Here is a 57,671-nt window from a genome sequence, read left to right on the forward strand (position 1 = left end):
TGCCATAGCTTCTGGAACGACAAGACCCTGAGTTTCCATATGTGAAGGAAAAACACAAACTGAAGCCTCAGAATATGCTAAAGGTATATGTGTATAAGAAATACTTCCATGAAAGTGAACATCTGTGGCTATTTTTTCAATTTTAGATAATTCTTTTTCTTTAAGCATTTGAATATAAGAGCTGCCATCAGGATAAAACCAGTCTCGTCCGTAAATTTCTAGTGTTGCATTTGGGAATTCTTTTTTTACCAGTGGAAAAGCTTGTATTAACTGTCTTATTCCTTTTTTTTCACAGACAGTCCCCGCAAATACAATTTTATTTTCAGATTCTTTTCCTATTATTGGGGTAAATAAATTAGTATCAATTGGGTTACTAATATAAGCTAAGGGTTTATTTTGGTAACTTAAATATTTTTCGGTATGATTTTTAACATACTGAGAAACAGCAATGAATGCATCTGCTTTTCTAAAAGATCTTTTTTCCTGAAATCCTTTCCATTCATTAATGTTTCTGTTTTCACTTTCTGCAAAAAAATGGTGCCCTCCATGTAACCGTACAATGTATTTTATATCTTTTAGTTTATTGATAAAAGCTAATCCAAGTTCAGAAGTTTCGACAATATGTACCGGATCTTTTTGATGAATTTCCTTAATTTTATTGTTTATCTTTTTGGAATTTAAATACCATGCAAGTCCCTTTATTGTACTTTTTTTTAATCTATAAATTTTTATGTTACCTAGAATTTCTGTTTCATCTTTTGCAATATAATTAATACCCACAACAGATACTTTCAGTTCATTTTTTACCAATGCAGTTGCCACATTTTTCACAAAACTGCCTATTCCTCCATGTGGGAATCCTTCTTTAGGAAATTCGTTTGTTAAGAAGCAGATGTGCATTTATAAATGTTTTTGAATAAAGTTTTCGATTGGTAAATAGAAATCATCAATATTTAGCTTAATCTTTTCTTCTGGCCAGTCCCACCAGCTAATTTTATTTAATGCATCAATAATTTGCTGATTGTGTTTAAATTTAATTATCTCTGCTGGTACACCTCCTATCACTCCATAATCTGGAACATCATTTGAAACAACAGCACCTGCTAAGATAGTTACTCCGTTTCCAATTTTAACTCCAGGTAAAATTGTCACATTCATTCCAATCCAAACATCATTGCCTACTATTATATTTGCCTTTTGAGATTTTAGCTTTTCATTTATCTCACTGACTTTATAAGATACATCGTGAATTGTAACCTCATCGTTTTTCTTTAGGACTTGATGAAATAACGGAAAGGAAGTAATTTCGCTTTGTGTATGAAACCCAGGATCACAAATAAAATTTACATCATTTGCAATAGAACAATATTTCCCTATTACTAAACTAGAATTATTAAACCATTTCCATACAAAAGCACCATTATCATATGTTTTATTCCCGACATTTGCCCACTTTGCATCTTTTAAATATGTCTTGTTTATCCCTTTTAAATAATTATAATAATTAATTCCAAGGATGTTCCAAAACATTTTTCTAACATATTGAATCATATGATATTTTCATTGAGTTATAAAAGATTGCGCTGAAAATTTTGAAAAACAACTATTATACTAGATTAGATATTGTCTTGGCTAAATTTTCACTGCAATCTTGTAATGGATATTTAACAATTTTTTTCATCCAGACTTTTTTATCTTTTCCTACTTGATTTGGATTTTCAATCACTTGTTTTATTTTTTCAATTATTTCATTTTTGTGATTAATCCAGCCAACAGCATCTAATTCATCTAAACTTTTGAAGTGCTGAAATTTGTAAACATCCTCAACTTTATAAACAGAATTATTAATTGGATCATAATTTAAATATAAACATGGTTTTTGAAATACTGCAAAATCATGAGCCATTGTACTGCCAAAATTTATTACTGCATCACAATGCCTTATAGTATTAACCAATAATTGCAGATCATTATATGACGGATAAGTTATGCTGAAAGAATTACTATGATTGCTTCCAAGTCTCCAATCAGGATCTATTGGGAATATAAATGATTTATACTTTTTTAAAACCTCATCAAATCTATCGCTTTTATCAACCGGACATCTTCTAAACAATACTTGAGGCCTTATATCTCCATCAATTTTACTCAATTCACTTCCTAAATCTTCTAAATAATTTTGTTCATAAGGTGACGAACTATCGTTAGCCGAAAAACATATTGTTTTTTTATTTGGATTTAAACCATATTCTTTAAAAAAATCTTCTTTAGCCCTAAATAGTTTATCTTGAAAATAAAACTCAAATTGCGGCGTACCAACAACCTCAACATTATCATTCTTAATTTCGGGATATAATAGACATAATTCTGATTTCATTAGCTCTGACCAAACGAAATATCTATCATAGCGGGAAATCAATCTCGCTTTAGGCACATTGTCCCACGAAAAAATCACTGTTGCTGTTTTAATTTTTCGCTTTTTTGCAACAACTATAACCGGCGCACTAATTGGTGCTCTTTGATGTAAATTTAAAACAAAATCAGGATTAAAAACATCAAAATCTTTTTCTATTTTACTAATGATTTTACTTCTGGCTATTTCTTTTTCATGGAGTTTATCAAATTTCAATATAGCTTTATATGAGCTTGAAATTGCAGATCCTAATATTTCTGAGATTTCCAGAAGTACTCGTTTTTTCCATCCTTTTACTTTATTGTTCCAAAAAGCCATTATGGTATTGTTTGAAAGGATTTTTTTATTTCTCAATAACCTTGCATAAACATTACTTTCTCTCCACAATCTAGCTTTTGGCGATTCGATAAAAGCTGGAATTTGTTTAATAAGTACGATATTTGGCTGGACTAACTTTACTTCTTCAATTGCCTTTTCAGATATTTGATGATAAAGCATCACTTTGCTCCCTTGTTTTTCTAATTCAGCAATAAAACTGGAATACAAATAATTTCGAACTGCTACACCATCTGGTACTATTAATAGAACTCTCATATTAAGTAATTATAAACTTCCAATTCGACCATGATCAGAAAAGGATCTATGAACAATAAACTCTTTATCCAATGGCTCTTCTGAAAGAAATGTAATATCACAAAAATAATTTTGCTCAACAGGATTTAATCTCCATGGAATAACACTTTTATAATCTAAAACCCAATCATTTTTTTCTAGATCTTTTGTTTTAAGATCATTCCACGAAGTAATATAATCTATCCAAAGGTATCCTAACTTCCAGGCTTCTTCTTCTAGTAAATAAAGATTCTCAATATCAACTATCCTTAAACCTCCTGTATTTTCCTGACTGACAGCGCGTGAACCATCTTTCAGTTTAATTCCCTTAATTGATGGCTGTTGAAAATAATGAGTATCTTTTATAATTAAATCATCTATTGACACTTCAATTTTTTTACACAAGAATTCAAAATTTTCATATTTAAAATCAGGATTAATTTTCACATATCTAACTAAATCATAATAACGAATCCATCTCATATTTTTGTATAAGCCGAGACCTGCCTCATTTGCTGCCGTGGCTGCTAAAGGATAATACTTTCTTGCTAACTTATAAAGTTTTCCCAAAACTCCTTTTCCTCTACATTCTTCATCGAGATAAACATTGATTATCCATGCAATACCACCTTGAAAATTTCCTCCAACATGACCAACAATCTTTCCACTATCATTTAAACAGATAAAAGATTGTCCATAGTTAGGATCTCCATATTGCCATTCCCAAAACTTTTTATTTTGCAATGGATGATTCTCTCTGTAAATTCTAGTAAAAAATTCTTGCAGTTTATCCCAATCATTTATTGTTGCTTCTCTTGTTATCATATATCTTAGCTGTTTTTTCCTCCTGGTAAATCGTTACAATCAAATCTATTTAATAAAAGATGATTTTCATTTCCAATATTACTACCTCTTTTTGTGGTAAATCCTAAATCGTAACCTGTATTTTGTGCAATTATAGATACCTCGTCTGTACAGACTTCGTCTGTGCCGTATGGATACGAAACCATCTTTATCTTTGAATCCGTAAGTTTTTCTAAATATTTCTTACTATGTTCTAATTCAAATCTAATTGTTTCCGAATCTGTTAATCCTAGAGGATAGTGGCTATGTGTATGACTTCCAAGATATTTTTTTTGTCCCAAAACTTGTAAATTTTGATCGCTCATATACAAATCTTGTAAAACCTGTGTTTCATCAAAATAATTATCAAACATTTTATTAACAATCAATTCTTGCTGTTTAAAAGAAAGCTTGAAATTTAAAATATACTTTAATTCAGCATTCAAATTAGTATCGTAACGATATATAACATGCGATTTATTTTTATCCACATCTGAAAAATCAATTTTAACATTCTCATTAATTTTTACTAGAAATAATTCAGGATCAATTATGGATCTCAATAAATGTATTTTATGAACTATACTAACTTTTTTATTTTCAAAATTTAAAGTATTTACGAAAAATACTGCCGGTATTTCTAGTTCATCTAATATAGGCAGACTCAAGTCAAACTGCTCCTTTAAGCCATCATCAAAGGTGACAAAAAAGTAATTGTTTTTCGATGGCAGAACTTTATCAATATTATTGACTAAATCAGGTGGATTTATAAACTCTCCTTTATTAGTTAATAATAATAATTGTTTTTTAAATTCATAAGGAGTCACTCCAAAAATACTGGGGTATTTTGAATTAAAATTCTCTCTGACATAATGATAGTTAATAACTGTAAGCATAAAATATTATTTTAAAAAAAATCATTTAATATTTTAGCCGTAAAAATTCTAGCTCCAGCATCATTCATGTGTCCGCATGAAGAAAAATATTTATCTTCTATAACTACATTTTCATAATTATGAATTTCCGGATAGACTTTTTTTACTTTTTCAAAATAATTCATTCCTTTAGTATTTTCACATATTGGAGTCATTACTGCAATAAAATTGATATTATTGGCTTTGCAAATACTTTTAATTTCTTCGTAATACTTATTATGAATCAGAGGATTTAAATTGACAATATTATTTTTCATATTTGCATTTTCATGTTTAACCAAAGGATAATAGCCTAGATTATCTAATGTATTTGTCTTTTTTTGAAATGCGGCAAATAGTGTTTCTCGAAAACCAATTTTATTATCGTATTTAATATATCTGTAAAAGGGTAAATAATACAACTCTGCAAAGTCATTTTCTTCTTTAAAATGTTCTTTAATTATTTGGGAATTGTGAATATAAGGAAGAAATAAAGCAGAAATACCTTCTGCCTGATGGTCATTAGATAGATTTAAGTCTGCTTCCAGAATAACATTTTTGATTTCATATTTTCTTTCAATCATTAATTTCAGCATCAAAGATGCTTCAAATAAATGCCCTCCGCTCATTCCGTAATTAAAAGCTTTGAGTCCTTTTTCTTCAAACATTTGTGCAACAAAATGATTATTAGCTCTTGAAGACCCCAAGATGACTACATCATATTTTTGATCTTTTGAATTAAAAACTTTTTCAATTTTTCCTCTATTATTAGAATGCATAAAAATATAAGTATACAATCCATCTAATAAAAATGCTATGAGTATAGTAACTAAAACAATCTTAGTTATATAAATTAAAAATTTCTTCATTAAAACTGAAAATATATAAATTCTTTATAATCTGAAAAAGTTCCAAAGGCCATAATGGCTAAAATTGCCAAAGCTACTTTTAGCATACTCCATTTTCCTGAAAGTGGTTGTATTTTATTTCGATTATTCCATTCGATCAAAACAAATAATCCAATCAAAAGAAGTAATTCATAACTATAACGCTCATTATCTAAATATTGAAAGCTAAAATCTCTATTTACAAGAACTCTTTTTAAGTAAAAAAAAGCATCAGATATTGTTTTTGCCCTAAAAAATACCCAAGCTACACAAGTTATTAGAAAAGTTGACAAAATACTTAAAAGTACTTTTACTGAATCAAAATTTCGTTTCAGCACTATATCCTCAATATTGTTTCTGTTACTTTTTGTTAACAGTAATGGAAGGAAATATACTGCGTTTATAAAACCCCAAGCAATGTATGTCCAATTTGCTCCGTGCCAAAAACCACTAACTACAAAGATTATGAATGTATTTCTAATTTTCATCCATAACCCTCCTTTGCTTCCTCCTAATGGTATATATAAATAATCCCTAAACCATGATGATAGTGAAATATGCCAACGACGCCAAAATTCAGCTATATCTCTTGAAAAATAGGGATAATTAAAATTTCGCAACAAATCTAAACCAAATAATTTTGAAACACCAAGTGCTATATCTGAATATCCTGAAAAATCTCCATAAATCTGAAAAGCAAAATATACAGCTCCCATAATTAATGAAAAAGAGTTCATTGAAGTATAATTATCAAAAATGGCATTAGCATACGGTGCACAAGTATCTGCAATAACTACTTTTTTTACTAATCCCCAAATAATCTGGTAAATTCCTTCTTTTGCCGTCTCAAAATTAAATTCGCGCTTAACTTTTACCTGTGGTAATAAATGTGTAGCCCTTTCTATTGGTCCAGCGACCAAAAGCGGGAAATAACTAACAAATAAGGAATAATCTACAAAATTGTATTCTGCTTTTATTCTTTTAAAATAAATATCGATTACATAGGAAAGTCCGTGAAAGGTGTAGAAGGAAATACCAACCGGAAGAATAACATTTAACAAAATAGGGCTTGCTTTAATTCCTACAGAATTTAATAACTCTGAGAAAGACGATGCAAAAAAATTATAATATTTAAATAGTCCTAAAAAACCAAGATTTACCAGAATACTCAACCAAAACCAAAATTTCCGGCTTTTCTCCGATTTTCCTTTTTCTATTTGAATACCGGTGTAGTAATCTAAGAATGTGGAGAACACTAATAAAAATAGAAATCTCCAATCCCAACAAGAATAAAAGTAATAACTTGCTATAATTAATAAAGCATTTTGCGTGCTTTTGTTTTTATTGAAAACAAACCAATATAGAAAAAAAACGATTGGCAGAAAGATAGCAAATGCTATAGAATTAAAAAACATAGGTAATTAAATGGTATTAGCAAAAAAACAATTATATATCTCTAAATTGTTTTTGATGATTTAGAAGCCAAATATCGCTTTTCTTTAATGATTGCAAAAACAATTTGCTGCTATTTCCTTCACCAAAATCATTTTCAGAAATTTGAACTTTGTGAGAATCGATTTTAGAAAGTGCTTCTTTTATATCTTTTTTTGAATAATTGACATTAATGATATCTGCATGAATTGCTCTGTTTTGCTGACGCGTTCCAATATTTATAATTGGAATTCCATAATAAGGAGCTTCACGAATTCCTGCGCTGCTATTGCCCATTATAAACTGGCTATTTTTTAATAATGTTAAAAAATATTCGAATCGAAGTGACGGAAAAATTCTAAATCTTGTGTTTCCTTCTAATCTTTTAAACTCATCAATTATATACTGACTGCCTAAATCATTGTTAGGAAAAACTACAATGTAATTGTGATTATCTTCGAGTAAAGAATCTACAAAATCAATTGCATATTGTTTCATAGAATGAAACTCTGTAGTAACAGGATGAAACATTACAAGCGCATACTCATCAAACGGAATTACATAATATTTCTTCGCAGTTTCAAGAGATGGCAAATTGCTCGAAAACATAATATCTATATCTGGCGAACCGATAGTAAAAATAGATTCTTTTACTTCTCCCATTTGGAGCAATCTTTTTGCCGCTTGTTTATTAGATACAAAATGTATATGACTTAGTTTACTAACACTATGGCGAATTAATTCATCTACAGTTCCAGAAACTTCACCTCCTTCAATGTGAGCTACTAAAATGTTATTTAAAGATCCTACGATAGCACCCGCAAGAGTTTCTACCCTATCTCCATGAACCACAATCATATCCGGATTTATAGTTTTACAATAATTTGACAACCCTTCAATTGTTTTTGCCAATGTCAAATCCATTGTAGTTTCGTGAGTATGATTTTCGAATGTAAAAACATTTGTAAAATTACAACGTTCAATTTCGATTAATGTATACCCATAAATTTCCTGCAGATGCATACCGGTAACAAAAACGTAAGCTTCGAAATCTTGTTGTTCTTCAAGAGTTTGAATTAATGATTTTATTTTCCCGAAATCTGCACGGGTACCTGTAAGAAATAATATTTTTTTTGAAAAATTACTCAAAATCAGTAAAATCTAATTGTTTATCATTTTCAATATCTCTTGCTGCAGTTTTACCAATTAAATCATTAAAGTGTTCTGCTAAAATTTTACCAGTTCCGGGACGTTTAACCCAAATATTTTCTTTAGATAAAGTCTCCCCTTTTTTAATTGGCTTAATAGCGCAAACGGAAGCAAAAGCGAAATCAATTGTAACTTGTTCTTCAAAAGCCGGTTTTTTTGTTCCACCACGCATTAAAGCTATCTCAGCACTTGAAACGATTAATTCTCTGCTGGTTTTCTCATCCATACTGCAAATAATATCGGGACCTGTTCGCTGCATATGATCTGTAAAATGTCTCTCTAAAACACTTGCTCCCAGAGCAACAGCTCCTAAACAAGCATTATTATTTAAAGTATGATCACTTAGTCCAAATACTTTATTTGGGAAAGCATTATGCAACTCAACCATTGCGCCAAAACGAACTAAGTGAATAGGAGTTGGATATAAATTTGTGGTATGCAATAAAGCTACTGGGATATTATGTTTATCAAAAATAGCAACTGCTTTTTGAACGCTTTCAATTGTATTCATCCCTGTACTTAATATTACAGGCTTACCAAAAGAAGCAATATGTTCTAATAACGGATAATTATTGCATTCTCCTGAACCAATTTTGTAAGCTGGTATGTCAAATTTCTGTAGTCGATTCGCTGCGGCACGAGAGAAAGGCGTTGAAATAAAAATCATGCCTTTACTTTCTACATAATTTTTCAATTCTAGCTCATCTGATTCGTTCAAAGAGCATCGTTCCATAATTTCATAAATAGAAACATCTGCATTTCCTGGAATTACTTTTTTTGCTGCTCCAGACATTTCATCCTCAACAATATGTGTTTGATGTTTTACAACCTCAACTCCTGCTCGATAAGCTGCATCAACCATTTCTTTGGCTGTTTTTAAAGAACCTTCATGATTGATTCCAATTTCGGCAATAACTAATGGTGGAAAATCTGGTCCAATTTTACGTCCTGCAATTTCTATGTATGGATTCATTATGTTTTGATTTTGGATTTATTTTTTTGGTATAAATATCTTGCATACTCTAAATCTTCTTGGCTATCAATATCAACGTGTGCAAAAATATGATTTACTTCAAATGGAAAAGCATTTTCCGAAATAATTATATCTTTTAAAATTAAAGAGGCTTTTGTAATATATAACAGTCCATTTTCAAAATAAAGAGGTTCTAAATCCTGGCTCCTTTGTCCGATAGTATAATTAAACGGAAAAAATTTATTGTTAGTAATTTTCCCAAATTTCTGATAATTTCTAGAAATAGTAAATAAGCTATCCGAATTTTCTTTTTTAAATTTCCCAAAAGCTTCTTTCAGTAAACCTACAGGTCGCAGAGGGTTTGTAGCTTGCAGTAAAACTACATTATCAATCTTCTGATTTAGTGTAACTAAAATATGTTTCAAGGCTGAAACTGTTGGCTCAAAATCACCAGAAATAGATATAGGTCTGTCAATAACTTTTGCACCAAATTGTAATGCAATATTTTTTATTTCTAGATTATCTGTAGATACATAGACTTCATCGATAATTTCACTATTTTCTTTTGCGAATTTAATTGAATGCGCTAATAAAGGTAATTCTCCCAGTAACTGTATATTTTTTTCTGGAATTCTTTTTGAACCTCCTCGGGCTGGAATTATGGCAATGGTTTTCATTTATTTTATCTATTAAGCTGGATTTTCAATAATTAAAGTCCTTTTTCTAGCCCTTATTTTATTTCCAAGTGGTTTCTCAATATAGATATAAGTGAATGAAGATAAAATTATTAAAATAACAAGCCGTAGAAAAAAAACAATTGTTGGATCATTTAAATGTAAATATTTATTGATACTAAAAGCACTTATTAGAGAATAAACAGGAAATTGTAAAATATAAATCCCAAAGCTGATTTCTCCTAAAAAAACAAATGCTTTTTTCTGAAATAATGTTGTTATGAATCCATTGTTTAATGAAATTAAAATTATTAACGGAATAAATAATACCGCTAACAAACCGTTATGAAAATTTAAGTTCAATGGGAGTTTCAAAGCTAAAAAAACCAGTCCTATAATTACTAGAACAGGAAAGTCATAATTACTCCTTTTATCCTGAATTTTTTTTATAAAAAAGTAACCAGCTAAATTTCCAATCAAAAACTCATTGATATGCATTAACGGATTATACATTAACAAATCTCTCATACTACTTGATTCATTTTCTTCGTAGAATGCAAAAAGAGTTTGAAATAAGACTTGGCTTAAAATCCAAAATAAAATTATGACTATAGTGTTTTTTTTAAAATTATCATTTTTAACAAACATATTTAAAACTAGAGGAAAAATTGCATAAAATAAAAACTCAACCGACAGTGACCACCCTGGAGGATTAAACATTAAAGCTTGGCCGGGGATCCAAGTTTGGATCATCAAAACATTTAAAAACAAGCCTAATAGATCTAGATTTTTTGTTCGTATTTGTAAAAAAAGAACTAAAAGTATTGCAAAAAAATATAATGGATAGATTCTTGCAAACCTATTTCTAAAATAATCTTTTACTGAAAAAACTGATTTATTTCCGTAAGCAATCATCATGACAAAACCAGACAAAACAAAAAAATAACTAACACAAACGTTAGCATTAAAGAATATAAAACTGACAATGTTATTGTTAAAAATAAAACTCTTTTTACCGTAATGAAAAATCACAATCGAAATTGCGGCTAAAAATCTGGTAAATGTTAATTGGTTTATTCTCATAATTTGGCTTAATTTTTTACTAGTCTTTGTTTTGCTTGTTCAATAATTTTATTCATTCCTATGTTCCATTTTTCTGAAGAATACAAATTATCAGGCACCTTTGGAATTTCAAATTTTCCTGCTAAAAAATCATTTATTGCCTCTTCCCATTCAGAAGTAAAATGTGGATTTTCAATTAATTTTCCAAGTTTTCCATACTGCAATACTTCTGGAACACCCCCCAAAGCTGAAGCAATGCAGTAGTTTCCACAATGTAGTGCTTCTATAAGACTAAGCCCAAAACCTTCCTTACATAGTGTTGGAAAAAGATAGCAATCTGAAGCTTGATAATATTTTGGAAGTTCATCATTTGGTATTTTACCCAAAAACACTACTCCTTCTGTCTCTTCTCTGACATCACAACCTATAATCAACAATATAATGTCTTTTTGTGATGCATATACTTTTTTCCAAACATCTAAAATTAAATGCAATCCTTTCTTTGGTCTATCTTGCGAACACCAAACGAAGACTTTTTTTGCAGTAATATCTAATTGTTTTTTTATATTGATTTTTTCTAAACTGGAAACCTTAATAAATTTTTTAGTATTGATTCCATTTGCTAAAACTGAAAAATAATTTGGCAGTACATTAATCATTTTTTTATGATCGATATAGCTGTCATTAGTAAGCAGAACGATTTCGTCTACTATCTGGTAGAAATTTTGTATTGAATCTTTATAATTATATGGTGGATAGCCATGATAGAAGAATTGGATATAACATTTTTTGTCAATTCCTTTTGATATAAGGTAGTTTTTAAGAGGTTTTACCATTCCATAATTATCCACAATCTGAATTATATATTTTTCATTGGAAACAATAATTTTATCCAGAGCCTGAAAATATTCGAGTTTTTTTTTCTTAAAAATTTTTCGTCGTATTTTATGCCATATTGTTAAGTTGACAAAGCTATATTTAATGTTATAATATAATTTTTGTGGCTTTGGACAAACGATATAGTCTATTTTGTGGTCGCTTTCTAAATAGCTTTTATAAAGTGTTGTCCAGCTTCCTATCTTTTCATAAGGTAATGGAACTTGTGACAACAGAATTACTTTTGGAAACTTATTCATTTTTTAATGTATTGTAATGCTTCATCTTTAGAAAGCCCTTTTAACTTTAGACAATGATACCATATTTTTTGTCTTGTAAGTATTTTTGAAAACAATTTGTGCTTAAAAATAAATGCTACTTTAGAAAACTTAATTTTATTTAAAATAATTGGTTCACTTGGTAGAAAATAATTTGGCTCTATTTTATGTAACATTTCTTTCATCCATTTTTCTTCAACATTTCCTAAGTGATATGCTAAATTTTCTTCTGTTGAAAGCCGCCACATTCCCTTTTGTATAACTGGAAGGTCTAGTAAATTAGATTCACTGTCTCCACCAAGCATAAAGTCTGAATATTTAATTTTACTGTTTTCAAAAACTTCTTTCCTATAGGTAGCTGCAAAATGACCTGCCCCAACAACTGCCTTAAAATTATCATTTGATACTGTGAGGTATTTTTCAAGATGTATATTATTATACATATTTGAATTTCCTACGCTAATAGCGAATGCTTTTAAACCCAATGGATTTTGAACTTTTGTAAACTGAAGGGATTTTGAAAACAATAAATCAAACCAAATATTAAAAGTGTAATTTTTTAATGATTTTGAAGACGGCGTAGGACATACTACACCAGTTTTTGGAAATTTTTCAAAAACTTTATACGTTTCTTCTTGCCAGTTAGTTAAAAAAAGTACATCTGCATCAGTAATTGTAATAAATGTAAAATTATGTCCAGAAATGCCTTTCACAATTGCATTTAATTTACCAATATTTGTTGTAGTAATAACTTCATGTACCTTACCTTCTTTATGAAGATTGGTTAAATAATCCATTACTTCTAAACAGCTTCCGTTATTAACAACTGTAATATATGTTTTTGAATGAATTGTTTTGAATAAAGATTTCAAGGAATATTCAAAAATTTTGAAACTATCTTTAAAATAACCTTCCTGATTAGGTATATAAACAGGAATAATAACCTGATGAAAAAAAACATTCGTTTTTTGTATCTTATCTTTATTTGGATTATAGCCTACTCGCAATTTATCTTTTTATTAAAATAAAAACAAATAATTTTAAATTTTTCCAATTAAGTAACCAAAAGGGATCTAACTTATTTAAAATGATTAAACTTTTAAAATAATTTAATTTAAACATCTTTATCTGATTGTGCACTAATTTTTGAATATATCGGGGATAATCATCTTTTGAAATTATACCTCTGCTTTTATATTCTTTTATAAATTCTTTATTAAAAATATTCAACTTTAAATATTCTCTTTCATTTATTTTGGAGTTATTAGCAGAATGTATTCTATATCTTGTAAGCGGTAAATCAATATAATAAAATTTTGTAAAGAAAGAGGCTCTGTTCCAGTACTCAACATCTTCACCAGCTGCAATCATTTTTTCATTAAAAAAACCAACTTTTTTAATCACTTCTGCTCTACTTAGAGGATAGTCACTAACAGTATAATTTCCAATCATTTTCATAGATATATCCCCATGTTTATCTTCCAGCTTTCCTGGCTTGCCAACATATTTATTTAACTCATTATCATCTTCATCTATTAATTTACAATAATGATGTGCTAAACCAAATTCTGGATTTTTTTCTAATGCATCGAGAAGTATTTCTATTTTGTTGTGTTCCCAAAGATCATCATCGTCTAAAAAAATAATATATTCCCCCTTTGAAATTTTTATACCTTCATTTCTTGGTTTACAGGGACCTCCTGAATTTTTGATCTTAAGGTATTTTATAGAATTATATGTGCTGCATAACTTTTTATTCTCATCACCATCAGTTCCGTCATCGACAACAATAACATCTAAATTCATATACGTTTGATTAAAAACAGAATCTAAAGCTTTCTTTAAATAATTCACTCTGTTATATGTTGTTATAATAACTGAAATTAAAGGGGAACTCATTTTCTCAAAACTTTAAATGCAAAAAAATGTATTAATTTATAAAAATATAACATTTTTAAATTTTTATTGGTTTGTATTTCTTTGATACATGAGATATTTAAAAAATCCTTCTTGTTATTCCAAATATAGTATTTAATATAATGATCTATAAATTGTGAATATTTATCAGTTTGCTTAAATAGATTCAGATATTTTGCATTTTCGTGATAAATTTTTTCTAATTTATATTTTTGCAAAAATGATGATGTAGATCCTTCATGTCTTCTAAAAAAATTTAAATTTTTATTCAAAAATGCAAATGAGCTGTTTTGCAATAAATATGACCATAAAAAAATATCAGAACATTGCTTATTTGTAAATATTGTATCTGGTATGGTTAACAAAGGTCTTCTAAACACAACAGAGCTTCCATTTGTAATATAAGTATCAAACGGCATTCTCCTAAAAAAAATATCGCTATCTATTACTTTATATTCTTCTTTATTGACGTTTAAATCTTTTATTCTGTTTGTTGAATCGTAAATAACTTTATTATTCTCAACATAATAACTTGCTGAAAACGCGAGTGAAACTTTTTCATTAGTGTCTAAAATAGCAACTAATTCTTCCAAAAAAGTTAATTCTGAATAATCATCTGTTTCTGCAATCCAAATATATTTTGTTTCAGCCAATTCAATACCTTTTTTCCATGACTTGTAGCCACTTCCCGAATTACTTTCATTTACTATAAAATATTTCACATTAAAATCAGAATTCGTTTCAAGAAACTTTTGAATAATTGCTGTGCTTTCATCTGTTGATTTATCATCAATAATAATAGCTTCCCAATCCTTATAAGTCTGTTTGTAAATACTTTGTAAGCGATCGAGTAAAAATTTGTCGTGATTATAACTTGGAATTATTATTGAAACTTTTGGCATTAATCTTTAATTTATTTTTTATTTGGTAAACTTTAAACTTAAGTATATTAAAGTTTAATTTATCTAAAGGATTGTATAGAAAATTAAAGAGCCAAAACTTTAGAGGGACATATCTATTATATAAACATAATTCTAAAAATTTCTTTAAGGCTAAAGATTCCAATAACAAATCTTTTTTATCAACCCAATTTGGAAGTTTATTTTTGTATAGTTTATGAAACTCAACAATACCTTTAATGAAATCTACATTTGCTTTTCCGCTAGAAAAATGTTCTATTAAAATTTGGTCAGTAACAACAATTTCATAGCCCTTAATTAAAACATCAAGACTGATACTCATATCATAGCAATGAAATCCCTCAATCTCTTCATTAAATTGAATCCCTGTATTTTTTTTTAGCATCATAAAAACACCATCAATTGCAACAACGTTTTCTAGATTAGAATTACTAAAACCAATTTTAATATGCCTTGGTTCTTTGTGAGGATAATGTTGAATTACATTAAAACTTAAAAGATCTTCTCTGGTATGCCAAAAAGCGCTAGGAAATTTACTTTTATATTTTGTACCGGCAACTCCTAACAATCCAATATTTAAATTATTTTCAAATATGTTTATTACAGTCTTCCCCCAATTAATGCTATGAAAAAGTATGTCTTCATGTATAAATAGCAAATATTCATAATTTGACTGTCGAATTCCAAGATTATATGCTTTTGCAATTGATAAATTCTCTTTTAAATTATTAATTCGTATAATTTCATATTTTACCTTTCCAATAGTTTCTTCTAAACTTTTTTGTAGATTATTATACAACTGTAAATCTTTAGAACATACAACAATCGAAATCATAATTTTTCAGATGTTAATAAACATTATTAAGCTTTAAATTTAAGGAGATATTTAAAAAATTTCTTCCCTAACTTTAGCATATAAATTTTCTTTAATGCTTTTTTTGTCATTAATCCTGTCTGATATGCATTTGATCTTTTAATTGAATTAAATTTAGTTTTAAATAGTTTAGAAGAATTATAATATCTTGTAACTAAACCAACGGAATACTTATGATATTCCTCATAGGTTACTATTTCTTTCAACGAATCTAAAACCTTAATTTGATTATCATCTGCACCAATTGTATTCATCCTGCCAGAAGGATTTATTCTATAAAAAGCTAAGGGTAAATCTATAAAAATGTATTTAGGACTGCTTTTAAAAATCTTAATCCACACAATCCAATCTTCCTGAGCAGATAAATTTTCAGGAAATCTTATATCTTCAAATAATTTTATATCAAAAAAACCGCATTGTAACTGAATTGAAAAAAGATTAAACAAAAAGTTATCAAACGTAAATGATTTTTCATTTAATTCGCAAAAAGCAGGTAAAATTTGTTTAGAATCTGAAGATATCATTTTAAAATTTGTAATTATAATTTCGGGTTTTTCTCCAGAAGCTTTGTTAATTTCATTAATTGACAGCTCTATTTTCCTGATTTCTAAAAGATCATCTGAATCTAGAAACTGAAGATATTTTCCGACAGCTTTTGAAATAGCAAAATTCCTTGTACTACTTACTCCACTATTCTTTTTAAGATAATATTTAAACCTGCTGTCTTTAGCTTCCCATGATTTGGCAATTTCCTCTGTATTATCAGTACTACCATCATTAACAATTACACATTCCCAATTTTCATAGGTTTGAAGGTACACAGACTTAAGTGTCTCGTTTAAATATTCTCCTTGATTATAACAAGGTATGATAATAGACACTAATGGGCTCATTTTTCTATTTTTATTTTAAGTAAATTAATAAAAAAAGTTTCATATTCTTTGGCAATAACACTTGGTTTAAAAAGTCTCTTTTTTTCTGCGTACTCATTTGTTTGAAAATATAGATGAATCTTAGAATCTGATTGTCTTTTAACAACTTCATCAAAATTACTTTTCTCTAAATCTAGAGTTGGAAATCTGAAAAAATCTGCGACTTCGGTCATATTTCCGACTTTTGGAATTATCATTGGTTTATCAAAAGTTAATCCTAAATAAAGAAGTCCAGAATTTAAATTTCTAATTCTAGGTATTATAAGCAATGAGGAGTTTTGTACTAAATCTACCATACGATTATAATCTATAAACTTGAAACCAAAAAAGTATTGGCTTTTACGAAGAGGAAATCTAAATACTATTTCTGCAATTTTTCTATAAATTTTTCTAAATCGATAAGGTAAATAAGATGGTAATTCCATAAATGGAAACATATTAGGAACAATCAAGAATTTATTTTTTTGTGGAATTTTGTTAAAAATTTTAAAAACAAGCTTTGCTTCTTCAACCGATCTAATATTACCAATAACAGACACTAAATATTTATTTTTTAAACTTAGTTGTACTTTATCATTAAAATCTGCTGACTCAAAATCTGATATTAGACTTTCATACAATGGGTGGTATATGACAGTATGTTCACAATTTTCAGAAAAAAGATGTCTATATTGTTTTAATGAATAATTGCCCAAATGTATAACTGCATCTACATGTTTTTGTATTAACTCAAACAAATCATTAAAAACATTTTCTTTATCGTAATGTGATTTAATATCATTTAATGTAAAAACTACTTTAGATTTTTTTTTCCAAAGTATAATTTTTCGTTCAAGATCTATTAACTGTTTATTGGTTGGTGCAATCCAATTAAATATGGCTTCAGGAAATTGAATATTTACAATTTCATAATGATTTTTATATTCATTAAAATCACCAAAAATAAAATTACAATTTGAAAAATAAATAATTTCATCTAAGTAAATATTTCTATCCTTTAAGTGCGGAACAAATACTTCCATAAATTTTTTAATTTTTTTCTTTTAATTCTTTCGAAAATGAACTTTATAATAATTATATCAGCTGATCGATACTTGAATTTTAATAATTCTTTTCTTAAAATTCTAATTTTTACAAAATCAGAAATATTTCCAAAGAAATTTATAAGTTGCGACTCTGTATAGTCTTTTAATCTTTTCTTTTCAATATCAAAATTTGTCTGTAAGAAATACAAAAACAAAAACAGGCTGTTTATTTTTAACTGAATATTTTTCTGATTAGAGACAACAGAAGATATATTATTTGAACTTAATCTCCAGTAAACAGTAGCTCTTTTTATGTAAAAAATGCCTTTATTTTTACCATAAATAAGCCAAGTCGCATAATCTGAAAACCATGCGAGAGGAAATTCAACAAAACCATGGTTAAGGTTGTAAACATCTCTGCTAAATATAAACTCACTGGCTGTGATAGTTTCTTTCATTAAAAGCATTTGGTCTAATAATATCTCAGATGTTTCGTGAACACTATGATTGAAGTCTTTACTTGTAGATTTTCCATTCTCATCAATAACTTTAAGATTAAATCTTATTAGTTCAGCATCTTTATTATATTGTATAAAATTATAAAATTCTTCAACTACATTATTACTTAAAACATCATCATCTCCCAAAAGCATTATCCATCTTTCGTTATTCGAAAGTGCAATCGAACGTTCCCATTGCTTAGTTAATGAGATACTACCTAAATTTGATTCAAAACGATGATATATGAAATTAATTTTTCCCTCATACTTTTCTAATAAAGTGATTGGATCGTGTGGGCTTGCATCATCACCAATATAAACTGTAAATTTTTTATTAGTTTGGTCACTTAGAGATAGAAGTGTATCTTCAAAAAAATCAAGTTTATAAAAAGGAATTATGATAGCAAGCATTTATTGTTTGATTATTTTTTTTACAGCTGTTTTAAAAATCTTTTTTACAGGTAAATCTATTGGGATCTGATCATTTTTTAAACTATATTTTTTAATAAAATCATCAATAGAGCTTGATGGCATGAATTTTAAAAAATTCCATATATTTGGTACAATTGGATGAATATCTTGAAATTGCTCATAATTAGAACTATTTAAAGTTTTCCAAAATTGAAAATAGCTTTCAGTATCAAAATCATCTCGATGTCCCCAGTTTTTAATTTTCAAATGAATTTGCTCTTCACTTCTTGCCCAAGATTGATGAATTACTTTAATGTTTAAAAAATGATTTCTTATTTCATCATTTCTTCTTGTATGTATGTTCTTAGTTTGATTTGTTATAAATGGAAATTTTTCATCGTTTTCGATATACAAATAACCATCTGGTAACTCTCTAAACAAAGTAATTAATTTTCCCTGAAAACAAATTGGTGTAAGGGTTGGAAATAAATTCAAATACCAATATTTTTTTAAATACTGCGATACTTTTTTAAAATCATAAATATATTCATCTACATCTAATTGGATTTTCCAACCTTTCCCCATTTTTTTAAGCACGAGATTACGTTCTCTTGACTCACATTCCATAGGAGTTAAACTTGGCAAATAAAATTTATCAAAATAAAACTGAATTTTTTTTTTTTTATCAAAAATCTTAATTTCAGAAAAAAAAGAATCTGGAATTACAAATGTATTTCCACTCCATGTTTTTCTTTCACTATCAACGGCTATAACAATCTTGTCAGCATAATTATATAATTGTTTCACTGATGTTAGCAGCATCTCATAATCGTAAGATAATAAATAACCTATCTTAATCATGGTTTATTATTTTTGAGTTCCATGTTGTCGGTAAATACATTTTTGAATGTTTAGGTAAAGGTTTGGTTCTTTTAGTAAAATTACTTTGCTCTAAATAAAAATTAGTTATGTTTTTGATTGTATAAAAAGTATCAACTTGCCCAGCACCTATCCATAAGTTTATAGAGTAAAAACCTGGTATAAACAATAGATGTTTAGTATTAATTACAACTTTAACTTCTTGATTCTTATGCAACTTTTCAAATGACAAACCATGATCCTCATTTATTACATGAGTAACTAGTTCATGATTAATATCTAAAATATCCATTGCTATAGATAAGTCAATTATTGAATCTAGAATTTTAAAATTAATTTCTATTTCTAACTCACTTCCCAATTCAATAGTTTGACCTTGAAAAACCTGAGTATTATTTTTATTAATTTTAAAATTGTAGAATTCAATTTTATTCAAATATGACTTATGAATACTCTGAGAAATCAATTCTTCTAAAGATATTTTAGAATAAAAATCCACACTATCATTAATATCTCCTTCAAAGACTACTTTTCCATGTTCCATAACAATCCCTTTTGTACATAAACTCTTTACAGCTGTCATATTATGGCTTACGAACAAAACTGTTCTTCCCTGTCCTTTAGAAATATCCTGCATTTTACCAATCGCTTTTTTTTGAAATTCCGCATCACCTACAGCCAGCACCTCATCGATAACCAAAATCTCAGGCTCTAAAAATGCCGCAACAGCAAATGCCAAGCGAACGGTCATTCCAGAACTATATCTTTTTACAGGAGTATCAATATAACGTTCGCATCCTGAAAACTCAATAATTTCAACTAATTTAGAAGTAATTTCTTTTTTGGTCATTCCAAGAATTGCTCCATTTAAGTAAATATTTTCACGACCTGTCATTTCTCCATTAAAGCCGGTACCAACTTCTAGTAAGGATGCTATTCTTCCACGAGATTTTATACTTCCAGTTGTTGGAGCTGTTACTTTTGAAAGTATTTTTAAAAGCGTAGATTTTCCAGCACCATTCTTACCAATTATCCCTAAAACTTCCCCACGTTGAACTTCAAAATTAATACCTTGTAAGGCCCATACATAATCAGAAACTCCTTTAGTGGATCGATCATTTGTATCCCCAATTTTTAAATATGGATTTTCTTTTCCTCGTATTTGATGCCACCAACGATTAAGATCATGGATGAGAGTTCCTGTTCCCACTTGCCCTAAACGATATTGTTTAGAAATGTTTTCGACTTTTAAAATAATATCTTTCACCTTCAAATTAGGATTAGAAATAAAAAAATAATTAATTAAGACAGTAAATTGAATTTATACTGTATCTATAAAGTTTTTTTCAGTTTTATTAAAAACTAAAAGGCCTATAGAGAAAATAACAATTGTAACTACTAATGTATAACTCAATCCTAAAATGGAAACTTCGCCAATATTTAAAAGCATATAACGGGATGTTTCTATTAAATAAGCTAAAGGATTATATTCAACGATCCATCCGTACTCAGGTAACTTAACCTTAACCAACTTCATAGGATAAAAAACTGCAGATAAATACATTAGTAATTGTATACCAAAACCAATTAAATTACTAAAATCTCGATATTTAGTAACTACAGATGAAATTAACATCCCTAATCCTAACCCTAAAATCCCCATTATGATAATTAAAATAGGTAATAACAAAACAAAGCCATTCAAAACTAAATCATATCCTTTTAAATAATATAGAATATAAAATACTATAAAAATAAAAAATTGAATTCCAAACTTAATTAGATTAGATATTACAACTGAAAGAGGTGTTATTATCCTTGGGAAATAAACTTTCCCAAAGATGCTCGCATTTGCCCTAAAAGTATCCGAAGTTCCATTAAGACAGGCTGTGAAATAATTCCAAATCGTAATTCCTGCTAAATTAAATAGAAAAGGCGGAACAGCCCCCGTTTTAATTCCAGCTACATTATTAAATATAATAGTAAAAGTTATCGAAGTAAACAATGGTTGAATTAAATACCAGAGTGGTCCTAAAATAGTTTGTTTGTAAACTGTGATTACATCTCTTTTTACAAACAGTAATAATAGATCCCTGTACTGCCAAACCTCTTTAAGATTGAGTGATAGAAACTTATTTTTTGGTTTTATTTCAAATAACCAGTCAGTTGACGAATTTATGTTATTCATTAAATTTTTAAATAAATGTTTATTGAAAAAGTGAGTATAAAAAAGTATGTTTTGCATTTTTAATTAAAAAAATATTTTTATTCAAATTAACAAGATTTTTAGTCTTTTTATAAATCCTTAAAATGCGAAAAGGCGTTTTATACAAAAACACCTTTTTCAGTTAAAACTTTTATGTCATTATTAAATTTATTTATCTAAAACTTCAAAAGTAGAATTCATACTTTTAAATTCAGGAACAATTTTTTTCATTTTTGCAACAATATCTTCATTATCATAAAAATCTGCAATGCCTATCAACTCATCAATATCGTTATGCAAATCTTCGTACTCATCCTGGATTTCCTGAGCAATCATAATTTTATTATGATAAGTTGGCAGCGTTTTAGAAGTATCATTTAATAATTCTTCATATAATTTTTCACCTGGACGTAATCCAACTATTTTAATTTTAATCTCTTTGTCGGGAATAAAACCAGCAAGTTTAATCATTTTTTTTGCTAAATCTATTATTCTAACAGGTTTACCCATATCAAAAATATAAATTTCTCCTCCATTCCCCATAGCCCCAGCTTCCAATACTAATTGACAGGCCTCAGGAATGGTCATAAAGTATCTAATAATGTCCTGATGTGTAATAGTAACCGGCCCTCCCTCTGCTATTTGTTTAGTGAACAAAGGAACAACAGATCCGTTAGAACCTAAAACATTTCCAAAACGTGTAGTAATAAATTTGGTAATACCTGGAATATTCTCTTTTTGGTTTTTCAAAGATAAAGACTGTACATATTTTTCTGCGATTCGTTTACTGGCTCCCATTACGTTACTTGGGTTTACAGCTTTATCTGTCGAAACCATTACAAATTTTTTCACATGATATTTACATGACAGATCTGCAAGGTTTTTCGTACCTTTTATATTTGTTAAAATAGCCTGTGATGGGTTTTCTTCCATTAAAGGAACATGCTTATAAGCAGCTGCATGAAAAACAACATGAGGATTGTAATTTTTAAAAACTTTCTCTAAAGCCTTTTTACTTTTTACGTCAGCTATTACTGCTACTATTTTAGCTGTAGGGTTTAGGCTGAGTATTTCTAAACACAAGTTATGTAAAGGTGTTTCTGCATGATCTAAAAAAACAACTGTTTTTGGATTAAAAGTGAGTACTTGTCTTACTATTTCACTTCCAATAGAGCCAGCGGCTCCAGTGATAAGAATTGTTTTGTCTTTTAACTGCTTAGAAATAGATTTACTATCTAAAACAATAGGTTTTCTTTCAAGTAAATCTTCAATTTGAATATTTTTAACTTTTTGAGAAATCTCTTTTTGATTTTCCCAATCTGAAATCAAAGGAACAGTATAAACTCTATAATTAAATTCAAGACATTGGTCAACTATAATTAATTGTTCATCTTTTGTTAAACTTTTATCAGCAATAATAACTCCTTCAGCAGCAACTGAACGCATTAAAGCAGGCAGTTTTTTTCTTAAAATCAAAATTGGCAAATCTAACATACGTTTAGATGCATTTTGATTATTTTTATCCACAAAACCAACAATTTTAAAACGGGAAGGAGTTTCAAACTTTAATGCATTCGCTACAGAAATCGCATTGGCGTCAGTTCCATAAATTACTGTTCTTATCAGTTTTGAATTTGTTTTTTCTGAAAAATAAAGTTCAAAAGTTTGTTTTACGATTACTCTATACAAAAACAAACCACAAAATGACAACACAAGATTAATAAATAATGCCGTATTCAAAAATGCCTTGTTTCCTGTATATAATTCAAAAACTAAATTAAAAAACAAGAAAAATACCAGAACTGACATTTGTGAAAACAACAGTTTTATGGCATCTATGTAAGATGAATGTCTTATAATTCCTGAATAAGTTCTAAACAACCAAAAGAAAAATACATTTATAAAAATTAATCCACCTACAAAAGCAAATTGATGAGAGGTAATAATATAACCTAATGCAGTTCCTTCAAAAAGCATATAAGTAAAAGTAAATGAAAAAATTAGAACCATTACATCAATTGCTACAATGATCCATCTAGGCAAATAACTAAGGTTATTAATATTTGCTCTTAAATTCCTTGGTGATAAAGAATTATACAACAAAGATGATATTTTGGTTTGATTATCTGTATTCAATTTAGGTTCGTTTTGTTTTGTAAACTTTATCTGTCTTACAAAAATACAAATTAAAGAGGTTAAATTTTTATTTCTTGTAAAAATTAAACTTTAACTCCTTTTTTCTTTTGTTTCAAAAAGTCAATTAAATATGTTCCGTAACCCGATTTAACTAATGGCAACGCTAAACTTTCTAATTGTTCATCATTAATGAACCCTTGTCTCCAAGCTATTTCTTCGATACAACCTACTTTTAGTCCTTGTCTTTCTTCTAGGACCTGAACAAATTGTCCAGCCTGCATTAAACTATTAAAAGTTCCTGTATCCAGCCAAGCAGTGCCTCTACTTAGAATACCTACTTTTAATTTTCCTTTTTCAAGATAAACTTTATTTACATCTGTAATTTCATATTCACCACGAGCACTTGGCTTAATATTTTTAGCAATTTCTACTACAGAATTATCATAAAAATATAAACCAGGAACAGCATAATTAGATTTTGGTTCTACTGGTTTTTCTTCAATAGAAATAGCACTTTTATTTTCATCAAATTCTACCACTCCATATCTTTCCGGATCTGCAACGTGATAAGCAAAAACAACTCCTCCTTCTGGATCAGCATTATCTTTTAAAAGTTGCTGCATATTTGTCCCAAAGAAAATATTATCTCCAAGTACTAAAGCAACCTTATCTTTACCTATAAATTCCTCACCTATTACAAAAGCTTGTGCTAAACCGTTTGGGTTTGGTTGCTCTGCATAGCTAAATTGACAACCAATTGAACCGCCATTTCCTAAAAGTTTTTTAAAATGTGGTAAATCGTGAGGAGTAGAAATAATTAAAATTTCATTTATCCCCGCCATCATCAAAGTTGACAATGGATAATAAATCATTGGTTTATCATAAACAGGCATTAACTGCTTACTGACAGCTAATGTTAATGGGTGCAATCGTGTGCCAGAACCTCCAGCTAATATAATTCCTTTCATAAATCTTAATTTTTAGATTCTAATTAGATTCTAAATAAACATTTTTTTTAAACTTTTCTTATAATTAGGAACATCTAAATTATAAACTATTTTTATTTTCTCTTTATTCAACAATGAGAAACTTGGTCGTTTTGCTGGGGTTGGGTAAGATGACGATATAATTCCCTTTACTTTACAGTTATAACTTCCGAGTTCTTTAATACTTAAGGCAAACTCATACCAGCTAATCTCACCTTCGTTTGAATAATTATAAACTCCTGGTATCCATTTTGAATATTCAATAATATCAATCATTGCCTGTGCTAAATCAGCGGCATAAGTTGGTGAACCAATCTGGTCATTTACCACATTAATTTCATCTCTTTCCTGTAGTAATCGCTGTATAGTTTTTACAAAATTATTTCCAAACTTGCTGTAAACCCAAGAAGTTCTAATAATAATTGATTCAGGATTTTCTTTTAAACATGCAATTTCGCCAGCTAGCTTACTTTCTCCGTAAACATTTATAGGATTTGTTTTTGCCTCTTCATCTAAAGCTATCGAAGAAGATCCGTCAAATACATAATCTGTTGAAATATGGATTAATTTGACATTATTTTCTGCAGAGTATTTTCCAATTAATTCTACAGCTAGATGATTCACCCTAAAGGCCAAGTCTTTTTCTGATTCAGCTTTATCAACAGCTGTATAAGCTCCACAATTAAATATAATATCGGGATTAAATACATTTAATTGAGATTGAAGCAATTCTATATTATCTAATGTAATTTTGCTGCGATCAGCAAATATCCATTCATAATGAGGATATGTAGATGCCAAAACAAAAAGTTCAGATCCTACTTGTCCTGTTGCGCCTGTTACTAGAATTTTCTTCATTAAAATAAACTATTACAATTTTCTATAAAAGGCAGGATTTGATCTTTTTCTGAAACAATTGCCTCATCTAGATTCATTCCCCAATCAATGTTTAAAGATGGATCATCATATTTAATTCCGCCTTCTGAAGCTTTATTATAAAATTGATCACATTTATACATTACTGAAGCAGTTTCACTAATAACCGAAAATCCGTGTGCAAATCCTTGCGGTACTAATAATTGTTTTTTATTTTCTGCTGATAATAAAATACTAAACGACTTTCCATAGGTAGGAGAATCTTTTCTCAAATCTACCGCAACATCAATAATTTCTCCTTCTAAAACACGTACTAATTTTGTTTGTGCGAAAGGAGGATTTTGATAATGCAAACCCCTTAAAGTCCCTTTCTTTGAAAATGACTGATTATCTTGAACAAATTCAATATTAATTCCTAAATCTTGAAATTTGGTTTTGCTATATGATTCAAAAAAGTATCCTCTTTCGTCACCAAATACTGTTGGCTCTACAATTACTAAGTCTTTTATAAAAGTTTCTTCAATTTTCATTTTTTAATTTTATATTTCGTTTAAAGAAATTAACAATAACTTCTTTTATTCTGCTTTTATCTTTATTCGTTAAATTTGATCCTGATGGTAGGCATAATCCTTTTTCGAATAATTCTTCTGCAATTTTATGACCATAATAAGGATACTTCTTAAAAACTGGTTGTAGATGCATTGGCTTCCATAATGGACGACTTTCTATATTAGCTTCTTCAAAAGCAAGTCTTAAACCTTCTCTTTCTTTTTTTGTTTCTAACAATATTGTATTTAGCCAATAATTAGAAAAGAAATCATCATTCAAATTATCAAATAGCTGCACATTTTTAATATGTTTAAAGATGTTATCATAAAACAAATGATTATCTCGCCTAAGATTAATATTTTTTTCTAAAATTTTAATTTGTCCAAGTCCAATTCCAGCACAAATATTACTCATTCTATAATTATAACCTATTTCACTATGCTGGTAGTGTGATGCTATATCTTTTGACTGAGTAGCAAAAAAGATCGCCTTCTCTTTTATTTCTTTCGAATTCGTAATTAATGCGCCACCACTAGAAGTAGTGATAATTTTATTTCCATTAAAAGATAAAACACCAAAAACACCAAAACTCCCACATTTTTTGCCTTTATAACTGCTTCCTAAAGCCTCTGCGCTATCTTCAATAATTGGTATTTCATACCTATCAGCAATTGCATGAACTTCATCAACTTTATAAGGCATTCCATATAGATGAACTGCAATAATTGCTTTAGGTTTTTTTCCTTTTTTTATTCGATCTTTTATAGCAATTTCAAGATTTTTTGGACAGATATTCCATGTATCTCTTTCACTATCTACAAATATCGGATATGCATTCTGATATAAAATTGGATTTGCTGAAGCCGAAAAGGTCATACTCTGACAAATTACTTCATCACCAGCTTTTACACCCAATAAAATTAATGCCAAATGTATAGCAGATGTACCAGAATTTGATGCTGCAATATAATTTTCATTTTCAAAATAACTCTCAAGTACATTTTCAAACTCATCAACATTTGGTCCTCCAGAAGTAATCCAATTTGTTTTTAGAGCTTTTTGAATATATTTTTGCTCAAACCCACTTTCTTGAGATAATGATAAATAAATTCTATTATTATTCATTATTTAAAAAGCCAATAATCTTGTGGAAAACGAACATCATCAGCAGTAACATAACCCAATGGCAAAGTAGAAAACGATATCAGCTTTGAATTTTCCTCAAGAGATTCAACTGCATTTGCATAACCAGCAGGTATGTGAACAATTTTACTGTCAGATTCTGAAACAAAAATAGTTTCAACAATTAAATCTTTTGAAGGGTTTTCCCAGTTATCAATTTTTATAAAATAAATATTAAAAGCCCCTGAAAGACAATAAAAATTTTTGGCATCTAGTTTATGCCCTTGCCAAGCTCGAATCGGATTTTCTTTTGAATTACTTATAATGTAAAACCTTTCAATATTTGTAAAGCTAAAATCATTCACATATGATACACTTCCTCTATGATCTGTAAATTTTCCTCCCTGAATTACTTTAGGCTCCATGATTCAATCTTAAATTACTTTTGTTTAACAAATAAAATTTTGATGAATAAATTAACAATAAAGGTAGGATTACAATTAAGAATATGATTCCATCTTGAACTTTTTGATAAAGAAGGATAACTAATAAAGAAATTCCTGCTTGAGCTAATCCATAAAAAAGAGATACTAATCGATGCTGTACTTTATATTCATTACTTAGCACTTGATATAAGTGCAATCTATGTGCTTCAAAAATATTCTGTTTAAGGTAAAGCCTATGCAAGATTGTACAAACCGCATCGACTCCATATACAGCTAAAAACAATAACCAAATAAATGATTCTGTTACTAGAATAAGTTTCAAAACTAAGTAAATTACCCAGAAAGCGACTGCAATACTTCCAACATCGCCTGCAAAACATTTTGCTTTCTTTCTATAATTGAAAAATAAAAAAACCAAACTCGCAATTATAGCATACTTTATGAATTCTCCATCTATAAAAAGTTGAATTTTTGTATTCACATATAATAATGCTCCCATTACAGTTAAAGTATATAAACCAGTAATTCCATTTATTCCATCCATGAAATTATAGGCATTAATTAATCCTATCGCTAAGACATAAGCAATTACTACACTCCAAATGGGTATTAAGTCAAATAAATTCAAATCATAAAAAATCAAAGTGATTGAAAGGAAATGAATTGAAATTCGAATTTTATTTGATAAACTTTGAATATCATCCCAAAAGCTAACAAGGCTAACTAGAGTTATACCTGTAAAGAAGAAATAATTATTCTGTACATTTTGCACAAAATAAATTAAAGCCGAAAACCAAAAGATTATACCACCTCCTCGTAAAGTTACTTCTGTATGAGAACTTCTTTGATTAGGTTTATCGATTATATTGAAATGATCAGCTACTTTAAAATAAAGCAACATAATAATCATTAAAACAATTCCTAAAATTGTATATTCCATTTATTTCTCTATGAAGCTTTTTATAGTTTTTTCTAATCCTTTTTCAGGAGTATGCGGAAGTTTTTCGATTCCAATAGCAGACTTTATTTTTTTATTGGATACTCTATAATTTTCAGTTAATTTTTGAATAGTTTCCGAGTTTAATGGCAGTTTTATAAAATCTCCTAATTTCCCAATACTTTTAATTATATTTTTAGGAATAGCAATTGATTTATTTTTTTTATTTAAAACAAAAGAAATAATACTAACTATATCATTTGTAGATAAAAAATCATCATCTGCAAAATTATAAACTCCAGATGGAATTTCCTTATTATTAATAATTTCTTTAATTAGATAATTAAGATTATCTATTCCTAGAAAAGATCTTTCATTATGAAAAGACGCTAAAGGATATGGTATCCCTTTCTTTACCACATTAAAAAGCAAGTTAAGATTACCTTTGTTACCTGGGCCATGTATCATACAAGGTCTTATAATGAAAACTCTTTTACCTTCTGGTAATTGTTTTGATAAAATATAATCTTCTGCTTTTAATTTAGATTTTCCGTATGGTGTTTTAGGATTCGGTTTAACATCTTCATACAAAATTTCAGATACATCATCCGCAACAGCTTTTACACTACTAAAATAGATAAAGTCCTGAATATCACTTTTTAAAAATGCATTAAACAATTCTTCGGTCAAATCTGTATTTACTTTAAAGTACTCCAAAGCATCGCTGGTTCCTTTTGTATCATGAGCTTTACCAGCCAGATGAATAATAGCATCAGCTGTAAAATCATTTTTCCAATTTAAATTTCGCAAGGAAATTTTATCAACTAAAAAAGAATAATTAGTTAAATAATCAGAAAGATTTTTGCCAACAAAGCCTGATGAGCCTGTAATTTTTATTTTCACTTTTATTTGAATTGTTCTAATGCTCTTTTATTTATTTCTCCTCTATCGGAATCAAAAAACCATCCCCATTTATTAAAATAAGTTATTGCTGAATTCACAAAAATTTTAAATAATTTGCCACTTTTATTTGCTCCTGATTCATATCCGTGGTAAACTGAAACTAATGGAAAATATATTGTTTTATAATATTGATGGACTCTTCGAGACAAATCCCAATCTTCAAAATACATAAAAAATCGATTATCGTACATTCCCACTTTTTTTATTGCTTCCAAATTTAATAATGTGAAGCACCCCGAAAGTACAGGAGCATTATAAATTTGTTTTTCAGGAATTTCTCTCAATTCATATCTATTAATAAATTTTCTATAGGCTTTAGCGGGTTTTTTTATTTTTCTCCACAATATACTAAAAGGGTATGGCAACAATTTTGGCAAATTTTGAACACTACCATCTATATTCAAAATCTGTGGCATAATCATTCCTATTGAGTTGTCGCTCTGCATATAATCAACCATTTTAAAAATTACATCACCTTTAAAATATATATCTGGGTTAACCACAAAATGATAATCTATTCCTGATTCAATTGCTTTTTTAATTGCTATATTATGAGCCTCTCCGAAACCAGGATTAGAGGGATTATGAATATATTCTATCTTTATATTATTATCAAACTTCTGAATATTGTTAATCTGAGAATTATCAATTAAAAAAAGTTTTATATCTACATTTTCATTAAAAATACTATTGATTGTTCTTTTCAACTCAATACAATCAGTATTATAAAGTACAATGGAAGCCGAAATGTTTTTATGCTTCATAAATTACTTTTATTTTCATTTAATTTTTTAATGAATGAATCGCATTTGGATTTACAGCATTTATTCTGCAATCACCAAAATTAATATTCCACGAGCTTTTACCATTATCTAAAAAGAAACTTTTATCAAATAGAAAAGGTTTACCATCTTCCAGAATACAAGCTAATGAATATCCTAGATTTAATATTATATTCGACAATTTCACTTCACCTTCTCTAATTAACAACAGCTTATGATCGATTCCTTTCCCAGGAAAATCTCCACACAATTCCACAACCTCTCTTAAAACATCAATTGTAGTGATTAAAAAAAAACTTTGTAAATGAGGATTGAAATTATTTTTAATTAAGCTCTGATAAATTTTCGAATTTACGGACACGCCCATCATTCCAATTGTTATATTTTCTTTAAAAAAATCTAAATATTCATCTATAAATTCTACTTGAAGCTTATTTACAGAACTATTACTCAAAATAACGTATTGATTTTCAAAATTCTTAATACTATCATAAAATGCACTATATCCAGAGAAATCCATTCCTTTATTGGAAACTTCCATTACTTTCACATTTTCAATCTTTTTAGTCATCAAAAAAGATTCAGACACTGTAACTGTTGGATCAATTTCATATTTACCTTTGTAATTAAGAAATCTTAACAATTGATAATCCAAACCACATTCAAACTCCTTAATATTTTTAATTTTCTTTTTTCTTTTCCCTTTGTAGCCTCCCCATTCATGAATACAAACGGCTACCTTATTTTCCCTAATTGGCATTCTAGTTCTTTTTTCAAATTTAATTTTATTAGAACTTATAAAATTAAATTTGAAAAAATTTTTACCATATTCTAAAGGGCTTGTAATTAATTCCTTCAAAAGAATTAGATAAAACTTATATTTAGAAGAAATACCCATTTAAATAAATATTATAAATTCAAGATTACCTGCCTTATTTGTCATTTTTTTTTTATATAACTCTTATAAAATGTCTTCATAAAAGAAAAACTTTTAGTTTTCAAAATCAGCATTGTCATTCTTATTAATACTATAACAAAATATTGAAAATCCTCAAAGAAAAATTCCCTGTGACAGTTTTTTACTCCATCGCAAAAAAAAGCAAACCTAACATTAAGATTTTCAATATTAACTTCATCATTTGAAAAATCTTGAATACATAATGTATTAATAACTTTAAATTCTTTATTAATTTTACTAAATCTTTTAATAAATTCAATATCACTAAAGTCTAATTTAACTTTATCATTATATCCGCCAGCTTCAACAAAAGAAGAAATTTTAACAAGCATTCCACTATTAACCGGTGAAAAATCACTTAAAAGGTATCTTATTGGTTCAACCTTTCTCAACCTAATTCCTCTTTTAAAAACCTTTTTAAATGGAGAAAAAATCAAACCATTTTTAAGTTTAATTATTGGGGAAAACAAATTAATATCGGCATCACAAACTATGTTATTTAAATATTCTTTTAAACTTCCTTTCTGAAAAAAAGTATCTTGGTCTAATAACAAAACCCATTTTTTGTTTCTACTTCTAGCAAATTCGACGCCTTTATTATAAGCCGTACTAACCCCTAAATTTTTTCCATTATAAAAGTGTTCTACAATATTAAATCCCTTGAGCTGATCCGTTTTTTGTTTAAGATTACTATTATCGTAAATAAAAAGATCTAAAGTTATTCTCTCGTGTTCACAATCATCTCCCAACGAAATTAATGTTTCTGATTTTAAAAGCTCTTTATTATAAATTACTACTATCGCTAGTATATTATCCGCCATCTTATTCATTTAATTGAGCCTGTTTATTTAGTCTTTCTTCTCCAGTACTATTAAGATTAAATCCCTTATAAATAATGTAATTTTGATATGGATGATATGAGATGGTAGTTTCTGCATTTAAAATATATGGTTTACAAGAAAAGAAAGAAAAAAGAAAAACATATGCAAAAATCAAAATTCTTTCAGCTTTCAAATAAAATAAATATATCAAACAAGGTAAAATTATTATATTAGATATCATAAAATATAGTCGTAATCTCTCAGACATTTCAATAAATTCAAACATGCAAAAAAAAGTAAATATCTGACAAATATAAATATTTAAAAAAATATTAAAATATTTATTACTTTTTTCTAAATCTTTCCTATAATACATTATTAAAAAGAATGTCACAATGTAAAAAACAATATTAACGATGGTATTTAGATTTAAATCTCTACCTAATGTCGAACTTTCATAAGTTGAATAAAAAAGTAATTTCGTCGCAATAGCATAATCTCCCATTAATGGAGAAACTTTATCGATAATAATATTTAGCCACTTAACATTCAAAACATAAACCAGTAAAGAAATACAAAATAAGACAATTAGTGATTTAGAAGAAAAGGTTCTTCTAATTATAAAGTACATGAATAAGAGTAAGTAAGCACTCCAATGAAATGAACCAGCAAACAAAACTAAAAAAACGAATTTAAAACGATTTTTACTGTAAACATATTTTATTGAGTAAAAAAAAATGCTTAAAGCTAGACTTTGCCTCATTCCACTCATATCTAAGACAAAAAAAAGAACTGCAAAATAAACTAAAAGAGAAATCGCTTTACCATTCGAAAAAAAAACAATAGCCTTATATAAAAAAAAATAAGTTAATAGTGAAACGATAAAAAAAACTGTTTGAATAGAACCTCCAAAATATTTAATAAGAGATATTAACAAACAATAACCATAATCTGGAGAAGAAAAAATAAGCTCTCTCCCTAATGAGTTTGTAATCTCATTAATTGGAACTGTTGTCTCAAACATTGATTCATACACTCGCCAATCAACACCTGTTTCATATCTTAATCCAGCAATAAAAAGTAATATAAGTATAATAATTATTGAAAATGAACGAGAAATTTGTTTATCAAAATTTAAAACTTCCAAAATTGAAAACAATGCTATTATCAAAAAAATGATTAAATAAAACATTTACTTATTTAAATTTGAATTTAGCTTAGTCCAATGCGTACTTGTTACAGCATGCTCAATATAATAATTTTCTTCATAAGATAAGTTTTTCGAATCTACATACCAAGGTTTATGATGTGCTTGATACGGAAATGCTGAACGATACATTAATCCCCCTTTACCTGCTTTCATAAATGGTCTATATAATGCAAAAGTGGTATCAATTAGTGCTTCAAAAAAATTATCATTAACTTTAATCTCATAAAACTGTTTCTCCCAATTTATAACCTCTTCTTTATTTTTAAAAGAATTTGGTAAGTCATCAATTTTTAAAGAAAAACCAACTTTTTGTACATATGGTTTTTGCTTTAAAGTTTTCCAAAACAATTCCAAAAAATCTACAGGGCATTCTTCAATGGGAACAACATCAGAATCTGTATATACATAGTAATCTTTAATAAAATTTTTATAAATATCTGTTTCCCACATGGCTAAATGTCCAACATTTTTTCCTAGCATAAAAACTTTATATTTACAAGTTTTGTAATAATCGATTAGTGGAGGATACGTTGAATCATTATCTATTATAAAAATATTGTTGTAACCTCTATTTTCAAGAGAATTAATTAATTGAAGCAGATATTCAAATCTATTTCTATTATTAATGATTATAGGGATTTGTTTAACATCACTAATTTTGGAAGGGTAGATAAAAGAAAGGGTTAACCTTCTAATAGTTCGAAAAAAATAAACTAAGGGTCGTAAATAAACCTTAATTAATTCTATAAATTGATTCATTATTTAAATATTATGTATTCATCGAGTAATCGTTACTACTAAATTTAATTATAATTTAATCACTTTCTTTAATGCCTTAAGATAACCTAATCCATATTTCATGTCTGGTTCCATATAGTTACCTTCAGCCCATTCGTTCCATGATTTTAGAAATATTATTTTCTTATCATCTTTTTTCTTATCCACAACAGCAAGAGCATCTAATAAATGTTTTTCAAAAAATATTGGGTTTGAATTATTGTAAACAACACCTTCACGTCCACTTCTCGGCGAATGATCCCAATTTGGTAAAACTGTAGGGAAAACATTTTCCTGTAACTCCTCTTTTCCAACAAATGTTTTAATCATTTTTTTATAATCATAAACAAGTGGAACTCCTAAAATTATTTTTTTTAATTTATCTGATATCTTTCTTTTTATCGACCTATTTGAATTAACATAAGAAAATATCCTATTAATATTAACAGCATCTACACCAGTATTCATGATTTTATCTATTTCATATACAAAAGAAGAATGCCCTACAAAATAAATACCTTCAAGACCATTCTCAAGAGCTAATTTTTGCCATAACTGAATAAACATGGATAAATCAGGATGAGATAAAGGCTTATATATCATGAATAGGGGCTTTCCTTCTACCTTAATATAGCGTCTATCTTTAAAAGCAGATAAAACCTCATAAAAATGAGCTGTATAGTCCTCTATTCCTGGATACTGTTGCTCAATCAATACATTACGATTAGTCATTCCATGTGCAAACCCTTTCCATGTTTCATTTGCCCATGCTAAACAAAATGGAAAATCAGGTTCTTCAGATTCTAGAACCTCATTAAAAGGCCTCTCAATTAATCTTTTTCCATTACCAAACCAATAATGCCAATAACAAAATCCCTCAATACCATATTCCTTAGCCATATCTGCTTGGGCTTTTCTCGTTTCAGGAACTCTCAAATCATAATATCCTAAATCTGCAGGAATTCGTGGTTGATAATGTCCTCTAAATAGTGGTTTTGCTTTTCCTACGTTCGTCCACTCAGTAAATCCTTTACCCCACCAATTGTCATTTTCAGGTATTGGATGAAATTGGGGTAAATAAAAAGCTATTACTCTTGCTTTTGTTTCCATTAACTAATTTCTCTTATTATTTTAGCTGGATTGCCTCCTGCCACACAATTCTTTGGAATTGACTTTGTTACTACTGCATTTGCTCCTACTATTGAATTTTCTCCAATTCTAACGCCTGGTAAAACAACTACTCCTTCCCCTAACCAAACATTATTTTCGATAACAACAGATCCTTTAGTATATAATTTTCTTTTTGCAGGTGGTAATTGAATCGCTTCTAAATTAATTTCTCCATGAAAATGATCTGATATATATACTTTACTCGCTAGTAAAACATTATTTCCAATTATTATTTGGTTAATAGCCCCAATATGACAGTCTTTTTGAATAGATACATTATCTCCTATACAGATTACAGGAGTAAACTTATCATCAGCGAATTGTTCAATAGCATCTAGCCTTAATCTTTGATCAAAATTGACATTATTCCCAATCACAATGTTATTCCCCCCTGTTAAATATAGTGGAGATTTAACATTAAAATTTTCTCCAACTTTCTTAAAATCATTTGATATCCAAATTGAATAGATTTGATTACCTCTCAATTTTATTAAAGTTAATATATTTCTTGGATAAAAAAAGTAAAAGAATTTAACAATGGATGATAAGATTTTTTTTACACTTTTTTTCATCATAAAATTTTCTTAAACCAAAATAATATTAACATTGGATATAGATATGGTTCATACCAATATTTATTAAATATAATACTAAAAACACCTTTAGTTTCATAGCTATAGCTATGCCTATTAGTCACCAATAAAGTTAAAAGCCAAGGGTAAATAAATTTTTTGCATAAGCGATATTTTTCTAATTCATAAATATAAAAAGATATTTTTTCTTTTTTCACTATACTAAGATAATCCTCTACAAAAGTTTTAAAAACATTATATCCACCTTTTTTTTTAGGAACTGTAACTTCAAACAAATCTTCAAAATAAATTGTAGTTAGCTTTCCATTATTAACAATTGTGTACATCCATTCTAATTGTGGAAAATGAAGTGCAGCATATTTATTCTTATTCCTTATTTGATCAAAATCTTTTTTCCAAAAACCAATAGCTGCTGTCCAAGTTGTATTGTAACTACAATGATAAAAGAAAGAATTTATGGAATCTATAGTTTTTATAGTATTATGATTATGTAAAAAATTAGGATAAAAAAAAAGATTAGTATTATCATTTTCATGATTCTTTATCCTTGTAATCATCTTTTCTAGAGCACCAAATTGAAAATTAAAAGTATCATTATATAATTTTATATATTTCCCAGTACTATAACATAAAACAGTAGTGAGATTATAAAAGGAAGTATTTGTGTCGTTACAGTAATATTTAACAGATGGATATTTTGAAACAACCTCTTTTGTATTATCAGTTGAGCAATTATCTGAAACAATAACTTCAATATATTCGGAATTAAAATCGGGATTTGCAAAAAGTTTTCTTAAAGTTTCATCTAGTATATCGCAGCGATTATAAGTTGGTATACAAATAGAAAGTAGTTTAACACTCATTATGTATTATATCAAATTAATTATTTCTATTTCTTATTTTATTATTTATAAATCCACTAATATTCATAATTTTATTAAGATTAATATAACTGAATATTGCTGTCATGAGAATTATAATTATACTTATTCCATATTGTGTCGTATCTACAAATAAATTAACATTTAGTAGGGCAACAATAATCAAAATACCAAAAACAAAACTATATTTAATATTAGATCTATTAAATTTAAAGCTAGATAAATGTTTTGTGCTAAGATAAACAAGCAAAAATCTCAACAAACAAGCAACAACATATGAATAGCCTACAATTTTAAAACCATAAAGACTCCATCCAAAATATAGTATTGATATGAATATAATGTTCCAAATAGTTTCAATTGTAAAACTGTATATTCCTTTACTCTTCGCTAAAAACATAACTCCAAGCGGCCATGAAATAACAGTGAAAAATGTTCCTGCGATAAGCCATTGCAAAATAGGTATAGCTATTGCAAATGCATAACTATACAAAATCGTAATAATAAATTGTGCAAATACTAATATAAAGACAATCATAGGAGAAGCAACTAAAAATGCAATTTCTAATTGTTCATTTATTAATCTATTTACTGCTTCATTATTTTTATTAATTTCCGTAAGTCTTGGAAAAAAATCGGCCAACATTGCGTTCAGTATTATTCCTAAATACATTGTAGCTATAGTCCAACATGCTTGAAAACACCCTACTGCATTTATATCCATTTTCTTTAGAAGAAATGACCTAACAAAATAAAGTGTAATAGTGGCTAAAATTCCAGTAATAGTAATAAAAAATCCTAAAGCAGCCATTCTACGACCATCCCTAAAAGTTTCATTAATAGAAAGATTCACCTTTTCTAATTCTATATCTTTAGTAAACCACCACGATAAAGCAAGCCCCCCTAAACTTGTTAAAACCATACCTGGAACAATACCATTAATTCCCAATACCCAATACATAGGTATTGTTATAATGGTACCAAGAATAGCACCATAAAAAGATGCCTTTGCCATAAGATTAATTTTTCTCAAACCTTGAAGTAATGCAAGCTGTCCACCGGAAATACTGGAGATTAAAATTGTTGTAGCTATAATTGCAATACTTATAGAATATGAACTATCTCCAAAAGAATAATTACTTAAAGGAACACAGAATATAATCGTCAATAATGTTCCCAATACTCCTGTCCAAAATGCCCAAGTTTTTAATATTTTTATTGCTCTTGAAATCTTAGTATTGTCATTTGTTGCATTACTTTCTGCAACATCTTTTATTCCGCTGAAATTTATTCCAAATCCTGTAATCTGTTTAACTAAATCGATAATATTTTGCAGAACACCTATAAATCCAACTCCTACTGGACCTAATAAAACAGCTACAACTTTAGTCCTGACTATTCCAATTAAAATAGATGCTATTTGTGATCCTCCAACTATACTTGTACTTTTAAGTATTTGCTTATGCGATTTTTCTTCTTCCATTATTTTTTATTTTTTCGAGTCATTGTATAAAGAATTTTAGCATTTGCAATGATCACTATATAGATTTTGCGAAAAATATTAATTGGTAAATCACTTTTAAAAAAGGCTTTTAAAAATTTTAATTCAATTTTAATTATTTCGATTAAAGTGACTTTACGTGATTGGACTAAGTAGTGATTACAAATTGATTGATCTTTAAGAATATTTCTGAACCCGAAAGTAGAAGCCATTAATCCTCTGAAAAAAATTGCATCAAAAACTCTATCCTTTTCTTTCTTAGTAATATTCAAGGAATACATACTTTTGCTATAAATTAAAAACTCTTCTATTCTTTTTGAAGGGTAAAAGAAAACTTCGTTTTCATTAGTATAAGTAAAGGAACTAATTTTTTCACTTTCTTCTTTTGTTTCTGTGTAAAAAGCAGGCAGATTAATAATTCTTGACGGTCCCAAAACTGCCATCTCTGCATTAATCAAATCAGTGTAAAAGCCAAATTTTTTATTTTGATTAAAAATCTGATTCAATATCGGTAAACGTCTTAATACATCTGATTTATAAAACATCCCAGTTGGATGGTTCGATAAATATGCCATATTATAAACTGAAAAAAAACCTTTATCATAGATTATATCAGAACTTTCTTCAAATTTATTCAATTTACAATAACCAAATAAAATATCGGAATTATCTTTAAGTCTTTCGATTAAATCACCTATTTTTTGATATTCAACCCTATCTTTATCTAAGCATAGAAAACAATACTCCCCATTTGAAACTGTTAAAGCTTTAAAAATGTTTTTTATACCTCCAATGTTTTCCTTATTTCTAATATTAATAAATCGACTATCAGTAATTTGATTTAAAAGTACATTGGTATTATCAGTAGATAAATTATCTACTACAATTACTTCTATTTCATCACCTTTATATTTTAAAATTGAATTAATTAATTCAAAAACTTTCTCTCCTCTATTATAAGTTGGGATACAAATACTTAATATAGTTTTTTTTATCATAAATTAAGAAAGGCATAGAATCTTTTTTGCTCTTTTATTTCAGAATACAAACTATATCTATACTCAATAAGTTTATTTTCTAGATTATAAATATTTTTTAATTCCATCTTTTAAAAATACTTTAGGTTTCCATTCTGGAATAGCATACGATATTTTATCTGTATTCAGACCTAAAAATGCCATACCTTGATCTCTGGTCACTATCTGATCATATTTTTTTTGTTGTTTACCCATTATTTCATAGATCAAACTCACCAGATCTTTTATTTTAATTGAATCTGTACAGCTTGCTACATTATACACATCGGCAGGTATATCTGTATTAATTATTTTATCGATTAATTCTACTAAATCAGAAATGTACAAATATTGTCTAACCTGATCCCCTGAAGATAATTTAGGATCTAAATCCTCCTTGATGGTGTTTATCACATATGGTATAAGTCTATTCTCATTTTCATTTGGACCATATATAGAAGGTAAAATTAAATGATACCATAAAATGTTAAATTGTTTATTCAAATAAAAATTACTAAGAAGTCTTTTTGAATCACAATAACTATCAGAAATAGCCCCCACAGATTGAATAACCTCAATCTCATTGTATAATTTTTCCTTATCATTTGTACCTATTTCAAAATAAGATCCAAAGGTTATAAATTTCCCTTTATAATTATTATCATTCAAAAAGGTTACAATTTCAATTGGTAAAAAAAGGTTAACTTGATAAAGTAATAAATTTGCTGGTCTATTATTTGATTGTACACCAACAGCTGCAGTATAGACAATTACATCATAATTTAACAAAGAAGTTAAATCTAATGGCCAGTTAGGATAATCGAAATTAAAATAAGAAACAAAAGATGAACTTTCATCTTTTGCTTCTACTAAATTCTTACCATATAGATAAATATAATTATCTTTAGAAACTTTCCTTATTAAATTTTTTGCTACAAAGGAATTACTTCCTACTATGGCTATTTTTTTCAAAATTTAGATTTTCAAAATTATTAAACACTCATTTCAAATTACAAATAAATCTTATATTTATACTAAGAATTTAGATATTCGCGAATAACATTTGCTATGTAATCGTAGTGAGTTTCATTTAGTCCTGGCCAAACTCCTAACCAAAATGATTGGTTCATAATAGTATCTGTATTTACCAAATCACCAACAACGCGGTGTTTAATATTAGTATAAGCAGGCTGTCTTAATAAATTGCCTCCAAACAATAAACGTGTACCTATTTTATTTTTTTCTAAATGCTGTACCAGCATATGACGATCATTTGCATCTCCTTCTCTAAGCGTTAACAAAAATCCAAACCAAGACGGCTCCGAATTTGGAGTTGGCTCTGGAAGTATAAAAACTTCTTCAAATTCTTTCATACGTTCATATAAAGCTGCATAATTTTCTTTACGACGTTGTACAAACTGATCTATTTTTTTAATTTGAGATACTCCAAAGGCCGCTTGCATATCAGTCACTTTAAGATTAAATCCTATATGTGAATAAGTGTACTTATGATCATATCCATATGGTAATGTCCCTAATTGCTGTCCAAAACGACATCCACAAGTATCATCTTTTCCTGGTTCACAATAACAATCACGCCCCCAATCACGAAAACTTTCTGCTAATTTAGACAAAACCGGATTATTAATTAAAACTGCACCTCCTTCTCCCATTGTTATATGATGTGCTGGATAGAAAGAAAATGTAGCAATATCTCCAAATGTTCCTGTTTTTTTTCCTTTATAAGTTGCTCCAAGCGAATCACAATCATCTTCAACTACCCAAAGATTATATTTCTTAGCCACACGCATTACTTCATCTAAATCAAATGGATTACCTAAAGAGTGAGCTATCATTATTGCCTTTGTTTTAGGAGTAACAGCCGCTTCTAACATATCCGTCTTTACATTATGTGTCGCAATATCTACATCTATAAATACAGGAATAGCACCAAATTGAATGATAGGATTTACAGTAGTAGGAAATCCTGCAGCTACAGTAATCACTTCGTCGCCTGGTTTAATAGCTCTTTCTCCTAATTTTGGTGAAGTCAAAGCATAAAAAGCCACTAAATTAGCTGAAGATCCTGAATTAACTAATAATGATCGATGTGCTCCAAAATAAGCAGCAAAGTCTGCTTCAAATTTATTAGCAAAACGACCAGCTGTTAACCAACCATCTAACGCTGCATCCACTCCCATTAAAATATCTTCTTCATCTAATACTTTACCTGTAACAGGAATGTAATTTTCTCCCGCTGTAATAACTTGCGTAGATTTCTTTTTTGCTATTTCTCTTAAACTTTTTAATAGAGAATCTTCTTTTAAGTTTTGTAACATATAAATTTATCTTTAACTGTAATTTTTATTCATTATGTTGCTTCCATTGCTATCGGTTTAGCAAATGGCTCCATTTCTGTAATTGGTCTCCCAAAAGCAATTTTGGGATATGTATTTGTATGTGGATCAATCATAACTTGAAGTAATTGAGGTTTATTTTCATTTTCCACACTCCAAAACCAGTCAATTGCATCTTCAATATCTTCTTGATTCTCCACTGTCCTTGACTCAATACCATAAGCAATAGCAACTTTGGCAAAATCAGGAGCATCATACCCCCAATAAGTTGATTGATAACGAGATTCAAAATAACTATCTTGAAACTGTCTTATCATTCCCAGAGTTCTATTATTTAAAACAATGACTTTTATTGGTATTTTATTTCTAACAATTGTTTGTAATTCTTGAATATTGATTTGCATACAACCATCTCCTACCAATACAACAACAGGCTTTTTATTCAATGCAATACTGGCTCCAATTCCAGCTGGCAATGAAAATCCCATAGCTCCCATTCCTCCTGAAGTCAGAAATTGCTGGTCATTGTATAGTTCTAATGACTGTGCTGCCCACATTTGATGACTTCCGACATCTGCTAAATAAACTTTTGCTTTCTTAGATTTATTAGAAAGCAAATGCATAAATACATTTGGATTTATTCCTTTAGGATCAAGTTCCTTGATATCTGGCCAAGTACTTTTTAAATTATTAATATGATTACTCCAATCTTCGTTTAAAACAAAAAAAATATTAAATGCAGATTTTTTAAACTCCTTAAAGAAGAAATTCAAATCTGTTATAATTGCTTCGCATCCTTTAACACGGTTATTAACTTCTCCCTTTTCGTAGTCAATATGATAAATTTTTCTGTTTTCAATAAATTTAACATCAGCTCCCGTTTGCCTAATATCTAATCTACTTCCTAGAACAATTAGTAAATCACATTCTCCAAAAGCTATATTTGCCCATCTATTACCATAACTTCCAATAAATCCAACGCGTTGTGAATTATCGTAATTTATAGTATCTAACCCCAAAAGTGTTGTAATTACAGGGATCTGAGTTTTTTTAATAAATTCGTCAAATAAATCTTGACTTTTACTCGCTTTTATACCTCTTCCAGATAAAATAAGCGGCTTTTTTGCTTTTTGGATATCTTCAATTAAATTGCCTAGAATGTCAGAATTAATTTCTAAATCTTTGACATCATCAACTACAAGAGAGTTATCTTCTATTTGAATACGCTGAGTATCCATAGGTATATCTATTAAAACCGGCCCTGGCCTACCTTCTAAAGCTATTTTAAATGCACTTTCAAATATTTTTGGTATATCATTTGCATCAGTTATTTGAAAACACGCTTTGGTAATTGGTTTTGCCATTGTTACAATATCGGTTTCTTGAAAACCTAATTGTCTTATATCTAGATCACCTTTTAGTTCATGTCTATTTACTTGACCAGTAATAAAAATAGCAGGAGTTGAATCGAAATAACAGCTCCCAATACCTGTTAATAAATTTGTAGCGCCTGGTCCTGAGGTAGCCAAAGCTATTCCTGGTAACCCTGTAACTCTCGCATATGCTTCAGCAGCAAAAGCAGCACTTTGCTCATGATGCATTGTAATAATGTTAATATCAGTTTTTTGATTCAATGAGTCAAGTATATGAGTTATCATACCTCCTGATAATTCAAAAACACTTTTTATTCCCTTTTTCATCAAAAATTCTGCAATAAAATCAGATGCTTTCATGATAATGTATTTAGATAATATTTTAAAGTATTTCTCAAAGCAATATCAAAATCTGAAAACTCTATCTTTCCAATTTGAGAGCTGATTTTTTCAATATTACCTTCCATATACATTGATTGTCCTTCTCTATAGTTTAATGCTCCAAAATTCAAAATAAATTTTGGATTTATATAATCTCTTATATTTTGAATTAATGATTTGATTGTTCTGGATTCATTAGAGGAAATATTATAAATTCCAGAATCTACTTTCATAATAACTATCTTTCTAATTATTTCAGCAAAGTCTTTAACATACATATATGCATATTTTTGCTCTCCAAAAGTAAAATCCATTTCACTGTCTTTTAACATCGAGTTGACCAAAGAAGGAATTAACCAATTCAAATTTTCTTTTTCTCCAAATACTGAAAAAAGCCTCAACCAAACCCAATTAATATCATTGCTATAGCAAAAACTTTTCATAATTTCTAAACAACCTAATTTAGTTCCTGCATAAGCATTTATAGCATTTGAAGGAAAATCCTCATTTATTTTATTATTTACAACGCCGTATTCTGCTTGTGATCCTAAAAAAACAACTTTTTTTACTCCAACTTCTTTAGCTACTTCTAGCAGTTTAACAAAAAAAATAAGATTTTCCGACTGTTTAGTCCAATTATTTCTATCATCTGATTCAACACCAATCCATGCTGAATGGATAATTGTATCAAATGAATGTTGTTTCAATTCATTTGTGTAAAGTCCTTCTTCATCTATATCAATCCACTCAATTTTTTTACTAAATTCTTTACATCTCCAAATATTAGAACTTTTACGTTTTAACCCTAAAACACTAATATTATTATTTATAAGATTCTCTGCAATATGAGAACCTAAAAAACCTGTAATACCAGTTACTAAAACTTTATGCATTCAGAAAATTAATAATTTGAGATTCAGTAAATGAATTTATAGCATTTAAGTTATTATTAAACTCACTATACCAATCCATAGTCATAGAGACCGCTTTTTCAGCATTCATCTTTGGTTTCCATTTTAACTCTGTCACAGCCTTACTTATATCTAGCTTGAGTAATCCTGCTTCATGTGGATGAGTTCCATCATTCTCAACAATATATTCACCTTTGCCCCAACATTTGATTGTCAATTTCAGCATTTCCTCAACAGGTAATGCATCAGATAAATGAGGTCCAAAATTATAAGCTTGATTGAATTCTAATGGCTTTTCAGTTAGATTTGCACCTAACAACAAATACCCAGCAATTGGCTCTAAAACATGCTGCCAAGGTCGTACTGAGTTTGGATTTCTTATAACTACAGGTTTTTCATCTGCAAATGCTTTTGCTACATCAGGAATTAAACGATCTTTTGACCAATCACCTCCACCAATTACATTTCCTGCTCTTGCTACAGCAATTGATTTTTTATGATCACTGTAAGTTTTACTATTAAAAAAAGAATTACGATAGGAATCAATTAATAATTCTGCACAAGCTTTACTAGCACTATAAGGATCATACCCACCTAATCTATCATTTTCACGATAAGGATAAAGCCATTCGTTATTATGATAAACTTTATCAGTAGTAATAAGTACAACTTCACATTTATTTTTCAATAAACGAACACCGTCTAAAACATTTGCAGTTCCAATAACATTTACTTCAAATGTTTCAGATGGGATCTCATATGATAATCTAACCAAAGGTTGGGCCGCTAAATGAAAAACAAAATCAGGTTGAAAATCAACAATTTCTCTCTCCAAACGATTTTTATCTCTTAAATCAGCAATTACAGAATCACAAATTAAATTCCCATTTATTAAAAAAAATAAATCGTTTTTTGTATTAGGTTCTAACGAATAACCTTTGATACTAGCACCTAACAACGAAAGTGTTTTTAGCATCCATGCCCCTTTAAAACCTGTATGACCCGTTAAAAAAACCTTTTTCCCGTTATACTTCTGCTTTAATTTTTCAAATATCGAATCTACCATGTCTTCCATTTTGCATTACCAGAACTCCACATTTCTTCCAATTCATGACGATCCCTAAGCGCATCCATACATTTCCAAAAACCATCATGCTTATAGGCAGCTAATTGATTATCTTGGGCAATAGCCCCAAGAGGTCCTTTTTCCCATTGTACATCTTCAACATCATAATCTAAATATTTAAAAATCCCTGGTTCTAATACAAAAAATCCACCATTAATCCACATTCCATCACCAATTGGTTTTTCTTCAAAGTGTCCAACTTCCCCGGATGAATTAATATCTAAATTACCAAATCTTCCGGGTATTTGTACGCTGGTCAATGTAGCTAAACGACCATGAGATCGATGGAAATTATAAAGACCTGTCAAATCAACATCTGCAACCCCATCACCATACGTTAGCATAAAAGTTTCGTCTTTTACATACTTCTCTATTTTCTTTAATCTTCCAGCTGTATTAGTATGCAAACCAGTATCGATTAATGTTACCTTGAAAGATTCTGTTTCTGAATAGTGGACATTAATGTTATTATTGGCAAGCTCAATAGTAACATCAGAATTATGCAAATAATAATTATAAAAATATTCTTTAATAAAGGTTGCCTTATAACCTAAACAAATTATAAATTCATTATACCCATGTTGTTCATACATTTTTAAAATATGCCATAAAATAGGTTTACCGCCAATTTCTACCATTGGCTTTGGTCTTGCTTCTGTCTCTTCCATAAGGCGAGTTCCAAAACCACCCGCAAAAATTACTACTTTCATTACTTCTATATAATATTATGGTTATTGTATTTTAATAGATACATTATCAGTTAAAGGGTAACTACAACAAAGTAAATATTCATTATTTCCTAAATCAGTTCTAGGTTTTTCTAAACCTATCATTTTCAATTCTCCTGAAAGTACTGTCCCTTTACAAGTACTGCAATTTCCTGTCTGACAAGAATAAGGTAGTTCTAATCCAATTTCTAAAGCCTCTTCAAGAATAGAATTACCTTTATTTATCGTAATTTTATTATCAAAACCTTGAAAATTTAATAAAATTTCTCTGTTATAAATATCTTTAAAATCTTCGGGATTTTTAACAATTTCAAAATCTTCAGAAAAAACATTATCAAGACTTTGTCCTAATTTTGTTAATGACTCTTTTATCGTGTTTTTAAGTCCTATCGGTCCACATATAAAATGTTGTGATGGAGATTTTATATCTTGTAATAATTTCTCAACAAAATCAGCATTAATCCTTCCTCTGTAATTATGTGAATCTTCAATAAAGAATTCTTCCTTGGAGTAAAAACTATGAACTTTAAAACGATCAGAATAGGTCATTTTTAATTCTTCCAATTTTTCTTTAAAAATTACTGATGAATTAGATTTATTTCCATAAACCAGATGGATGTTTAATGAGTTATTCACCAACAAATCTTTTATCATTGAGAAAAGAGGAGTTATACCACTCCCAACACCCCAAAATATAACGGATCTTATTGATTCATCTGATTTAAAAACAAAATCCCCCAACGGCTCTTGGACTTCAATTACGTCATCAACCTTTACCGTATCATTTATGTAATTAGAGACTACACCTCCTGGAACTCTTTTAATCGTCACATCAAGTGTTGAATCAATTAAAGGTGTTGAAGAAAATGAGTAAGGGCGAATATATCTTCTTCCATTTATTCTAAATTGAAGAGTTAGATATTGGCCAGCTAAATATTTAATTTTTTTAAGCCCAGGCTGTTTGAAACATATTGTTATAGTATCATTAGTCTCAATTTTTATTTCGTGGACTTTTAGAGTGTAATTTTTCACTAAACTATATTAAAAACGTTAATCATTATTGATCTAATATTTGTTTGACAATACGTCTAACAACAATAATTATTATTGCTAAAAAACTAGCTAAAAAGCCACCAATTAAAATACCTTTTGCTTTACCAAAACGCTCTAGAGGTAAAGGTAAAATTGGCTTATCAATTATTTGAATTAGAGGTGTTTCTTTTCGTAATGTAACTTTTGCCAACTCTGATTGTTTGACCAATTCAGTTAATATCGCTGTATTCGCCTGCACGTCGACCTGCCTTCGGATTGAAGGAGTACGGCGTACATTTAATGCGGGATTTAAATTAAAGGTATTATCATTTGCGACCGCTACTCCTGCAATTGCTCCATTAAGTTCTGAACGAATTGAATCAGTTTGTTTTTGTAGTACTAGCATATTTATCCTAGCTTTTTTACTTTTAGTATCTATATAAAAATCAGATACATTTTTAGCTAGTGCTTCACAAAAATATTTAGCAAATAATTCATTAGTAGATGACATATCTATACTAATAATAGAAATCTTTTTATCTTTCTGGCCTACTGATAATGCATTCTTTGATAAGTCTTGATAAATTGAGCCTAAAATACTATCATGAATTCTAGTAAACTTATCGCGTTTTACATTGGGCAAGAACTCAACATTGACAAGCTTATTTTTACCTTTCCATCTATCACGCATTTCATTAATGTCAATATACATTTCTGCCAAAGAAATTAATTTTCCATTATAATTTACTGGTGTCAACAAAGTTTTCTCAACCATTGTACGGGATTTAAGCAGTTCTGTCAAATTAGAACCTGTAAAAATACTTCCGCCACCACCACCTAAGTCTAATCCTAGTGAACCTGCTAGTCCTAATGCCCCACTTAAACCTCCTCCAGAAGATTTATCCTCTTCTAACGCAAAAGACAAAGTTGCTTTATATATATTTTTTTTAGAGATAGAATATGTTACTCCTAAAATAGCCCCTATTATTCCAGCTAAAAAAATAACTTTCCATTTTGACAACAACAAATTGTACCACTCTAATATTTTTTCAAATAAATATTTTAACGAAATTTCATCGTTTTCAATGGATTGTTTAGAATTAGTATTCATCTAAATTTATTTAAAAGCAGTTACAATTAATAATGCTAAACTAGAAATAACACTACCTATTCCTACCCATTCTCCTGCAGTCATTTTCTTTCTTTCTGGTCTTTCTGGAACAACGATCTGAGAATCTGGTGTTACTTTAGGATAAGACCTAAAAAATAAAAATGAGCCAGTAACAGCCGCTTTTCCGTTCGGATAGATAATATAAGCCTTCTTTTTCCAACCTTTGCTATCTACGCCACCAACAGAATTTATATAGTATTTAAATCCTTTTCCGCTTCTGTAAGGTATTTCTGAAGTTAAAAGTACATTACCAGTTACTTTAACCCCTTCATTGTAAACTGCTACTTCAATCTCATCACCTGGAAACAATGTAACATTAGAATAATGATTTTTATCTTTTACAATTTTTTCCCAATTTACAGGAATTGTAGCATATTTCAATTCGTCCCTAAGCTTTTTAGATAGTTTAGAGCTAAGAGTATCTTTAGTTTTAAAATTTGATTTCTCATCTAGAGATTCTTTCTTTTCTATGTCTGGTGTTTCTTTTTTTTCTAAGTTCAAATTTATGCTCTCTAACTGTTCTATTTGTTCTTCTTTAATTGGTCTCTTTATTTTCATACCATCTAAATTCGCTATAGATGTTAATCCTCCAGCTCTCATTACAATATTATAAACTGTTTCTTTTTTATTCGCTAAAACATATTTACCAGGGTAAGTAACTGCCCCACTAACTTTAACCATTTCTGGTTTTTCATAAACTGCCATTCTACGAATATTAATAACATCAAATGGTTTTAAAACAAAATTTTTAATTTGTTCATTATTATCCGCTGTTATTTCAAGCTCTACTAATTCGATTCGTTTTGGATCAGCATCGTCTATTTCATCAGATTTAACCATTCGCGCAATTTCTACCCTTTTTGAAGCTGAACCGGTTAATCCTCCAACTTGAACAACCAAATCATTTAGTGTCAAATTGTCAAAATAATCATATTCCCCAGGATTTTTTACTTCTCCATCAATTGTAATCTTATATTCTTCTCTAAAATCTAATATTGAATAAACTGTAATAATGTCTTCTCTTTTCAATTCTACATCAGCACTCAAATCTCCAGACATTGCTGCGCTCAAATCTACATTTACAATTTCGGTTGTTAAATTTGTTTGTAAACGAGTTATTCTTGCCCTTTTTGTATATGCATCTTCTTTAAGTCCTTCAGCTCTTGTAATAAGGTCTGATATTCTCATTCCTTCATTGTAAGAATAGTAATCTGGTCTAAAAACCGCTCCTTCTATTTTAATACGATTCTCAAATCGATTCAATATTTTTGTAATTCTAAAAAAATCACCTGATTGTGGCTGATAGTTACTATAATCACTTTCGTTTATATCATGTACTTTAAATTCCTTACCTGTTTTTTGTAAAACATTAACAGAAGCGGTATAAGCAAACTCATTAAATCCCGAAGCAAAATTCAATAAATCTGAAAATGTCTCCCCTTTTTTCATCTCAAAAATACCTGGACGTTTTACCTCTCCTTCAACAGTTACTCTCTGACTGTAGGCAGGAATTCTAATTACATCATTTTCTTTTAAACTAACATTATCCGATTGATCTCCTTTCACTAAAAATCTGTAGATATCAATATTTTTATAAACTTTATTATTTCTTATCAATTCTATATTTCTGTAACTTCCATTTTTTCCAGGACCACCTGCTAAATGCAAAGCATTATAAACTGTCGCCAAGGAAGATATTGAATAATTTCCAGGCTGTTTACCGCCCACAATAGTAACTTTTATAGTACGGATTTCACTTAAACTAACAGCAACCTGAGATTGTCCAGATCTTACTGTACTATAAACTCTTGCTATAGCAGATTTAATTTTTTGAGTAGCTGCTTCAATTGACAAACCAGAAACTGATATTTGACCAACATAATCAATAGTTACCTTTCCTTCTACACTAACCGGAATATTAGCATTATACTCTTGAACTCCATATACACTAACTTGTAATTCATCTCCCGGTCCTAAAACATAATTTAATGGTGTTGCCAACTTTAAATCTGGTTCAAAATTTAAGGTTGGATTATCAAATAATTCTGAACCAAAAATTAAAGCATTTAGAGAGTCTTTTATTTTTTCATTTTTAATTTTTTCCTGCTTCCTTCCAAACTCAGAGTCTTTATCTCCCTTTTTTAACTTATCTTGATCTTTTTTACTTTTATCTTTATCTTTATCTGAAGCATTCTTTTTTTCATATTCTGTTACACGAGCCCTTAACTTATTAAACTCTGTTTGGCTCATCCCTTTAGATAAAGCCATAGATTCAACATCATTAATAGTTGCATTATTGCTTTTTAATTGAGAAACAATTTTTGCAATTTCATCATCAGACAAGTAATCTACCTTTATAGCACTTAGGTCTTTAGACTTTATAATATCTTGTGCATTAGCATTAAAAGACATTAGTAAAACAAAAAATAAAGCAAGAACGTAAGTTATTTTTTTCATATTAAATTTATAATTTAAACTTAGGTTTAAATAGTTTTATATTGTTTTATATTGTTTTATATTGTTTTATATTGTTTTATATTGTTTTATATTGTTTTATATTGTTTTTCATAATAATCTTTGTAAGATCCAGATGTTACATTCTGTAACCAATCTTCATTATTAAGATACCAATTTATTGTCTTTTCCAAACCTTCTTCAAAAGTAACTGATGGTTTCCAGCCTAATTCTTTATTTATTTTTGAAGCATCAATTGCATATCGCAAATCATGACCAGGCCTATCTTTTACATAAGTAATCAAGTTTTCTGAAGTCCCAATTGTTCTTCCTAATTTTTTGTCCATTATTTGGCAAAGCAGTTTCACTAAATCAATATTTTTCCATTCATTAAAACCTCCTATATTATACGTTTCATGATTTTTTCCTTCATGAAAAACCAAATCAATTGCTATTGCATGATCTTCAACAAATAACCAATCTCTAGTATAGTTGCCATCTCCATAAACTGGTAAGGGCTTATTATTTATAATATTGTTTATAAAAAGTGGAATTAATTTTTCAGGAAAATGGTATGATCCATAATTATTTGAGCAATTAGTTAAGACATATGGTAAACCATAAGTTTCTCCATAGGCCCTCACAAAATGATCAGAACTCGCTTTTGAAGCAGAATAGGGAGAATTTGGAGCATATGGAGTTGTTTCTGTAAAAAGACCTTCAACACCTAATGTACCATATACTTCATCAGTGCTGATGTGATAAAATCTTTTACCGTTATAATTATCTTTCCATTGATTTTTAGCGGCATTCAATAAGTTCATTGTCCCAATAACATTAGTTTTTACAAATGCTAAAGGGTCTTCAATAGAACGATCAACATGTGATTCAGCTGCTAAGTGTAAAATACCATCAAATTTATGTTCTGCAAAAAGATCATTTATAAAGCTTTCATCAACAATATTCCCTTTAACAAAAGTATAATTAGGATTATTTTCAATGTCTTTTATATTTTCTAGATTACCTGCATAAGTTAAGGCATCTAAATTGAAAATTTGATATTCTGGATATTTTCCAACAAAACGCCTAACTACATGAGAACCTATAAAACCAGCACCGCCAGTTATTAGAATTTTTTTCATTTTTAAAATGCTTTTAATTTAATAAATCTGAATTTTGTCTTTCTAATTCGTTATATACATCCTTAACATCTTGTGAATTTTCTTTTTGTAAAATCAAATTTGCTGTGTCTGTGTGCACAAATATTGTATTTCTCAATCCTAAAAAAGTGGTATGGCTATCGCATCCTATCACCATATTGCCATTTAGGTCAATTGGATGTCCTTTAGTAACCAGATATTCATAAACAGATTCAAAAGAACCGAGATCCGACCAAGAAAATGAAGCCGGAACTACTTTAATTTTTTTACTTCGTTCCATTACAGCATAATCAATACTAATTGACGGAATTTGCATTGATAAGTCTAAATCTAAGAATCCTTCTTTCGAGGCTTCCCAAACCTCTTTCGATTTTTCATAAACATCTGGCTGAAATTGTTTTAATTCATCTAAAAGAACTCCCGCTTTAAAACAAAACATACCGCTGTTCCATAAAAAATTTCCTCTAGCAATAAATTCTTTTGCAGTCGTTTCATTTGGTTTTTCTCGAAATGAAATCACTTTATCTCCCTTCGACTCAATATAGCCATATCCCGTTTCAGGTTTAGTTGGAATAATTCCAAATGTTACTATAAAACCATCTTCTGCTTTTGAAATTGCTTCTTGAATAGCATTATTGTAATCATCCATTTTATCAATTATGTGATCTGATGGAGTTATAATTAAAATATCATCAGGATTAGATGCAAAAGCCGCAAATGCAATTGCAGCTGCAGTATTTCTAGGTGTGGCTTCTACAATATTCAAATAAGTAGTCTTGGTTTTATCCATTACTTTCCCACTTAAATGATGATTATCTACATTTCCTACCACCATAACTTTATCAGCTAAATGACTATTTCGTTCAACAGTCATTTCAAATAAAGATTTGTTTTCAAATATCTCTAGATATTGTTTTGGCTGGCTTTTACGAGAAAGCGGCCATAAACGACTTCCCACTCCGCCTGTTAAAATTACATGTATAATTGAATTATTTTTTTCCATTTGTTTAAAGTAAAAAAAGGATTTAAGTTCTACAATCTATTATCAGCTATAGTACCCAAAATTCCTTTTACATCATATAATAAACTATTCTCTTTTTGCAATTCAGAAAAATTCAATTTTAAAAATTCTTTATGTGCTACTCCTAAAACTATAGCATCAAATTTTTCTATTGGCAAAGAATTTATAGTTTCTAGTTTGTACTCTTTTTTAACCTCTTCGACATTAGCCAAAGGGTCATAAATTGTAACTACTATTCCGTATTCTTTTAGTGCTTTGATTACATCAACTATTTTGGTATTTCTAACATCAGGACAGTTTTCTTTAAATGTAATTCCAAGCATTAATAAATGAGCGCCATTCACTGAAACACCTTTTTTAATCATTAATTTCACAATCTGAGAGGCTACATACTCTCCCATACTGTCATTCAAACGTCTTCCTGCCAGAATTATCTCAGGATGATATCCAAATTCTTGGGCTCTTTGCGCTAAATAATAAGGATCAACACCAATACAATGCCCCCCTACAAGTCCTGGTTTAAATGGCAGGAAATTCCATTTTGTTGCAGCGGCTGTTAAAACTTCTTGAGTATCAATATTCATTAAATTAAAAATCTTAGCTAATTCATTGACAAAAGCAATATTTATATCACGCTGAGAATTTTCAATTACTTTTGCTGCCTCTGCAACTTTTATCGAAGGCGCTAAATGAGTGCCGGCAATTATAACTGATTTGTATAATGCATCGACTTTTAAACCTATCTCAGGTGTTGAACCAGAAGTAACTTTTAAAATTTTCTCTACTGTATGTTCTTTATCTCCCGGATTTATTCTTTCTGGTGAATATCCTGCAAAAAAGTCTTCATTAAATTTTAGACCTGAAACTTTTTCTAAAACTGGAACACATTGCTCTTCTGTAACTCCTGGATAAACTGTAGATTCATAAATTACAACATCTCCCTTTTTTAATATTTTACCTACAGATTCACTGGATTTATATAAAGGTGTTAAATCAGGTCGATTATTTTTATCAACTGGAGTTGGAACTGTTACAATGAAGTAATTGCACGCAGCAATATCTTCAAGAACGTTTGTACAATATAATCCAATTTTACTATTTGAGTTATCGACTAAAACGGCTTTTAATGTTTCTGGATCAACTTCTAATGTTGTATCAAATCCAGAATTTAAACTTTTAACTCTGGTTTCATTTATATCGAACCCAATAACTGAATATTTTGTCGCGAATAATCTTGCTAAAGGCAAACCAACATAACCTAAACCAATAACAGCTATTTTTATGTTTTGTTCCAATTTCATTAATTACTTTTTTATGATTTCATTCACTTCAACTCACGGCTTCGCCATTCTGAGTCACAAAAAATTGCCTCAGATGCCTTAAAATCATTTTCGGCAAATATAACATATTCACATTACTTAATCAATACGCTTTCTCGTATAACTAAAAAGAAATCGTGTTAATTTTTTGTAAAAAAAACAAAACACTCTTAATCAGTAGATAAAGATTTTTTTTACAAAAAAAAGAGAGCTTAAAACATTGAACAATGATTAAACTCTCTTGATATTTAATATGTTTCCTTTGTAGAAAACGAAATTATTTGTATTTTATTTTCAAAACACATCCTAATGATTCAAGAACTAAAATATAATGTGTCTTTGATACTTCTTGTACAATTGCATTTTGATTACTAAATGCCCCTGTTTCTAATTTAATCTTATCTCCTACCTGAATTTGTGATACTGAAATATCCGCAATATTTGATTCTTTTAGACTGTTTTTTATAACATTAATTTCTTCATCGCGTACAACTGCAGGTTTCCCCAACCAAAATAAATACCTTATAATACCAGCAACTTCAAATACAGAATTTCGGTCAGAATCTTCAATTTGAATAAACACATAAGAGTTAAAAAGGGGCACTTCAACTTTTTTCTTTCTATCTGACCACTGTTTAATTTGAGTAATCAATGGACAATAACACTCAATACCTATTTGAGTAAGTTTATCGGCTACCTTTTTTTCCCATTTGGGTTTTGTGTAAACTACATACCAATTCATAATTTTTATTTATCTTGAAAATAAAATTCTTTAATTACACTCCACAATACCTTCATTTCCATCTTTTAATTTTATTTCAATTTACTTACTAATTATGAACCTATTCCATTATAAATAAATCCAATGGATTCCAATTCTTTTGCATTCAAAATATTTCTGCCATCAAAAACAAACGCAGGTTTGTGCATAGATTCATAAATCTTTTGCCAATCATAAGTCGTAAATTCATCCCATTCAGTTAATATTGCTATTGCATGAGATTCTTTACATGCTTCATAAGCATTATTAAATATTGTTAATGCTTTAGCATTTTCTACTTCAGACCTAGTCTCCAAATAGCCTAAATCACAAAGCATTTTATTTCTTGAAACTTTCGGATCATAAACAGAAATTTCAGCTTGTTCATTTATCAAATCATCAGCTACATAAATTGCTGCAGACTCTCTTGTGTCATTTGTATCTTTTTTGAATGCCCAGCCTAAAAATGCAATTTTTTTATCAGCAACTGTGTTATATAATGTCTGAACAATTTTATTAGAAAATCTTCTTTTTTGATGATCATTCATAATAATAACCTGTTCCCAATAATCAGCGACTTCATTTAATCCGTACGATTTTGCGATATAAACTAGGTTTAAGATATCTTTTTGAAAACAAGAACCTCCAAATCCAACTGATGCTTTTAAAAATTTAGGACCAATTCTACTATCCATTCCAATAGCCTTAGCAACTTCATTTACATTTGCTCCTGTCTTTTCACACAACTCAGACATTGCATTAATTGAAGAAATACGCTGCGCTAGAAATGCATTCGCAGTTAGCTTAGACAACTCCGATGACCAAACATTCGTAGTTAGAATTTTATCTTTAGTAACCCAGTTTGCATATACATTAACTAAAGCCTCAATCGCTAACTCACCTTCTGGAGTAGAATCTCCCCCAATTAAAATTCTATCAGGATTTAACAAATCTTTAACTGCTGTTCCCTCAGCTAAAAATTCAGGGTTTGATAAAATCTGAAACTGAACACCATTTCCCGTATTATCTAATATACTTTTAATTGCTTCTGCAGTTCTAACCGGCAGAGTTGATTTTTCAACGACAATTTTATTCTGTTTCGCAACTTTTGCAATTTGTCTGGCACATAATTCAATATATTTTAAATCTGCCGCCATCCCTTTTCCTTTTCCGTAGGTTTTGGTTGGTGTATTTACTGATATAAAAATAACTTGAGCTTCATCAATTGCTTTTTCAACTTCTGTTGAGAAAAACAAGTTTCTTCCTCTGGCTTCGGCAACAATTTCTGAAAGTCCAGGTTCATAAATAGGAATATTATCAGTATTTGGATCATTCCAATCTTTAATTCTTTGTTCATTCAAGTCTACAACCGTTACTTGAATATGTGGACATTTTTGAGCAATTACTGCCATTGTTGGCCCTCCAACATAACCGGCACCAATGCAGCAAATTTTTGTAATTTCCATTTACTATAATATTATTATCTTATTTTTATTTTAAATTATTCCAGTACCAGCTAACTGCTTCTTTTAATCCATCCTGCAAAGAGAATTTTGGTTTATATCCCAAAAGTTTTTTTGCTTTCTCGATACTTGCCAATGAATGTGGAATATCTCCAGCTCTATTTACTCCGTAACTAATTTGAACATCAGCAATTACAGGATCAAATTCTGACAAGTATTGTTTTAAATATTTCACTAAATCATTTAGTGTGTTTCGATCTCCAAACGCAGTATTATAAACTGTATTAATTGCTGCTGAATTATTCGTATTCATTGCCAGTTCATTCATTTGAATTACATTATCTATGTATGTAAAATCACGCGAATAATTACCATCTCCATTTATTACAGGACTCTCAAGATTGATTAATTGTCTAACAAATTTTGGAATTACTGCAGCATAAGCGCCATCTGGATCTTGCTTTCTTCCAAAAACATTAAAATATCTCAATCCAATTGTTTCGAGACCATAAGTCCTGCTAAAAATTTCTGCATACAGTTCATTTACATATTTTGTAATAGCATATGGAGATAAAGGTTTCCCAATTACATCTTCTACTTTTGGCAATCCTTCAGAATCTCCATAAGTTGATGAACTGGCGGCATAAATAAAACGTTTTATTTTTGCATCTCTTGAAGCGACTAGCATATTTAAAAAACCAGAAACATTTACATCATTTGTTGTTATCGGATCATTTATAGACCTTGGTACAGATCCTAAAGCAGCCTGATGCAAAACATAATCAACTCCTTCAACAGCTGCAGCACAATCTTCAAGATTTCTAATATCAGCTTCAATTAATCTATAATTAGGGT

General features: G+C 28.9%; 55 protein-coding genes (2 of these 55 cut by a window edge). All 55 read right to left on the reverse strand.

Translation table 11 applies throughout. The features are described from left to right. Positions 1–900, reverse strand: the 5' portion of a protein-coding gene (locus PQ462_RS20490; RefSeq protein WP_274251374.1) for a glycosyltransferase family 4 protein. 258 nt of this gene lie to the left of the window's left edge; the window shows 900 of its 1,158 coding nt (coding positions 1–900); the start codon lies at positions 898–900; its stop codon lies beyond the left edge, outside the window. Further along, the gene (locus tag PQ462_RS20495; RefSeq protein ID WP_274251375.1) at positions 901–1,530 is read right to left on the reverse strand and encodes a CatB-related O-acetyltransferase; all 630 of its coding nucleotides are present in this window, start codon (positions 1,528–1,530) and stop codon (positions 901–903) included. It lies immediately after the preceding gene. 76 nt (positions 1,531–1,606) lie between these two features. Next, positions 1,607–2,959 (reverse strand): hypothetical protein, encoded by a 1,353-nt coding sequence (locus tag PQ462_RS20500; protein ID WP_274251376.1) that lies wholly within the window; start codon positions 2,957–2,959, stop codon positions 1,607–1,609. Positions 2,960–3,016: 57 nt separating this feature from the next. Further along, entirely contained in the window at positions 3,017–3,850 is an 834-nt protein-coding gene (locus PQ462_RS20505; RefSeq protein ID WP_274251377.1) for a GNAT family N-acetyltransferase, read from the reverse strand. A 5-nt stretch (positions 3,851–3,855) separates the two neighbouring features. Further along, complete coding sequence (locus PQ462_RS20510) at positions 3,856–4,764, reverse strand: polysaccharide deacetylase family protein (RefSeq protein WP_274251378.1); 909 nt, start codon at positions 4,762–4,764, stop codon at positions 3,856–3,858. Between the two features lie 11 nt (positions 4,765–4,775). Then, on the reverse strand, positions 4,776–5,651 hold the full coding sequence (locus PQ462_RS20515; RefSeq protein ID WP_274251379.1) for a hypothetical protein: 876 nt from the start codon (positions 5,649–5,651) through the stop codon (positions 4,776–4,778). Continuing rightward, positions 5,651–7,084 (reverse strand): MBOAT family O-acyltransferase, encoded by a 1,434-nt coding sequence (locus PQ462_RS20520; RefSeq protein ID WP_274251380.1) that lies wholly within the window; start codon positions 7,082–7,084, stop codon positions 5,651–5,653. The genes PQ462_RS20515 and PQ462_RS20520 overlap by 1 nt, the downstream gene beginning before the upstream one ends. A gap of 31 nt (positions 7,085–7,115) precedes the next feature. Beyond that, positions 7,116–8,249 carry a UDP-N-acetylglucosamine 2-epimerase gene (gene neuC / locus PQ462_RS20525; protein WP_274251382.1) on the reverse strand — a complete coding sequence of 378 codons (1,134 nt, stop codon included), beginning with the start codon at positions 8,247–8,249 and terminating at the stop codon, positions 7,116–7,118. Continuing rightward, positions 8,242–9,282, reverse strand: a complete 1,041-nt coding sequence (gene neuB, locus PQ462_RS20530) for an N-acetylneuraminate synthase (RefSeq protein ID WP_274251383.1) — start codon at positions 9,280–9,282, stop codon at positions 8,242–8,244. Before neuB ends, neuC begins: the two co-directional genes overlap by 8 nt. After that, positions 9,282–9,959, reverse strand: coding sequence for an acylneuraminate cytidylyltransferase family protein (locus PQ462_RS20535; protein WP_274251384.1), 678 nt, complete (start codon positions 9,957–9,959; stop codon positions 9,282–9,284). Before PQ462_RS20535 ends, neuB begins: the two co-directional genes overlap by 1 nt. 12 nt (positions 9,960–9,971) lie before the next feature. After that, on the reverse strand, positions 9,972–11,039 hold the full coding sequence (locus PQ462_RS20540; protein ID WP_274251385.1) for an acyltransferase family protein: 1,068 nt from the start codon (positions 11,037–11,039) through the stop codon (positions 9,972–9,974). Between the two features lie 8 nt (positions 11,040–11,047). Further along, positions 11,048–12,154: a glycosyltransferase family 4 protein gene (locus PQ462_RS20545; RefSeq protein WP_274251386.1), complete on the reverse strand. Its 1,107-nt coding sequence runs from the start codon at positions 12,152–12,154 to the stop codon at positions 11,048–11,050. After that, positions 12,151–13,179, reverse strand: a complete 1,029-nt coding sequence (locus PQ462_RS20550; RefSeq protein WP_337992967.1) for a glycosyltransferase family A protein — start codon at positions 13,177–13,179, stop codon at positions 12,151–12,153. The genes PQ462_RS20545 and PQ462_RS20550 overlap by 4 nt, the downstream gene beginning before the upstream one ends. Position 13,180: 1 nt before the next feature. Then, complete coding sequence (locus PQ462_RS20555) at positions 13,181–14,071, reverse strand: glycosyltransferase family 2 protein (protein WP_274251388.1); 891 nt, start codon at positions 14,069–14,071, stop codon at positions 13,181–13,183. Further along, positions 14,068–14,991 carry a glycosyltransferase family 2 protein gene (locus PQ462_RS20560; protein ID WP_274251389.1) on the reverse strand — a complete coding sequence of 308 codons (924 nt, stop codon included), beginning with the start codon at positions 14,989–14,991 and terminating at the stop codon, positions 14,068–14,070. Before PQ462_RS20560 ends, PQ462_RS20555 begins: the two co-directional genes overlap by 4 nt. Beyond that, on the reverse strand, positions 14,957–15,844 hold the full coding sequence (locus PQ462_RS20565; RefSeq protein ID WP_274251390.1) for a glycosyltransferase: 888 nt from the start codon (positions 15,842–15,844) through the stop codon (positions 14,957–14,959). Before PQ462_RS20565 ends, PQ462_RS20560 begins: the two co-directional genes overlap by 35 nt. Positions 15,845–15,870: 26 nt before the next feature. Next, positions 15,871–16,776 carry a glycosyltransferase family 2 protein gene (locus PQ462_RS20570; protein ID WP_274251391.1) on the reverse strand — a complete coding sequence of 302 codons (906 nt, stop codon included), beginning with the start codon at positions 16,774–16,776 and terminating at the stop codon, positions 15,871–15,873. Continuing rightward, positions 16,773–17,837 (reverse strand): hypothetical protein, encoded by a 1,065-nt coding sequence (locus tag PQ462_RS20575; RefSeq protein ID WP_274251392.1) that lies wholly within the window; start codon positions 17,835–17,837, stop codon positions 16,773–16,775. The genes PQ462_RS20570 and PQ462_RS20575 overlap by 4 nt, the downstream gene beginning before the upstream one ends. Continuing rightward, complete coding sequence (locus tag PQ462_RS20580) at positions 17,813–18,751, reverse strand: glycosyltransferase (RefSeq protein ID WP_274251393.1); 939 nt, start codon at positions 18,749–18,751, stop codon at positions 17,813–17,815. The genes PQ462_RS20575 and PQ462_RS20580 overlap by 25 nt, the downstream gene beginning before the upstream one ends. Then, positions 18,752–19,612, reverse strand: coding sequence for a hypothetical protein (locus tag PQ462_RS20585; RefSeq protein ID WP_274251394.1), 861 nt, complete (start codon positions 19,610–19,612; stop codon positions 18,752–18,754). Beyond that, a complete protein-coding gene (locus PQ462_RS20590) occupies positions 19,605–20,897 on the reverse strand; it encodes an ABC transporter ATP-binding protein (RefSeq protein WP_274251395.1) in 1,293 nt (430 codons plus the stop codon). Before PQ462_RS20590 ends, PQ462_RS20585 begins: the two co-directional genes overlap by 8 nt. A 54-nt stretch (positions 20,898–20,951) precedes the next feature. Next, positions 20,952–21,818 (reverse strand): ABC transporter permease, encoded by an 867-nt coding sequence (locus tag PQ462_RS20595; RefSeq protein WP_274253735.1) that lies wholly within the window; start codon positions 21,816–21,818, stop codon positions 20,952–20,954. A gap of 186 nt (positions 21,819–22,004) precedes the next feature. Beyond that, complete coding sequence (locus PQ462_RS20600; RefSeq protein ID WP_274251396.1) at positions 22,005–23,972, reverse strand: polysaccharide biosynthesis protein; 1,968 nt, start codon at positions 23,970–23,972, stop codon at positions 22,005–22,007. 83 nt (positions 23,973–24,055) lie between these two features. Continuing rightward, a complete protein-coding gene (gene rfbA / locus PQ462_RS20605; RefSeq protein WP_274251397.1) occupies positions 24,056–24,940 on the reverse strand; it encodes a glucose-1-phosphate thymidylyltransferase RfbA in 885 nt (294 codons plus the stop codon). 30 nt (positions 24,941–24,970) lie between these two features. Continuing rightward, positions 24,971–25,816 (reverse strand): dTDP-4-dehydrorhamnose reductase, encoded by an 846-nt coding sequence (gene rfbD, locus PQ462_RS20610; RefSeq protein ID WP_274251398.1) that lies wholly within the window; start codon positions 25,814–25,816, stop codon positions 24,971–24,973. Next, the gene (gene rfbC / locus PQ462_RS20615; protein WP_274251399.1) at positions 25,816–26,364 is read right to left on the reverse strand and encodes a dTDP-4-dehydrorhamnose 3,5-epimerase; all 549 of its coding nucleotides are present in this window, start codon (positions 26,362–26,364) and stop codon (positions 25,816–25,818) included. Before rfbC ends, rfbD begins: the two co-directional genes overlap by 1 nt. Continuing rightward, complete coding sequence (locus tag PQ462_RS20620; protein WP_274251400.1) at positions 26,354–27,508, reverse strand: DegT/DnrJ/EryC1/StrS family aminotransferase; 1,155 nt, start codon at positions 27,506–27,508, stop codon at positions 26,354–26,356. Before PQ462_RS20620 ends, rfbC begins: the two co-directional genes overlap by 11 nt. Beyond that, positions 27,508–27,930: a WxcM-like domain-containing protein gene (locus PQ462_RS20625; protein WP_274251401.1), complete on the reverse strand. Its 423-nt coding sequence runs from the start codon at positions 27,928–27,930 to the stop codon at positions 27,508–27,510. Before PQ462_RS20625 ends, PQ462_RS20620 begins: the two co-directional genes overlap by 1 nt. Then, positions 27,920–28,891, reverse strand: coding sequence for an MraY family glycosyltransferase (locus tag PQ462_RS20630; RefSeq protein ID WP_274251402.1), 972 nt, complete (start codon positions 28,889–28,891; stop codon positions 27,920–27,922). Before PQ462_RS20630 ends, PQ462_RS20625 begins: the two co-directional genes overlap by 11 nt. After that, positions 28,892–29,791 carry an NAD-dependent epimerase/dehydratase family protein gene (locus tag PQ462_RS20635; protein ID WP_274251403.1) on the reverse strand — a complete coding sequence of 300 codons (900 nt, stop codon included), beginning with the start codon at positions 29,789–29,791 and terminating at the stop codon, positions 28,892–28,894. A 2-nt stretch (positions 29,792–29,793) separates the two neighbouring features. After that, positions 29,794–30,615, reverse strand: a complete 822-nt coding sequence (locus PQ462_RS20640) for a glycosyltransferase (protein WP_274251404.1) — start codon at positions 30,613–30,615, stop codon at positions 29,794–29,796. A 19-nt stretch (positions 30,616–30,634) separates the two neighbouring features. Then, the gene (locus tag PQ462_RS20645) at positions 30,635–31,531 is read right to left on the reverse strand and encodes a hypothetical protein (RefSeq protein WP_274251405.1); all 897 of its coding nucleotides are present in this window, start codon (positions 31,529–31,531) and stop codon (positions 30,635–30,637) included. A gap of 41 nt (positions 31,532–31,572) precedes the next feature. Further along, entirely contained in the window at positions 31,573–32,421 is an 849-nt protein-coding gene (locus PQ462_RS20650) for a glycosyltransferase (RefSeq protein ID WP_274251406.1), read from the reverse strand. Continuing rightward, positions 32,414–33,604 (reverse strand): EpsG family protein, encoded by a 1,191-nt coding sequence (locus PQ462_RS20655; RefSeq protein WP_274251407.1) that lies wholly within the window; start codon positions 33,602–33,604, stop codon positions 32,414–32,416. The genes PQ462_RS20650 and PQ462_RS20655 overlap by 8 nt, the downstream gene beginning before the upstream one ends. Further along, positions 33,605–34,381: a glycosyltransferase gene (locus PQ462_RS20660; protein ID WP_274251408.1), complete on the reverse strand. Its 777-nt coding sequence runs from the start codon at positions 34,379–34,381 to the stop codon at positions 33,605–33,607. It lies immediately after the preceding gene. Between the two features lie 48 nt (positions 34,382–34,429). Continuing rightward, a complete protein-coding gene (locus PQ462_RS20665; RefSeq protein ID WP_274251409.1) occupies positions 34,430–35,509 on the reverse strand; it encodes a glycosyltransferase WbsX family protein in 1,080 nt (359 codons plus the stop codon). Further along, positions 35,509–36,141: an acyltransferase gene (locus PQ462_RS20670; RefSeq protein WP_274251410.1), complete on the reverse strand. Its 633-nt coding sequence runs from the start codon at positions 36,139–36,141 to the stop codon at positions 35,509–35,511. Before PQ462_RS20670 ends, PQ462_RS20665 begins: the two co-directional genes overlap by 1 nt. Further along, positions 36,141–37,025, reverse strand: a complete 885-nt coding sequence (locus PQ462_RS20675; protein WP_274251411.1) for a glycosyltransferase family 2 protein — start codon at positions 37,023–37,025, stop codon at positions 36,141–36,143. The genes PQ462_RS20670 and PQ462_RS20675 overlap by 1 nt, the downstream gene beginning before the upstream one ends. A 16-nt stretch (positions 37,026–37,041) precedes the next feature. Further along, positions 37,042–38,526: an oligosaccharide flippase family protein gene (locus PQ462_RS20680; RefSeq protein WP_274251412.1), complete on the reverse strand. Its 1,485-nt coding sequence runs from the start codon at positions 38,524–38,526 to the stop codon at positions 37,042–37,044. Continuing rightward, complete coding sequence (locus PQ462_RS20685; protein ID WP_274251414.1) at positions 38,526–39,542, reverse strand: glycosyltransferase family 2 protein; 1,017 nt, start codon at positions 39,540–39,542, stop codon at positions 38,526–38,528. The genes PQ462_RS20680 and PQ462_RS20685 overlap by 1 nt, the downstream gene beginning before the upstream one ends. Before the next feature lie 84 nt (positions 39,543–39,626). Beyond that, the gene (locus PQ462_RS20690; RefSeq protein ID WP_274251415.1) at positions 39,627–40,532 is read right to left on the reverse strand and encodes an NAD-dependent epimerase/dehydratase family protein; all 906 of its coding nucleotides are present in this window, start codon (positions 40,530–40,532) and stop codon (positions 39,627–39,629) included. Between the two features lie 62 nt (positions 40,533–40,594). Further along, a complete protein-coding gene (gene rfbH, locus PQ462_RS20695) occupies positions 40,595–41,899 on the reverse strand; it encodes a lipopolysaccharide biosynthesis protein RfbH (protein WP_274251416.1) in 1,305 nt (434 codons plus the stop codon). A 32-nt stretch (positions 41,900–41,931) separates the two neighbouring features. Further along, positions 41,932–43,650, reverse strand: a complete 1,719-nt coding sequence (locus PQ462_RS20700; protein ID WP_274251417.1) for a thiamine pyrophosphate-binding protein — start codon at positions 43,648–43,650, stop codon at positions 41,932–41,934. Beyond that, positions 43,647–44,564, reverse strand: a complete 918-nt coding sequence (locus PQ462_RS20705) for an NAD-dependent epimerase/dehydratase family protein (protein ID WP_274251418.1) — start codon at positions 44,562–44,564, stop codon at positions 43,647–43,649. Before PQ462_RS20705 ends, PQ462_RS20700 begins: the two co-directional genes overlap by 4 nt. Next, entirely contained in the window at positions 44,557–45,657 is a 1,101-nt protein-coding gene (gene rfbG / locus PQ462_RS20710) for a CDP-glucose 4,6-dehydratase (RefSeq protein ID WP_274251419.1), read from the reverse strand. The genes PQ462_RS20705 and rfbG overlap by 8 nt, the downstream gene beginning before the upstream one ends. Then, positions 45,642–46,418: a glucose-1-phosphate cytidylyltransferase gene (rfbF, locus tag PQ462_RS20715; protein WP_274251420.1), complete on the reverse strand. Its 777-nt coding sequence runs from the start codon at positions 46,416–46,418 to the stop codon at positions 45,642–45,644. The genes rfbG and rfbF overlap by 16 nt, the downstream gene beginning before the upstream one ends. Positions 46,419–46,439: 21 nt before the next feature. Next, the gene (locus PQ462_RS20720) at positions 46,440–47,468 is read right to left on the reverse strand and encodes a ferredoxin--NADP reductase (RefSeq protein WP_274251421.1); all 1,029 of its coding nucleotides are present in this window, start codon (positions 47,466–47,468) and stop codon (positions 46,440–46,442) included. A 25-nt stretch (positions 47,469–47,493) separates the two neighbouring features. Beyond that, positions 47,494–48,579, reverse strand: coding sequence for a lipopolysaccharide biosynthesis protein (locus tag PQ462_RS20725; protein WP_274251422.1), 1,086 nt, complete (start codon positions 48,577–48,579; stop codon positions 47,494–47,496). A 6-nt stretch (positions 48,580–48,585) separates the two neighbouring features. Next, on the reverse strand, positions 48,586–51,096 hold the full coding sequence (locus PQ462_RS20730) for an SLBB domain-containing protein (protein ID WP_274251423.1): 2,511 nt from the start codon (positions 51,094–51,096) through the stop codon (positions 48,586–48,588). A gap of 86 nt (positions 51,097–51,182) precedes the next feature. After that, positions 51,183–52,235, reverse strand: coding sequence for a dTDP-glucose 4,6-dehydratase (gene rfbB / locus PQ462_RS20735; protein WP_274251424.1), 1,053 nt, complete (start codon positions 52,233–52,235; stop codon positions 51,183–51,185). A 13-nt stretch (positions 52,236–52,248) separates the two neighbouring features. After that, positions 52,249–53,256, reverse strand: coding sequence for a mannose-1-phosphate guanylyltransferase (locus PQ462_RS20740; protein ID WP_274251425.1), 1,008 nt, complete (start codon positions 53,254–53,256; stop codon positions 52,249–52,251). A 29-nt stretch (positions 53,257–53,285) separates the two neighbouring features. Next, entirely contained in the window at positions 53,286–54,575 is a 1,290-nt protein-coding gene (locus PQ462_RS20745) for a nucleotide sugar dehydrogenase (RefSeq protein ID WP_274251426.1), read from the reverse strand. 295 nt (positions 54,576–54,870) lie between these two features. Continuing rightward, complete coding sequence (locus PQ462_RS20750) at positions 54,871–55,335, reverse strand: UpxY family transcription antiterminator (RefSeq protein ID WP_274251427.1); 465 nt, start codon at positions 55,333–55,335, stop codon at positions 54,871–54,873. A gap of 92 nt (positions 55,336–55,427) precedes the next feature. Continuing rightward, positions 55,428–56,819, reverse strand: a complete 1,392-nt coding sequence (locus PQ462_RS20755) for a UDP-glucose 6-dehydrogenase (RefSeq protein ID WP_274251428.1) — start codon at positions 56,817–56,819, stop codon at positions 55,428–55,430. Positions 56,820–56,844: 25 nt separating this feature from the next. Then, a protein-coding gene (locus PQ462_RS20760) for an SDR family oxidoreductase (protein WP_274251429.1) crosses the window boundary here: on the reverse strand, positions 56,845–57,671 show its 3' portion. 157 nt of this gene lie beyond the right edge of the window; the window shows 827 of its 984 coding nt (coding positions 158–984); the start codon falls outside the window, past its right edge; it ends in the stop codon at positions 56,845–56,847.

The organism is Flavobacterium sp. KACC 22758 (assembly GCF_028736135.1).
GTDB lineage: Bacteria > Bacteroidota > Bacteroidia > Flavobacteriales > Flavobacteriaceae > Flavobacterium > Flavobacterium johnsoniae.

Excerpts from the sequence above, each read along its gene's own strand:
- rfbD (WP_274251398.1), bottom strand. The coding sequence starts at position 25,816 with ATGAAGAAAATTCTAGTAACAGGCGCAACAGGACAAGTAGGATCTGAA.
- PQ462_RS20575 (WP_274251392.1), bottom strand. The coding sequence starts at position 17,837 with ATGGAAGTATTTGTTCCGCACTTAAAGGATAGAAATATTTACTTAGAT.
- PQ462_RS20595 (WP_274253735.1), bottom strand. The coding sequence starts at position 21,818 with ATGAATAACATAAATTCGTCAACTGACTGGTTATTTGAAATAAAACCA.
- PQ462_RS20560 (WP_274251389.1), bottom strand. The coding sequence starts at position 14,991 with ATGCCAAAAGTTTCAATAATAATTCCAAGTTATAATCACGACAAATTT.
- PQ462_RS20505 (WP_274251377.1), bottom strand. The coding sequence starts at position 3,850 with ATGATAACAAGAGAAGCAACAATAAATGATTGGGATAAACTGCAAGAA.
- PQ462_RS20520 (WP_274251380.1), bottom strand. The coding sequence starts at position 7,084 with ATGTTTTTTAATTCTATAGCATTTGCTATCTTTCTGCCAATCGTTTTT.
- PQ462_RS20645 (WP_274251405.1), bottom strand. The coding sequence starts at position 31,531 with ATGGGTATTTCTTCTAAATATAAGTTTTATCTAATTCTTTTGAAGGAA.
- PQ462_RS20680 (WP_274251412.1), bottom strand. The coding sequence starts at position 38,526 with ATGGAAGAAGAAAAATCGCATAAGCAAATACTTAAAAGTACAAGTATA.
- PQ462_RS20555 (WP_274251388.1), bottom strand. The coding sequence starts at position 14,071 with ATGAGTTCCCCTTTAATTTCAGTTATTATAACAACATATAACAGAGTG.
- PQ462_RS20585 (WP_274251394.1), bottom strand. The coding sequence starts at position 19,612 with ATGATTAAGATAGGTTATTTATTATCTTACGATTATGAGATGCTGCTA.
- PQ462_RS20660 (WP_274251408.1), bottom strand. The coding sequence starts at position 34,381 with ATGAATCAATTTATAGAATTAATTAAGGTTTATTTACGACCCTTAGTT.
- PQ462_RS20740 (WP_274251425.1), bottom strand. The coding sequence starts at position 53,256 with ATGGAAAAAAATAATTCAATTATACATGTAATTTTAACAGGCGGAGTG.
- PQ462_RS20745 (WP_274251426.1), bottom strand. The coding sequence starts at position 54,575 with ATGAAATTGGAACAAAACATAAAAATAGCTGTTATTGGTTTAGGTTAT.
- PQ462_RS20705 (WP_274251418.1), bottom strand. The coding sequence starts at position 44,564 with ATGCATAAAGTTTTAGTAACTGGTATTACAGGTTTTTTAGGTTCTCAT.
- PQ462_RS20580 (WP_274251393.1), bottom strand. The coding sequence starts at position 18,751 with ATGCTTGCTATCATAATTCCTTTTTATAAACTTGATTTTTTTGAAGAT.
- PQ462_RS20495 (WP_274251375.1), bottom strand. The coding sequence starts at position 1,530 with ATGTTTTGGAACATCCTTGGAATTAATTATTATAATTATTTAAAAGGG.
- rfbA (WP_274251397.1), bottom strand. The coding sequence starts at position 24,940 with ATGAAAGGAATTATATTAGCTGGAGGTTCTGGCACACGATTGCACCCA.
- rfbG (WP_274251419.1), bottom strand. The coding sequence starts at position 45,657 with ATGGAAGACATGGTAGATTCGATATTTGAAAAATTAAAGCAGAAGTAT.
- rfbC (WP_274251399.1), bottom strand. The coding sequence starts at position 26,364 with ATGAAAATTGAAGAAACTTTTATAAAAGACTTAGTAATTGTAGAGCCA.
- PQ462_RS20675 (WP_274251411.1), bottom strand. The coding sequence starts at position 37,025 with ATGAGTGTTAAACTACTTTCTATTTGTATACCAACTTATAATCGCTGC.
- PQ462_RS20655 (WP_274251407.1), bottom strand. The coding sequence starts at position 33,604 with ATGTTTTATTTAATCATTTTTTTGATAATAGCATTGTTTTCAATTTTG.
- PQ462_RS20545 (WP_274251386.1), bottom strand. The coding sequence starts at position 12,154 with ATGAATAAGTTTCCAAAAGTAATTCTGTTGTCACAAGTTCCATTACCT.
- PQ462_RS20630 (WP_274251402.1), bottom strand. The coding sequence starts at position 28,891 with ATGGAATATACAATTTTAGGAATTGTTTTAATGATTATTATGTTGCTT.
- rfbB (WP_274251424.1), bottom strand. The coding sequence starts at position 52,235 with ATGAAAAAAATTCTAATAACTGGCGGTGCTGGTTTTATAGGTTCTCAT.
- PQ462_RS20540 (WP_274251385.1), bottom strand. The coding sequence starts at position 11,039 with ATGAGAATAAACCAATTAACATTTACCAGATTTTTAGCCGCAATTTCG.
- PQ462_RS20750 (WP_274251427.1), bottom strand. The coding sequence starts at position 55,335 with ATGAATTGGTATGTAGTTTACACAAAACCCAAATGGGAAAAAAAGGTA.
- PQ462_RS20510 (WP_274251378.1), bottom strand. The coding sequence starts at position 4,764 with ATGCTTACAGTTATTAACTATCATTATGTCAGAGAGAATTTTAATTCA.
- rfbF (WP_274251420.1), bottom strand. The coding sequence starts at position 46,418 with ATGAAAGTAGTAATTTTTGCGGGTGGTTTTGGAACTCGCCTTATGGAA.
- PQ462_RS20670 (WP_274251410.1), bottom strand. The coding sequence starts at position 36,141 with ATGAAAAAAAGTGTAAAAAAAATCTTATCATCCATTGTTAAATTCTTT.
- PQ462_RS20685 (WP_274251414.1), bottom strand. The coding sequence starts at position 39,542 with ATGATAAAAAAAACTATATTAAGTATTTGTATCCCAACTTATAATAGA.
- PQ462_RS20625 (WP_274251401.1), bottom strand. The coding sequence starts at position 27,930 with ATGGAGCCTAAAGTAATTCAGGGAGGAAAATTTACAGATCATAGAGGA.
- PQ462_RS20535 (WP_274251384.1), bottom strand. The coding sequence starts at position 9,959 with ATGAAAACCATTGCCATAATTCCAGCCCGAGGAGGTTCAAAAAGAATT.
- PQ462_RS20725 (WP_274251422.1), bottom strand. The coding sequence starts at position 48,579 with ATGAATACTAATTCTAAACAATCCATTGAAAACGATGAAATTTCGTTA.
- PQ462_RS20640 (WP_274251404.1), bottom strand. The coding sequence starts at position 30,615 with ATGAAGCATAAAAACATTTCGGCTTCCATTGTACTTTATAATACTGAT.
- PQ462_RS20650 (WP_274251406.1), bottom strand. The coding sequence starts at position 32,421 with ATGAATAAGATGGCGGATAATATACTAGCGATAGTAGTAATTTATAAT.
- rfbH (WP_274251416.1), bottom strand. The coding sequence starts at position 41,899 with ATGTTACAAAACTTAAAAGAAGATTCTCTATTAAAAAGTTTAAGAGAA.
- PQ462_RS20700 (WP_274251417.1), bottom strand. The coding sequence starts at position 43,650 with ATGAAAGCATCTGATTTTATTGCAGAATTTTTGATGAAAAAGGGAATA.
- PQ462_RS20730 (WP_274251423.1), bottom strand. The coding sequence starts at position 51,096 with ATGAAAAAAATAACTTACGTTCTTGCTTTATTTTTTGTTTTACTAATG.
- PQ462_RS20665 (WP_274251409.1), bottom strand. The coding sequence starts at position 35,509 with ATGGAAACAAAAGCAAGAGTAATAGCTTTTTATTTACCCCAATTTCAT.
- PQ462_RS20565 (WP_274251390.1), bottom strand. The coding sequence starts at position 15,844 with ATGATTTCGATTGTTGTATGTTCTAAAGATTTACAGTTGTATAATAAT.
- PQ462_RS20755 (WP_274251428.1), bottom strand. The coding sequence starts at position 56,819 with ATGGAAATTACAAAAATTTGCTGCATTGGTGCCGGTTATGTTGGAGGG.
- PQ462_RS20620 (WP_274251400.1), bottom strand. The coding sequence starts at position 27,508 with ATGAATAATAATAGAATTTATTTATCATTATCTCAAGAAAGTGGGTTT.
- PQ462_RS20570 (WP_274251391.1), bottom strand. The coding sequence starts at position 16,776 with ATGAGCCCATTAGTGTCTATTATCATACCTTGTTATAATCAAGGAGAA.
- neuB (WP_274251383.1), bottom strand. The coding sequence starts at position 9,282 with ATGAATCCATACATAGAAATTGCAGGACGTAAAATTGGACCAGATTTT.
- PQ462_RS20515 (WP_274251379.1), bottom strand. The coding sequence starts at position 5,651 with ATGAAGAAATTTTTAATTTATATAACTAAGATTGTTTTAGTTACTATA.